The 53,872-nt window shown below is 37.5% G+C and carries 75 protein-coding genes (1 of these 75 running past the window's edge); 36 read left to right on the forward strand and 39 right to left on the reverse strand.

Features of this window, described 5'->3' with window-relative positions:
- The first annotated feature begins 719 nt into the window (after positions 1–719).
- Positions 720–980 (forward strand): hypothetical protein, encoded by a 261-nt coding sequence (locus tag R7P80_RS18160; protein WP_038128698.1) that lies wholly within the window; start codon positions 720–722, stop codon positions 978–980.
- Between the two features lie 54 nt (positions 981–1,034).
- Here the strand turns inward: R7P80_RS18160 and R7P80_RS18165 are convergent, their stop codons facing one another.
- The 8 genes from R7P80_RS18165 to R7P80_RS18200 form a co-directional block, all read right to left on the reverse strand.
- A complete protein-coding gene (locus tag R7P80_RS18165; RefSeq protein WP_318096733.1) occupies positions 1,035–1,712 on the reverse strand; it encodes a hypothetical protein in 678 nt (225 codons plus the stop codon).
- Between the two features lie 81 nt (positions 1,713–1,793).
- Positions 1,794–2,099: a hypothetical protein gene (locus tag R7P80_RS18170; RefSeq protein ID WP_045592044.1), complete on the reverse strand. Its 306-nt coding sequence runs from the start codon at positions 2,097–2,099 to the stop codon at positions 1,794–1,796.
- Positions 2,100–2,107: 8 nt separating this feature from the next.
- Positions 2,108–2,332 (reverse strand): hypothetical protein, encoded by a 225-nt coding sequence (locus tag R7P80_RS18175; protein ID WP_229624053.1) that lies wholly within the window; start codon positions 2,330–2,332, stop codon positions 2,108–2,110.
- Positions 2,333–2,337: 5 nt separating this feature from the next.
- Positions 2,338–2,757, reverse strand: a complete 420-nt coding sequence (locus R7P80_RS18180; protein WP_045592040.1) for a hypothetical protein — start codon at positions 2,755–2,757, stop codon at positions 2,338–2,340.
- 9 nt (positions 2,758–2,766) lie between these two features.
- Positions 2,767–3,366, reverse strand: coding sequence for a hypothetical protein (locus R7P80_RS18185; RefSeq protein WP_318096734.1), 600 nt, complete (start codon positions 3,364–3,366; stop codon positions 2,767–2,769).
- A 132-nt stretch (positions 3,367–3,498) separates the two neighbouring features.
- Positions 3,499–4,008 (reverse strand): DUF262 domain-containing protein, encoded by a 510-nt coding sequence (locus R7P80_RS18190; RefSeq protein WP_038128739.1) that lies wholly within the window; start codon positions 4,006–4,008, stop codon positions 3,499–3,501.
- A gap of 12 nt (positions 4,009–4,020) precedes the next feature.
- On the reverse strand, positions 4,021–4,410 hold the full coding sequence (locus R7P80_RS18195) for a hypothetical protein (protein WP_318096735.1): 390 nt from the start codon (positions 4,408–4,410) through the stop codon (positions 4,021–4,023).
- 70 nt (positions 4,411–4,480) lie between these two features.
- Positions 4,481–5,008 (reverse strand): endonuclease V, encoded by a 528-nt coding sequence (locus R7P80_RS18200; protein ID WP_318096736.1) that lies wholly within the window; start codon positions 5,006–5,008, stop codon positions 4,481–4,483.
- Between the two features lie 120 nt (positions 5,009–5,128).
- Between R7P80_RS18200 and R7P80_RS18205 the strand changes: the two genes are divergently transcribed.
- The 7 genes from R7P80_RS18205 to R7P80_RS18235 all read left to right on the forward strand — a co-directional run bounded on the left by R7P80_RS18205 (position 5,129) and on the right by R7P80_RS18235 (position 9,333).
- Entirely contained in the window at positions 5,129–5,614 is a 486-nt protein-coding gene (locus R7P80_RS18205; RefSeq protein ID WP_229624060.1) for a hypothetical protein, read from the forward strand.
- Positions 5,615–5,617: 3 nt separating this feature from the next.
- Positions 5,618–6,139: a hypothetical protein gene (locus R7P80_RS18210; RefSeq protein WP_116921049.1), complete on the forward strand. Its 522-nt coding sequence runs from the start codon at positions 5,618–5,620 to the stop codon at positions 6,137–6,139.
- A 4-nt stretch (positions 6,140–6,143) separates the two neighbouring features.
- Positions 6,144–6,929, forward strand: coding sequence for a hypothetical protein (locus R7P80_RS18215; RefSeq protein WP_318096737.1), 786 nt, complete (start codon positions 6,144–6,146; stop codon positions 6,927–6,929).
- A 112-nt stretch (positions 6,930–7,041) separates the two neighbouring features.
- Positions 7,042–7,794: an AIM24 family protein gene (locus tag R7P80_RS18220; protein WP_048516341.1), complete on the forward strand. Its 753-nt coding sequence runs from the start codon at positions 7,042–7,044 to the stop codon at positions 7,792–7,794.
- A gap of 152 nt (positions 7,795–7,946) precedes the next feature.
- Positions 7,947–8,225, forward strand: a complete 279-nt coding sequence (locus R7P80_RS18225; RefSeq protein ID WP_229624068.1) for a hypothetical protein — start codon at positions 7,947–7,949, stop codon at positions 8,223–8,225.
- A gap of 6 nt (positions 8,226–8,231) precedes the next feature.
- Positions 8,232–8,858 (forward strand): ABC transporter ATP-binding protein, encoded by a 627-nt coding sequence (locus R7P80_RS18230; RefSeq protein ID WP_045592022.1) that lies wholly within the window; start codon positions 8,232–8,234, stop codon positions 8,856–8,858.
- A gap of 43 nt (positions 8,859–8,901) precedes the next feature.
- Positions 8,902–9,333 (forward strand): hypothetical protein, encoded by a 432-nt coding sequence (locus R7P80_RS18235; RefSeq protein WP_318096738.1) that lies wholly within the window; start codon positions 8,902–8,904, stop codon positions 9,331–9,333.
- Between the two features lie 111 nt (positions 9,334–9,444).
- Here the strand turns inward: R7P80_RS18235 and R7P80_RS18240 are convergent, their stop codons facing one another.
- Positions 9,445–9,948, reverse strand: coding sequence for a hypothetical protein (locus R7P80_RS18240; RefSeq protein ID WP_318096739.1), 504 nt, complete (start codon positions 9,946–9,948; stop codon positions 9,445–9,447).
- Positions 9,949–10,195: 247 nt separating this feature from the next.
- Between R7P80_RS18240 and R7P80_RS18245 the strand changes: the two genes are divergently transcribed.
- On the forward strand, positions 10,196–11,167 hold the full coding sequence (locus R7P80_RS18245; protein ID WP_045592019.1) for a ParB/RepB/Spo0J family partition protein: 972 nt from the start codon (positions 10,196–10,198) through the stop codon (positions 11,165–11,167).
- A gap of 77 nt (positions 11,168–11,244) precedes the next feature.
- Here the strand turns inward: R7P80_RS18245 and R7P80_RS18250 are convergent, their stop codons facing one another.
- Complete coding sequence (locus tag R7P80_RS18250; RefSeq protein WP_318096740.1) at positions 11,245–12,045, reverse strand: M50 family metallopeptidase; 801 nt, start codon at positions 12,043–12,045, stop codon at positions 11,245–11,247.
- Between the two features lie 206 nt (positions 12,046–12,251).
- Between R7P80_RS18250 and R7P80_RS18255 the strand changes: the two genes are divergently transcribed.
- The 10 genes from R7P80_RS18255 to R7P80_RS18300 all read left to right on the forward strand — a co-directional run bounded on the left by R7P80_RS18255 (position 12,252) and on the right by R7P80_RS18300 (position 22,245).
- Positions 12,252–13,220 (forward strand): ParB/RepB/Spo0J family partition protein, encoded by a 969-nt coding sequence (locus R7P80_RS18255; RefSeq protein ID WP_318096741.1) that lies wholly within the window; start codon positions 12,252–12,254, stop codon positions 13,218–13,220.
- A gap of 141 nt (positions 13,221–13,361) precedes the next feature.
- Entirely contained in the window at positions 13,362–13,826 is a 465-nt protein-coding gene (locus tag R7P80_RS18260) for a hypothetical protein (protein ID WP_038128754.1), read from the forward strand.
- 2 nt (positions 13,827–13,828) lie between these two features.
- Complete coding sequence (locus R7P80_RS18265; protein ID WP_318096742.1) at positions 13,829–14,737, forward strand: fibrinogen-like YCDxxxxGGGW domain-containing protein; 909 nt, start codon at positions 13,829–13,831, stop codon at positions 14,735–14,737.
- Positions 14,738–15,410: 673 nt separating this feature from the next.
- On the forward strand, positions 15,411–15,971 hold the full coding sequence (locus R7P80_RS18270; RefSeq protein WP_318096743.1) for a hypothetical protein: 561 nt from the start codon (positions 15,411–15,413) through the stop codon (positions 15,969–15,971).
- Between the two features lie 197 nt (positions 15,972–16,168).
- Positions 16,169–16,360: a hypothetical protein gene (locus R7P80_RS18275; protein ID WP_318096744.1), complete on the forward strand. Its 192-nt coding sequence runs from the start codon at positions 16,169–16,171 to the stop codon at positions 16,358–16,360.
- The gene (locus R7P80_RS18280) at positions 16,357–17,112 is read left to right on the forward strand and encodes a TraX family protein (protein ID WP_053318894.1); all 756 of its coding nucleotides are present in this window, start codon (positions 16,357–16,359) and stop codon (positions 17,110–17,112) included. The genes R7P80_RS18275 and R7P80_RS18280 overlap by 4 nt, the downstream gene beginning before the upstream one ends.
- A 120-nt stretch (positions 17,113–17,232) precedes the next feature.
- Entirely contained in the window at positions 17,233–19,692 is a 2,460-nt protein-coding gene (locus R7P80_RS18285; RefSeq protein ID WP_318096745.1) for a hypothetical protein, read from the forward strand.
- 17 nt (positions 19,693–19,709) lie between these two features.
- Positions 19,710–20,381 (forward strand): hypothetical protein, encoded by a 672-nt coding sequence (locus R7P80_RS18290; RefSeq protein WP_045592012.1) that lies wholly within the window; start codon positions 19,710–19,712, stop codon positions 20,379–20,381.
- Between the two features lie 125 nt (positions 20,382–20,506).
- Positions 20,507–21,694: an SAM-dependent methyltransferase gene (locus R7P80_RS18295; RefSeq protein ID WP_020330911.1), complete on the forward strand. Its 1,188-nt coding sequence runs from the start codon at positions 20,507–20,509 to the stop codon at positions 21,692–21,694.
- A gap of 47 nt (positions 21,695–21,741) precedes the next feature.
- Complete coding sequence (locus tag R7P80_RS18300) at positions 21,742–22,245, forward strand: hypothetical protein (protein WP_318096746.1); 504 nt, start codon at positions 21,742–21,744, stop codon at positions 22,243–22,245.
- 225 nt (positions 22,246–22,470) lie between these two features.
- Here R7P80_RS18300 and R7P80_RS18305 read toward each other — a convergent pair whose 3' ends face one another.
- Together R7P80_RS18305 and R7P80_RS18310 are read right to left on the reverse strand one after the other, a co-directional pair.
- The gene (locus tag R7P80_RS18305; protein WP_038128770.1) at positions 22,471–22,737 is read right to left on the reverse strand and encodes a hypothetical protein; all 267 of its coding nucleotides are present in this window, start codon (positions 22,735–22,737) and stop codon (positions 22,471–22,473) included.
- Positions 22,738–22,781: 44 nt separating this feature from the next.
- The gene (locus tag R7P80_RS18310; protein ID WP_318096747.1) at positions 22,782–23,438 is read right to left on the reverse strand and encodes a 5' nucleotidase, NT5C type; all 657 of its coding nucleotides are present in this window, start codon (positions 23,436–23,438) and stop codon (positions 22,782–22,784) included.
- Between the two features lie 165 nt (positions 23,439–23,603).
- Between R7P80_RS18310 and R7P80_RS18315 the strand changes: the two genes are divergently transcribed.
- Positions 23,604–24,248, forward strand: a complete 645-nt coding sequence (locus R7P80_RS18315) for a hypothetical protein (RefSeq protein ID WP_187027053.1) — start codon at positions 23,604–23,606, stop codon at positions 24,246–24,248.
- A complete protein-coding gene (locus R7P80_RS18320; protein WP_045592003.1) occupies positions 24,235–24,879 on the forward strand; it encodes a hypothetical protein in 645 nt (214 codons plus the stop codon). The genes R7P80_RS18315 and R7P80_RS18320 overlap by 14 nt, the downstream gene beginning before the upstream one ends.
- Before the next feature lie 41 nt (positions 24,880–24,920).
- Here the strand turns inward: R7P80_RS18320 and R7P80_RS18325 are convergent, their stop codons facing one another.
- Both R7P80_RS18325 and R7P80_RS18330 read right to left on the reverse strand, forming a co-directional pair.
- Positions 24,921–25,676, reverse strand: coding sequence for a hypothetical protein (locus R7P80_RS18325; RefSeq protein WP_318096748.1), 756 nt, complete (start codon positions 25,674–25,676; stop codon positions 24,921–24,923).
- A gap of 392 nt (positions 25,677–26,068) precedes the next feature.
- The gene (locus R7P80_RS18330; protein WP_318096749.1) at positions 26,069–26,758 is read right to left on the reverse strand and encodes a hypothetical protein; all 690 of its coding nucleotides are present in this window, start codon (positions 26,756–26,758) and stop codon (positions 26,069–26,071) included.
- 61 nt (positions 26,759–26,819) lie between these two features.
- Between R7P80_RS18330 and R7P80_RS18335 the strand changes: the two genes are divergently transcribed.
- Positions 26,820–27,218 carry a hypothetical protein gene (locus R7P80_RS18335; protein WP_318096750.1) on the forward strand — a complete coding sequence of 133 codons (399 nt, stop codon included), beginning with the start codon at positions 26,820–26,822 and terminating at the stop codon, positions 27,216–27,218.
- Between the two features lie 51 nt (positions 27,219–27,269).
- Here R7P80_RS18335 and R7P80_RS18340 read toward each other — a convergent pair whose 3' ends face one another.
- The 3 genes from R7P80_RS18340 to R7P80_RS18350 are packed head-to-tail and all read right to left on the reverse strand — an operon-like array spanning position 27,270 to position 28,520.
- On the reverse strand, positions 27,270–27,761 hold the full coding sequence (locus R7P80_RS18340; RefSeq protein ID WP_045591995.1) for a hypothetical protein: 492 nt from the start codon (positions 27,759–27,761) through the stop codon (positions 27,270–27,272).
- Between the two features lie 58 nt (positions 27,762–27,819).
- Positions 27,820–28,233 carry a hypothetical protein gene (locus R7P80_RS18345; protein ID WP_045591994.1) on the reverse strand — a complete coding sequence of 138 codons (414 nt, stop codon included), beginning with the start codon at positions 28,231–28,233 and terminating at the stop codon, positions 27,820–27,822.
- A 20-nt stretch (positions 28,234–28,253) separates the two neighbouring features.
- Positions 28,254–28,520 carry a hypothetical protein gene (locus R7P80_RS18350; protein WP_054389261.1) on the reverse strand — a complete coding sequence of 89 codons (267 nt, stop codon included), beginning with the start codon at positions 28,518–28,520 and terminating at the stop codon, positions 28,254–28,256.
- A 76-nt stretch (positions 28,521–28,596) separates the two neighbouring features.
- Here R7P80_RS18350 and R7P80_RS18355 point away from each other — a divergent pair, with 76 nt between their 5' ends.
- The 3 genes from R7P80_RS18355 to R7P80_RS18365 all read left to right on the forward strand — a co-directional run bounded on the left by R7P80_RS18355 (position 28,597) and on the right by R7P80_RS18365 (position 30,794).
- The gene (locus R7P80_RS18355) at positions 28,597–29,289 is read left to right on the forward strand and encodes a hypothetical protein (protein WP_318096751.1); all 693 of its coding nucleotides are present in this window, start codon (positions 28,597–28,599) and stop codon (positions 29,287–29,289) included.
- Positions 29,290–29,367: 78 nt separating this feature from the next.
- The gene (locus tag R7P80_RS18360; RefSeq protein ID WP_021486404.1) at positions 29,368–30,117 is read left to right on the forward strand and encodes a DUF2304 domain-containing protein; all 750 of its coding nucleotides are present in this window, start codon (positions 29,368–29,370) and stop codon (positions 30,115–30,117) included.
- Between the two features lie 2 nt (positions 30,118–30,119).
- Entirely contained in the window at positions 30,120–30,794 is a 675-nt protein-coding gene (locus R7P80_RS18365) for a hypothetical protein (RefSeq protein WP_021485797.1), read from the forward strand.
- Positions 30,795–30,836: 42 nt separating this feature from the next.
- Here R7P80_RS18365 and R7P80_RS18370 read toward each other — a convergent pair whose 3' ends face one another.
- The 5 genes from R7P80_RS18370 to R7P80_RS18390 form a co-directional block, all read right to left on the reverse strand.
- Positions 30,837–31,310: a DUF4262 domain-containing protein gene (locus tag R7P80_RS18370; RefSeq protein ID WP_241620990.1), complete on the reverse strand. Its 474-nt coding sequence runs from the start codon at positions 31,308–31,310 to the stop codon at positions 30,837–30,839.
- Positions 31,311–31,394: 84 nt separating this feature from the next.
- Entirely contained in the window at positions 31,395–31,943 is a 549-nt protein-coding gene (locus tag R7P80_RS18375) for a hypothetical protein (RefSeq protein WP_318096752.1), read from the reverse strand.
- Positions 31,937–32,449: a hypothetical protein gene (locus R7P80_RS18380; protein WP_318096753.1), complete on the reverse strand. Its 513-nt coding sequence runs from the start codon at positions 32,447–32,449 to the stop codon at positions 31,937–31,939. Before R7P80_RS18380 ends, R7P80_RS18375 begins: the two co-directional genes overlap by 7 nt.
- Before the next feature lie 2 nt (positions 32,450–32,451).
- Complete coding sequence (locus R7P80_RS18385; protein ID WP_318096754.1) at positions 32,452–33,441, reverse strand: hypothetical protein; 990 nt, start codon at positions 33,439–33,441, stop codon at positions 32,452–32,454.
- 41 nt (positions 33,442–33,482) lie between these two features.
- Positions 33,483–34,235: a hypothetical protein gene (locus tag R7P80_RS18390; RefSeq protein WP_318096755.1), complete on the reverse strand. Its 753-nt coding sequence runs from the start codon at positions 34,233–34,235 to the stop codon at positions 33,483–33,485.
- Between the two features lie 131 nt (positions 34,236–34,366).
- Here R7P80_RS18390 and R7P80_RS18395 point away from each other — a divergent pair, with 131 nt between their 5' ends.
- The 5 genes from R7P80_RS18395 to R7P80_RS18415 are packed head-to-tail and all read left to right on the forward strand — an operon-like array spanning position 34,367 to position 37,435.
- On the forward strand, positions 34,367–34,825 hold the full coding sequence (locus tag R7P80_RS18395; RefSeq protein ID WP_053318918.1) for a hypothetical protein: 459 nt from the start codon (positions 34,367–34,369) through the stop codon (positions 34,823–34,825).
- 5 nt (positions 34,826–34,830) lie between these two features.
- Positions 34,831–35,808: a hypothetical protein gene (locus R7P80_RS18400; RefSeq protein WP_318096756.1), complete on the forward strand. Its 978-nt coding sequence runs from the start codon at positions 34,831–34,833 to the stop codon at positions 35,806–35,808.
- A 2-nt stretch (positions 35,809–35,810) separates the two neighbouring features.
- Positions 35,811–36,317, forward strand: a complete 507-nt coding sequence (locus tag R7P80_RS18405) for a hypothetical protein (protein ID WP_318096757.1) — start codon at positions 35,811–35,813, stop codon at positions 36,315–36,317.
- Between the two features lie 31 nt (positions 36,318–36,348).
- Entirely contained in the window at positions 36,349–36,969 is a 621-nt protein-coding gene (locus R7P80_RS18410) for a hypothetical protein (RefSeq protein WP_318096758.1), read from the forward strand.
- Between the two features lie 10 nt (positions 36,970–36,979).
- A complete protein-coding gene (locus tag R7P80_RS18415) occupies positions 36,980–37,435 on the forward strand; it encodes a hypothetical protein (RefSeq protein WP_021485933.1) in 456 nt (151 codons plus the stop codon).
- Positions 37,436–37,559: 124 nt separating this feature from the next.
- On the opposite strand, the gene R7P80_RS18420 is transcribed toward R7P80_RS18415, so the two are convergent.
- The 9 genes from R7P80_RS18420 to R7P80_RS18460 all read right to left on the reverse strand — a co-directional run bounded on the left by R7P80_RS18420 (position 37,560) and on the right by R7P80_RS18460 (position 42,731).
- Positions 37,560–39,068 carry a hypothetical protein gene (locus R7P80_RS18420; protein WP_267410805.1) on the reverse strand — a complete coding sequence of 503 codons (1,509 nt, stop codon included), beginning with the start codon at positions 39,066–39,068 and terminating at the stop codon, positions 37,560–37,562.
- A 50-nt stretch (positions 39,069–39,118) separates the two neighbouring features.
- Positions 39,119–39,682, reverse strand: coding sequence for a hypothetical protein (locus R7P80_RS18425; RefSeq protein WP_118894729.1), 564 nt, complete (start codon positions 39,680–39,682; stop codon positions 39,119–39,121).
- Between the two features lie 84 nt (positions 39,683–39,766).
- The gene (locus R7P80_RS18430; protein WP_045591964.1) at positions 39,767–39,994 is read right to left on the reverse strand and encodes a hypothetical protein; all 228 of its coding nucleotides are present in this window, start codon (positions 39,992–39,994) and stop codon (positions 39,767–39,769) included.
- 219 nt (positions 39,995–40,213) lie between these two features.
- Positions 40,214–40,636 (reverse strand): hypothetical protein, encoded by a 423-nt coding sequence (locus R7P80_RS18435; protein ID WP_053318924.1) that lies wholly within the window; start codon positions 40,634–40,636, stop codon positions 40,214–40,216.
- Positions 40,637–40,652: 16 nt separating this feature from the next.
- Positions 40,653–41,042, reverse strand: coding sequence for a hypothetical protein (locus tag R7P80_RS18440; RefSeq protein WP_118894733.1), 390 nt, complete (start codon positions 41,040–41,042; stop codon positions 40,653–40,655).
- 14 nt (positions 41,043–41,056) lie between these two features.
- The gene (locus tag R7P80_RS18445) at positions 41,057–41,632 is read right to left on the reverse strand and encodes a hypothetical protein (RefSeq protein WP_053318926.1); all 576 of its coding nucleotides are present in this window, start codon (positions 41,630–41,632) and stop codon (positions 41,057–41,059) included.
- A gap of 10 nt (positions 41,633–41,642) precedes the next feature.
- Positions 41,643–41,870, reverse strand: coding sequence for a hypothetical protein (locus tag R7P80_RS18450; protein WP_020330934.1), 228 nt, complete (start codon positions 41,868–41,870; stop codon positions 41,643–41,645).
- Positions 41,871–41,922: 52 nt separating this feature from the next.
- The gene (locus tag R7P80_RS18455; RefSeq protein WP_053318927.1) at positions 41,923–42,300 is read right to left on the reverse strand and encodes a hypothetical protein; all 378 of its coding nucleotides are present in this window, start codon (positions 42,298–42,300) and stop codon (positions 41,923–41,925) included.
- Between the two features lie 71 nt (positions 42,301–42,371).
- Positions 42,372–42,731, reverse strand: a complete 360-nt coding sequence (locus R7P80_RS18460; protein WP_052697513.1) for an ASCH domain-containing protein — start codon at positions 42,729–42,731, stop codon at positions 42,372–42,374.
- A gap of 371 nt (positions 42,732–43,102) precedes the next feature.
- On the opposite strand from R7P80_RS18460, the gene R7P80_RS18465 reads away from it, so the two are divergent.
- On the forward strand, positions 43,103–43,945 hold the full coding sequence (locus R7P80_RS18465; protein WP_318096759.1) for a TauD/TfdA family dioxygenase: 843 nt from the start codon (positions 43,103–43,105) through the stop codon (positions 43,943–43,945).
- A 37-nt stretch (positions 43,946–43,982) separates the two neighbouring features.
- On the opposite strand, the gene R7P80_RS18470 is transcribed toward R7P80_RS18465, so the two are convergent.
- Together R7P80_RS18470 and nrdD are read right to left on the reverse strand one after the other, a co-directional pair.
- Positions 43,983–45,155: a hypothetical protein gene (locus tag R7P80_RS18470; protein ID WP_318096760.1), complete on the reverse strand. Its 1,173-nt coding sequence runs from the start codon at positions 45,153–45,155 to the stop codon at positions 43,983–43,985.
- A gap of 507 nt (positions 45,156–45,662) precedes the next feature.
- Positions 45,663–47,819, reverse strand: a complete 2,157-nt coding sequence (gene nrdD, locus R7P80_RS18475; protein WP_318096761.1) for an anaerobic ribonucleoside-triphosphate reductase — start codon at positions 47,817–47,819, stop codon at positions 45,663–45,665.
- Between the two features lie 161 nt (positions 47,820–47,980).
- On the opposite strand from nrdD, the gene R7P80_RS18480 reads away from it, so the two are divergent.
- Positions 47,981–48,847: a hypothetical protein gene (locus R7P80_RS18480; RefSeq protein WP_273981778.1), complete on the forward strand. Its 867-nt coding sequence runs from the start codon at positions 47,981–47,983 to the stop codon at positions 48,845–48,847.
- A 23-nt stretch (positions 48,848–48,870) separates the two neighbouring features.
- On the opposite strand, the gene R7P80_RS18485 is transcribed toward R7P80_RS18480, so the two are convergent.
- From R7P80_RS18485 to R7P80_RS18500, 4 genes are read right to left on the reverse strand one after another with little or no spacing between them, the layout of a single operon-like run.
- Positions 48,871–49,182, reverse strand: a complete 312-nt coding sequence (locus tag R7P80_RS18485) for a hypothetical protein (RefSeq protein WP_045591956.1) — start codon at positions 49,180–49,182, stop codon at positions 48,871–48,873.
- A 17-nt stretch (positions 49,183–49,199) separates the two neighbouring features.
- Positions 49,200–49,505, reverse strand: coding sequence for a hypothetical protein (locus R7P80_RS18490; protein WP_318096762.1), 306 nt, complete (start codon positions 49,503–49,505; stop codon positions 49,200–49,202).
- A 29-nt stretch (positions 49,506–49,534) separates the two neighbouring features.
- Positions 49,535–49,915 (reverse strand): hypothetical protein, encoded by a 381-nt coding sequence (locus R7P80_RS18495; RefSeq protein WP_318096763.1) that lies wholly within the window; start codon positions 49,913–49,915, stop codon positions 49,535–49,537.
- Positions 49,916–50,257, reverse strand: coding sequence for an STAS-like domain-containing protein (locus R7P80_RS18500; protein WP_318096764.1), 342 nt, complete (start codon positions 50,255–50,257; stop codon positions 49,916–49,918). It abuts the gene before it with no gap.
- 108 nt (positions 50,258–50,365) lie between these two features.
- Here R7P80_RS18500 and R7P80_RS18505 point away from each other — a divergent pair, with 108 nt between their 5' ends.
- Both R7P80_RS18505 and R7P80_RS18510 read left to right on the forward strand, forming a co-directional pair.
- A complete protein-coding gene (locus tag R7P80_RS18505; RefSeq protein WP_318096765.1) occupies positions 50,366–50,905 on the forward strand; it encodes a hypothetical protein in 540 nt (179 codons plus the stop codon).
- Positions 50,906–50,969: 64 nt separating this feature from the next.
- Entirely contained in the window at positions 50,970–51,491 is a 522-nt protein-coding gene (locus R7P80_RS18510) for an ImmA/IrrE family metallo-endopeptidase (RefSeq protein WP_318096766.1), read from the forward strand.
- Here R7P80_RS18510 and R7P80_RS18515 read toward each other — a convergent pair.
- Positions 51,488–51,643, reverse strand: a complete 156-nt coding sequence (locus tag R7P80_RS18515; protein ID WP_155399584.1) for a hypothetical protein — start codon at positions 51,641–51,643, stop codon at positions 51,488–51,490. The two genes, R7P80_RS18510 and R7P80_RS18515, sit on opposite strands and share 4 nt — an antisense overlap.
- 129 nt (positions 51,644–51,772) lie before the next feature.
- Here R7P80_RS18515 and R7P80_RS18520 point away from each other — a divergent pair, with 129 nt between their 5' ends.
- Complete coding sequence (locus tag R7P80_RS18520; RefSeq protein WP_318096767.1) at positions 51,773–52,870, forward strand: hypothetical protein; 1,098 nt, start codon at positions 51,773–51,775, stop codon at positions 52,868–52,870.
- A 69-nt stretch (positions 52,871–52,939) separates the two neighbouring features.
- Positions 52,940–53,470, forward strand: coding sequence for a transglutaminase-like cysteine peptidase (locus tag R7P80_RS18525; RefSeq protein ID WP_318096768.1), 531 nt, complete (start codon positions 52,940–52,942; stop codon positions 53,468–53,470).
- 26 nt (positions 53,471–53,496) lie between these two features.
- On the opposite strand, the gene R7P80_RS18530 is transcribed toward R7P80_RS18525, so the two are convergent.
- Positions 53,497–53,872: the 3' portion of a hypothetical protein gene (locus tag R7P80_RS18530; protein WP_318096769.1), read on the reverse strand. It continues 146 nt past the right edge of the window; 376 of the gene's 522 nt are visible here — the last part of the coding sequence; its start codon lies beyond the right edge, outside the window; its stop codon occupies positions 53,497–53,499.

The raw sequence follows: 53,872 nt of genomic DNA on the forward strand, positions 1-53,872 counted from the left end.
ATGGTGGTGTGGTTCCTTAGGGAGTCGGAAGGCTCCCAGCTCTTTGAACCAGACAGCCAGCAACAATCATGGTGCGTATAGGTGGCGAAAGCCACCTGCCCTTCGGGGTTGCACAAGAACACTATGGTGGTGTGGTTCCTTAGGGAGTCGGAAGGCTCCCAGCTCTTTGAACCAGACAGCCAGCAACAATCATGGTGCGTTTAGGTGGCGAAAGCCACCTGCCCTTCGGGGTTGCACAAGAACACTATGGTGGTGTGGCTCCTGATGGGTGTCGAAAGGCACCCAACCTTTTAAGCCAGGCTGCTATAAAAAGTTTTGGTATCTCTTAAGCAATACGCTCGCCTTTAAAGGTGGTTTCTGGACGCTTGGCGGTGTTCTCATCAGAGACTAAGAGATACCAACACCAAATTAAGAGAATGGTGCAAAGACGCAAGGATGCGTCAAATCTCTTAGATGATTTTGTTTACGTCTTTCGGCATCTGAGAGATGTAAACAAAGTAGTAATTGTTATCAAACCTTGTACTGCGTTGCCCGTTCGAAAGAACACTTGTTTCCGCATATGATCTATTCCCCGATAGATAATCTTTAGGCTCCCCAAGTGGGAGCCTATTTTTTATTTGCTGTAAAGAGTTTATGGAATAAAAATCAATAAATGCTTTAGAATACTCAAATGAACATTCCACTGGATGGGATGATTAAGTGATTGTGTAGAGGTTGATGTGAAGAAAATTATCGATCATCTCATTGATGTCATGAGAGAGCATAATGCTGACTCAGTTGATATTGGTGAGCTAGATATTCTTGGTGAGGCTTATGCGAGATATGGTGGAAAGATAGAGCATCCATTAGACCGAAATAAGGCTGTTATGAGCGCTGTACGCCGCTCAGACAAGTTTTTCTTAAGCGGATACCTTAGTGCTCATGATTCTATGGGTCGCCCCTCAGAACTTGCCCTGTTTCGTTTAAAAAAAGAAGAGTAGCACCCTGGCTACTCTGCTATTTCTTTGTTAAACCCAAATGGTTCACACTGCTTATCAATGTTCTCTTACAATCCTGTATCTGTAATCGGGAAAAAAGCAGAACTCTTGCTTGCCAGGCTTGCCTGACTTAGTCATCTTTTTGTAGTAAAGCGTTGTCCCGTCGATTTTGCTGATGAGAACTCGTTGAGGCTCAAGTGACTTAAGCGGCTCTTCAAGCAGGTATTCTTTGCCTACCTCAACGCCATTATCCGCCTCTATCAAAGTTCTGACTAACGTGTCGATGCTGTCGGCGGACTTAATTCTTTCAAACCAGTCAATCTTAGGTTCGAACGTCTTATTGATCAGAGACTTGCTAAATCTAGGAAGTGAATTTGTAGAATCAGGAGATACGAACACATACATGAGGTCATTTATTACAATTTCCCCCAAAGCATCGCGTCCAACTGACGCTGACACAACGTCCAGCTTCACCCCAATAGTATCCAGTGAGAGTGTTTCAATAAGCTTGCAAGGATGTGTTTTCATGGGGTTGGTTAGCTGCATGTGTCTATCAAACTGCTCTTTACTGATGAATTTCAGTTTAGAGACGTTGTGTGTCTCTTGATAGCCAGCTCGAACGATTATAGCTTCCTGTTCAAGCACAGAAACTACCTCATAAACACCAGCATCGCCTCTAACCATGCAGTTTTTCTGATCCGCCTTCTTTTGAGGGATTTCACCGTATTTATACATAAAAACACCGATTAAAAAAGATGGTTGAATACTAACACAAAAATGCCGAATATCGGCTATTCGGCATTTTAGAGTGATCCATTACAAATTTAAAAGCTTCTTGAATGACTTGCGGATAGCTTCCTGACCATCCTCAAATCCTTCTTGATGCGCTTTATCTAACTGCTTAATGTAAGATTTAGCTGCTTCTAGAGTTTGAATGAAAGTCGGCAATCGCCTTACTCCATCATACTCTTCATTAACAACGGCTACTAAGCCGTTAATTTCAACCAGAAAGCCGTTAAGAGAGAAGATCTTGCTTGTCACAACACTCTCTTCATTGCGACTATTCATCGCGTCTGCTTTTGAATAAAACATCTCATCAGAAATGTGTTTAGCTTCACCCATGTTCTCTCCTATTGATGTTCTGAACCATGAATCTCTGGGTCGTAAGTAGGTTTAAGATCTAGCTCTCGCTCGCGTTCAAACTGCTTCAGTAGGCGTTTGTACTTAAGCTCAGTATTGTGCTGCTCACCGAATTGAACAAAGCCATGACCTTTTTCCTCAAACATCTTGTCTTCAAGGTCTCTGAGGTCTTTTAGAACCTTTTTACAATATGTAATGCCGTAGTTTACTGCCATCTTAATTACCAACTATTTAATAGTTTATTTAACTGCTCGATAGCAGATGAATAGAATGTAACTTGAGCTGCGTACCTCTTGCGGTCTTTTTCCCAGGATGTCTCTTTCTTAAGAAGTTTATCCGCATCAGAAAGACGTTCAGAGTACTCTTGAATCAATTTGATAATCGAATCTTTACCAAAGTCCAGAATCTCTTCTAGATTGGCTCCATGCTGTACATGACATTGTCTAAGAGAGTCCTGATATGCCCGTTCAAAAGAAATCTCATCCATTTCTTTTTGAGAGCCATTATTTCTTCGAGCCGTTCTTTTCTTCGCAGCTAGAGACTCAAGAGAAGAGGAAGCCAATTGTACTTTGATTTCCGACATGGAAATCTCATGAACGACCTTATCCTCTTGTTCAGGGGTCAAGACTGAATCTGTCACAATCCCCCCTTAAAGACCAATTGTTGAGCTGAAGATGCATTCAAATGGGCTAAGATGTCCGACTGCGGCAGGACTGTGATGAAAGTAATATTTGTTGCAATCATCTTCAGCCTTGAATTTTTCTACTTTATGAAAGCCGCGCTTGTTCATCTCTGATGCTAGCTCTGGGATAGTTCCGTTTTCTACTGCCATAAGGTAGTGATAGAAAGGATGTCCGCAAATCTTAAATCCTGACGCTTTAGGATCGAATGAAGGCATCATGTTACCAATCTTGGTCAGAACATCTAGTCCCGTAGATACGGATAGCATCTTCGATACATCATCGACTTCGGCCTCAGGAAGGCTGTTCTTGCCCTTAGGAATAAAGCTGAAACCACTTCGATCTGAAATGAAAGCGCAATCATACTTAAGGCAAATTGGCATTACATGCTGATCAAATACTGCTCTTGCCATTCCATACATATTCCAAAAAAGGTCGGTTTTTAGAATGCTGATATTGTCACTGATAGCATCATAGTTACAGGAGCTATTGCTTTCATTAAGAATTCTGTACGTTTCAGGATTAAATGAATAAGCAGGAACATTGTTCTTAGGTGGTAAAATTTTCATGGTAACGCCCTTGAATCAAGATATGTTTTTAATTATACATAAAAAACATAAAGATTCAATATAAGTATAAAACAAAAACGCGAAAAGCTTGATGCAATTCGCGTTATGATAATTTGGCGTAAATCTTAAATGCTATGCTCTTTCAGATTCTTTGTGATTTGTGCCTGAGAAGTTAAGGTGGTTATAAAGCATCTTAAGTTTTTCTTCTTCAAAACAACTAATCTTGTGTAACCCAATATCTCGCATCATGAAAGAGCCTTGTTCTTGTCTACTAAGCTCATTGAAATAGTAGCCATTAACTTTAAACTTTGAGTTAATGTAATCAAGCATCGCACCAATACGCTGCTGACCATCAATCAGACAGTCGGAGAATGGGATTAGATTACCCTTCTTGTCATGGTCATATGTATTGATGACAATAGCACCAAGGTCAAAGCCATAATAAGCTGACTCAATCAATGAAACCTTTTGCTTATCAGTCCAAACGCTATCTCGTTGCCATTGAGGTAGAGGGAATTTACCAAGCATCTTTTTAGCCCAAGGGTAATCTGATTGGTCATAGCCAACTCGAACACCAACCAGTTCACTGATAAATGTTTGACTTGCAGTGCTCTTGATAATTCTTGGTAAGATTTTTCCCATAATATCCTATACCTAAAAGGTTGTAACAGACTGAAAAACTTCTGGTTCTAAGTGCTTTGCAACGCGGCTAGAGCCAAGTTCTTCTGATAAAATAATAGAAGTAAAAGGAAACTTGCTTTGCAAAAACTCTTTAAAATCAACAAAATATTTTGCGAAGGTATTGTAGCACTCTTCAGGCAGGCTTAAGCGAGAGCCAGATGGTAAAAGAGACATAACCGCGCTAAATAAAAGAGCGTTGAAATGAGGATTTAACTCATTCTCGCTCATCAAAAAGTCAACAAGACTTAAAAACTCGCCGTTCTCACCTTCAGACTCAGATAAAATATCGCTGTCGTAATCTAAACCAGCGACACTTGGCGATGCATTGTATCCAGTTTCACATACAGTTTGAGCTGCAAACATCGAGACTCCCCAACTGATTAATAATTATTGTCTCAATTATATCAATATTGGGAATAAGGTCAATTGAAAATTACAGCATTCCTCGGCAGGCATGATCGGCTAATTTCACTATTTCAGGTAGTCGATATTTACCAGGCAGGCTTTTAACCAGTGACACAGCTTCTGAGATCCCAATATCGAAATCAGTTGTCGTCACAATAAGTGGTTTGATGCTATGTCTGTACGCCTTGTAATATGAATCGAAACCGTGAAAGCCATTCTTTGCAATCCCAAGGATTTTAAGGTGTTTGTACTTTTCAGTCGGGTAAATGGACTTCAAATTGTTGTACAAGTGCATACCAAGAGCATCTGATCGATCAGGAAGATGCACCAACCCATCAATAACGATGGTATCAGGGTGAATATTATGCTCTCTGAACAACTTAAAAAGCACAGGAAGTTCACGTTCGTAGAATGAGCCAGGTTCATAGTCGGCTACAGAATCAACTTCAGAGTAAAGCACTTCTTTTGGTTCAATATCATTAAGATCTTCAAGTATAACAGCAGCAGCGCGAGCGGAACCGTTATCTGAATAGTGTACGTCTAAAACAGCTATCATATTCATAATTCATTAATTTATTGGTTTTGATGACTATACCAATAAAAAATAATTTAAGCTATAAAAAGTTGATTAGTAGGCTTACAGATGTATAATAAAAACAAAAATAAGGGGCTACTAATGAAATCATGCAAAGCATTCTACACAGATTCTAATGGTATTGATACCGAATCAGAAGTGTTCTACAGCGCGAAAAAGTCAGGAGATGGATTTAATGTCATTCTTGACGGTTGTGGTGTCGAGAAATCACTAAAGGCAAAAACATTTAAGGTAAAAACCCGCTATACGGCGGATAAGCTGGCGTTCGAATTGGCTACAGCAGTAACAGCTATTCTTGAAGGGATTGAAAAACCACAATACGTGCTGTACATGGTTGTAAAAGAGGATGGTAAGAGTATTCAATGCCCTATCCTTGTATCTCATTTCCATTGCGTCTCAGACTCCCGTAAGGCAATCATTGATTACATTGCCTCCAATACAGACAAAGAAATTAAAATGTTAAGCGGTGAATTCAAACTTTCAATCAGGAAGCTGGAAGAGTATCACGGTGATCTTGAGAATGACGATAAAACACACGGTTTCCTGAAAGAGTTTATTTTGGAGTAATGTATGAATATTGATTTGATGGATGAGCTTTCTAAGTTTAAAGGGTTTGATCAGGACATTATCCTTAGAAGTAAAGAAAGAAACGAGGCTGTGCATCAGCGGAATGTGGCAATTGCACTAGCTCTGGTTTTTCTGCCTGCTGGATTTTTTGTTACATTTGCGCACATTTTCTCTGTGTTAGTGTCAACAAAGCACTTTACAGAGGTAACTAATCCACTAGCGGTGGGTGTACAAGTAGCGCTAATCGTCGCTTTGGTTCAAGCAATTCGCTATGTGAAGAGTAGCCTTCAAAATTACAAAGATAATTTTAAAGAACATGTGAATGCGATTAATCACCTTCATAAGCTGGTTATGCAGCCATTGAGCCGCAAAAAGTTACTTGAAGTAGCAGAAGCGACTCATGATGATCCGATGAAGGTTAGAGCGCTTAAGGTTGCGTATGCGTTGCCGATGAAAGAGTACAAATACAAAGAAAATATTGTGATTCACGCCTTAAAACTGGCGAATACTAACAATAAGGGCTAACGGTATGTTTTCTTATATGTCTGGATTTATATCTGATTTGAATTTGGAGGATAGAGCCGAAGTCTATGTTTTTCTTCTGTTTCCTCAAAAATTTGCAAAGTACTTGAAACCTGAGCTGTTTCGTCACATGCGTTTTAAATTGGATTCAAGATATGATGCCACAAATAAAGTATATTTGGATAAATCGAATTCGATACACGACCACTACATTCCGTTTTCCCTACCTATCAGATCAATTTATTGTCGAGATACTGGAATCTATCTTAAAAACGAAACTCCTGTAACCAAATGGATTGATAAGCACTTTAATGTCAATCTGAAGGAGTATCTTGAGAGTATTTCGTATTCTGATCGAACTTACCACGAAGAAGTACATGACGACACTGTAATTGATGAGAATAATTTATTTAATTACGTCTCAATTGCTCTTGAGCATGTGGATTTTGCGCATAAGGTGTACAACACTCTTCTCAAAGATAAGAAGATTGAAACGCAGTTTTCAACTATTGAATCCCTCTTTGAATATCACAATGTCACTCTTATGCAGGGGTTAATGCTTGGTACAAATCCATACATCGTTAATAAAAATGAAAGTAAGTTTATCTGCGAGGACGACTCTATTGATCTGGTCAAAGATGTTGTTTTTCACTCAGCATTAGAGATGTTTATGATAAATATAAATAAAGTTTACAAGCCTTCTAGCATTGGCAGTCAAGCACAGAATCGGCAGTACTTCTCTTTAATGCATGAGGCAAGAGATTGTGTGTTTGATAAAAACAGCGATTGCTAAAATTGTTTGATTTTTAATTAATAAAAAACCTATTTAATAACCCCTCTTTTTTAATCGTTTAAATAATGTATAATGCCAAAAAATCATAAATAAACTTAATGAGATTAATGGTATGAATAAGAAAGTCTGTCATGAGATTGAGATAGAAACCTTTGGTGAGGTAATGTCTCATTGTAAAGTAACGCTAGATCCAGGTGAGGTTGTTATCGCTGAAGCTGGTGCTTTGATGGCTCATGATGAGGGAATTGAGTACAAAACTGTTATGGGTGATGGTTCAGAACCAAACACAGGAATATTCCGTTCACTGTTCAATGGCGCAGCAAGAATGCTATCAGGCGAAACATTGTTTATGACACATTTCAAAAATGTGTCTGACAAGAGACGCGATGTATACTTCTCGGCTACGGTTCCTGGATCAATGGCTGTGATAGATATGGGTGCCTTTAATGGTTCTTTGATTTGTAATAAGAATAGCTTTTTATGCGGTGCTCTAGGGACAAAAATAGGTCTGAAGTCAGATATTAGCATTAGAGGTTTGTTTGGTGAGTCGTTCTTCCTACAACGCATTGAAGGTGATGGCAACGTTTGCTTGAATGCTGGTGGCGGAGTTTTCATGCGACAACTAAATAATGAAACAATCTTCGTCGATAACTCATCTTTGCTGGCTTATGTTGAGGATGATATTGAGTATGAGGTTGTTCAAAACGGTAGTCTGAAATCAATGCTGTTCAGTGGTGAAGGTTTGTCCCTTGTAAAATTGAGTGGTACTGGTGTAGTTCTATTGCAAACAATGCCGTTTGACCGATTTGCCATGTCAACATGGAGCGAAATCAGAAAAAATGGTGGTGGCGTTTCTAGTAGTTAACCTCAGATATAAGCTAACTGACTCTTTATAGCCCCTGATCTCAGGGGCTTTTTTATATGTGATAATGCACATTTCTGAACAGCAATAAAAAATTTACTTTTAGTGTTATGTGGGTATAATTATGACAATTAAATTAAGATTGGGAAAAGAAAATGCATTTTGAAAAAACTGATAGTAACGAGATCCTCCCCGTAACGGTGCTTTTCAAAGAAGATGGAGAGTTTATCCTTAAGTGTCCTCATTGCGGAGTAAACAGAACGGTTCAGTCGGAATCAGGCAGTTTTAGTGATATTAAAGGTGAAATCTACGAAGATAATTTATGTACTGGTAGTTTTGAGATTTCATACGATGCCAAGTTAGTAAACGATATCAGTATTGTAGAAGCTCAGCCATTTGACCTTGATCCGTTCAAAGACGAGGAAGAGGCATAGAAGTATATGATTATTTTAAATACGATTGCTTTTGATAGCTCACACATTCATTGGGATCGATTCAGCAAGCCAAAAGAAACCAAACAAATTGAGTTTCAGTTCAAGCCAGGCGTTAATGTGGTTATTGGTCACAATGGGGCGGGTAAAAGCACGTTACTTAAATCTGTGCGTGAATACCTTTTCGGTAAATCGAAACCAAATGGAATCTGTATTAGTAGCACCAAGAGTGACGATAAAGAAATGGTATATTTCTTTATGTCTGAGGATAACATCCCATCACTGAACCTTAACCAAATTACCCCGTTCGACCAGAACTTTATGCATAAAACGGTGTATTGGATGGATCGTAAAGAGATGAGTTCGGGCATGAACACCAATGCCATGCTTAAAGAAGCGGAAAAGCTCTCAAAAGAAGCTAGCCTTGTTTTCTTTGACGAGCCAGAGCAAGCCCTTGACGCGAAAGCGATGATCCAATTGCAGAAGATGATTAAGAAAATCGCCAAGCATTCTCAAGTGGTTCTTGTTACTCACCACCCTGCATTAATCTTAATGAAAGGGGTTAATATCATTGAAATTAACGAAGAACAGCCTTATCTTGATGATGTTAAAACACTGGTATCAGGCTTGATGTAAATCAGTCTGATAGAATTACAGCCTCATTTGTAAAGGGAAAGGCATGTTACGAGAACAGTTGCAAGAAGATAACGGCTTTTTAGTTAGTGAGAGGATAGATGGGGCGTTGTTTAAAGCTGACATTAGAAGTATTCCAGACCGCGCTTTCTTAACTAGCGGTATGAATAAGCTTATATCCTCTCTTGGCATTAAATTTTGCAATGTCACATATGCAAAACCCAGAATGGATACACCATGCATGTATGGCACTTGCGAGATTTTGGGGGATTCAATCGCTGTTGAATCACTGCTTGCATGGAAAGACCTTAAGCGTTTCAAGCAAGAAGATGGTGGTGTGTTTTATATTGTAATTGAGGTTGATGGTTCATATTCGGACAGGCAGAGGCTTGTTGTGAGTTGGGATGTAGAGAATGTTCCGATTGATAGCATTAAAATGTCGCCTGTTCTTGACCTTCTAATCAAAGCCCAAGAGTAGATTGATACTTAATGTGTCTACCGAGCCAATTCTATATTTTAAAGACAAATAAAAACCCGCAATCGATGCGGGTTTTGTTTTAGCCAGAAAAATTCTGGCAATAGTCAATTCTTACTCTTCCGCTTGTTCCGCAGCTTCAGACATTGGGATTTGTTGGAATTGTACATCTACAAAAATCACTTTTGATTCTGGGAAAATTTCTACGAAATTATTTTCTTGACCAGCGTTCTCAAAGTCGAAGAAATGCTTGATGAACCAAATCGCTTCAAACGCTTGAACTTCTGTTAGATTTTCAAATAGCTCTTGATTTAAGATTAGCTGGACGTATTTTAGTGCTTCATTTTTTACCATTTCCGCACCATGCTCAGCTACAGCATTGGTGTATGTGTTTTGCGTTAGTTCATTTGTTTCTTCAAATGTCTTGTCCGCAATTTGGTTCAGAGCCAGGTAGTGATTCTTTTCAGCTTCAATTGATGGGAAAACAAGTAGCCACATGTCCTGAAGACCAGTTCCCTTCTGATTTTCTCTCGCAAAAGGAAGACCTTCAATAAATTTCAGCTTGCGAATTTCACTGATACTAAGTGGGTTTTGTGGTTCGTCAATTGGGTTTGTCATTTGAATGCCTTTTTATTTCTTTAATTAATTGAGCCATGATAATGACACTTTCGTGATTTAAACGCAAGCAGATAGGCGTCAACAATATCTCAAGGGCTTACTTTATAGGCTTATCACTTAAATCCGTTTAATGTGTGAGCTAAAAGTGGTTATTTATTAGCTAATTTATTTGACTGGCGGCTTAATTGATGTATTATTAAACACACAAACCAATCAATTAATTAAATAATCTTTATGAGGTATGACCATGACATCCGAGATCGCAATCTCATCCAATAAGTCTCTTCGTGGGCTTAGCGGTGATAAAGAAGTAGCAGTTAAACGCGTAAATGCTTACAACGCTGACCCAAAATTGCTTTGGATCGAGCAAGGATTCAACGTCCGCGATATTTGCGATGAGCATGTTGAGAACTTCGTAGCGTCATACTCTAATGGTAAGTACGTTCCAGCCATTGAGGTTGTACCCGTAACGGTCAATGATGAGTTGCGCCTGAAGATTATTGAAGGTCATCACCGAACTCTTGCTGTCTTCCGTGCAATTGAACGCGGTATTGATATCAAAAATGTATCGGTCATTGAAGTTCAGGGTAATGAGGTAGACCACATTGCTCGAATGATTAAATCGGCTGAAGGTCGTAAGTTGACCGCGCTTGAACTGGCAGCAGCTTACAAGCGAATGATGGGGTTGGGTCTGACTCAAACTCAGGTCGCTGAAGAGCTAATGACAACCTCTGCTCAAGTATCCAATTATCTTCTCCTGCTAAAAGCACCTGAAGAACTGAAGGAAATGATTAAGTCAGGTACTATTGCGGCTAGCAATGCAGTAGGTCTTATCCGTGACTTTGGTGCAGACATGGCGCTGGAAGCGGCAAAAGAAGAACATCGTGCTAAAGAAGTTCAGAAAGAAGCTAAAGCTAACGGGGTAGAGATTAGTAAATCTGATGCCACACCGAAAACGAAAAAGTTAAAGCTGAAAGCAAAAAAGGTAAGTTCAATGTCTGACATTGTTTCTTCTCTTGCTGGACAGATTCAGGTTGATGAGCTTGAGAAAAATGAAGAAGTGACTATCAAACTCAACTCTGAAACAGCTAAGGTTCTTCTCTCTCTTTCTTCTGAAATCTCTGAGTTGAATGAGCATAATGCTAAAGTTGATGAGTTGCTGAAAAATCTGGCAATCGAATCCAAGAAGAATAAATCCAGTGATGCTGAAGGCGAATAGCATCATTTAGTGATAAAAAAAGCGATGCAAACAGCATCGCTTTTTTGTTGGCTTGAACTCAAAGATATCTCGTTGAGTTACTTGTTTTTTACAGATTCCTTTCGATAAAGGACATAGCAGATCAGGAACATAATCATAAGGCTTGCAAACATCCAAGCATAAACGTAATAGGTCTGCTGCCCTCCGAGTAATTTAACTAAATTGTTGGAGTCGAGACCGCGTCCATTTGATAACTCATTAAGAGGTGAAACCAGACTATCCGTCATTAGGAATACGCTGATGAATCTCATTAGGTAAGATAATAAAATATCTGCAATTTCTGACACCCCTAATTTGCCTACATTTTCTGCACTTGCCGATTTTTCTGACTTTTTAAATGGCAGAAGGAAAACAGCAAGGAAAATTATGACGTAACTCATTGTTTGAACGGTTTCTATTTTATCGTATAAAGTGGTGAGCATGAAGGCGATAAAAATCAGAAATAAAATGAATATCTTTCTTTTCTTAAATGAGAAAAGAAAGAATAAACCACCAAAAAATGTTGTGCCAAGGTAGCCAGAAAATGTTGTAATTATCCGAGAACAGTCATCGCTCCCATCCAAGTTGTAGGTGTTTACTACATGACCGCTGTACCAAGTTACATTAAATTCTTTAATTTCTAACCCCGTTAAAAATGCAGCGATTGCATGTGAGCCTTCATGAAAAAAAACGTTAATTGGCGAAAGCGCCACTTTGAACCAATAAGCAATTAATGATGATTCTGACTTTAGGATGTAGATGGATAGAACCAGTGAGACAATGAAAAAGAAAAGGTGAGATGAAAGAACTCTCCTTAGCTCAGAAATGGTTGTCAGAGGTTTGGTTTCAGTTTGATTCATAAATAAATCCTGCTTGGTTAATAATGCGTATTTTATGCGAGCCTAGAGCGATCAACAACCTAAAAGTCGATATCTTTTAATAATATATGACTAAGATTTAGAAATGACTTTTTGGGGGTTAAATAAAAAAACACCAAATAAGTATTGACTCGCAAGCTAATTGATGTATATTTAAGACAAACAGAGTTAAGAACTAAGGTATTCACATGGCAACTACAAACGCAAAGAACAAAAAGAATAAGCTACTTAAAGTTGTAACTAACTCAGATGTAGTCGAAGGTCTGAAATCGAAAGGAGCGATCTCTATTGCGCCTGGTCAGTTATGGATCGAAAAAGGTTACAACATCAGAGAACTTTGTGAAGACCATATTAATGGCTTCGTTGAATCATACAAAAATGGCTTGTTCGTCCCTCCTATCGAAGTGGTAGAGTTTATGGTGGGAAATGAGCTTAAATACAAAGTTATTGAAGGTCATCATCGTACAGTAGCGATCAACAAAGCAATTGAGCTTGGATATCCGTGCGAGAAAATTAAAGTCTTGTTGATGGAAGGTGATGAGGTTTCTCAGTTTGTCCGAATGATTCAATCGTCTCAGGGTCGCAAACTAAACCAAATTGAAATGGCTCATGCTTATAATCGCCTCATCTCATACGGGCTAAACCAAGTTGAGGTTGCAGAGCAACTTAGCGTGACACCAGCACAGGTATCGAACTACCTGCAATTACTTAAAGCCCCTGCCCTTCTACAGGCATGGATCAAAACAGGTAAGTACTCAGCAACTAAAGCGCACAATATGATCCGTAAGCACGGCGCTGATATTGCAATGGCTATCGCTGTTGAAGATATGAAAGTGAAAGCTGAGCGCGAAAAAGAACGAAAGAAAGGCGTGAAAGTTAGTCGTACTCGCAGCTCAGCATTGAGTAGTACTCATAAATTAAATGAGACCACAGTAGACGACATGAGCGGTTTAATCTCTGAAGTTGCTAAGCACATTCCTGAAGGTCTTGATGTTGTTGAAGGAAAGGTGAAGGTCAAGGTTAGCCCTGAAATCGCAAGCGCTTTAAGCTCGCTATCTCTTCGCGTATTTTCAGTGAGTAACAGTAATCAAAAACTTGAGAGTCAATTGCATCAAAAAGCTCAATCACTAAAAACACGCAGTAAAAACGCTGCATAAATAGATATTGTTACATAAAAAAGCCCCGACCTAGCTCGGGGCTTTTTGTTTTATTAATTAAAATCAAGTCAAATAAATATAAAAGTGATACAATGATCACAAAAATAATAATACTAATAAAAAATATAGGTTTTAAAAATTATGCCAACATTGATAATTCAGATAATTGCAATAGTTCTGATATCTGTTGCTTCTGCTGCGGGAACCATCTATGTTTCCGAAGCGTTTACGAATAATAAGATAAAAAGCGAGTCTGCAAAATATGCTAATGAGTCTTCTCAGGTTCTTGGGGCTATAACCAGTTACGAGTCCAAAGGTAACATGGTTGATTCTAGCTTCAGATTGCAACACTTGGTTGATGAAAAGCTACTTAAATCAATCCCTGAAGGGTGGAAAGAATATCCTGGAATGATAGGTACTACGATACAAGGCAGTCAAACTCAGAAAGAGTCTGTTTGTATTGAAACCAATAAAGCCGCTGGATATGAGTTCACTCCAAATGGGGTCTCAATAAAGGAATCTGTTATAGACCCAGCAATAGGAATACCTTACTGCGAACCATCGCTAGATAAGAATGTTCCGTGCTGCATTTATGCAGGATATTAACCATGAAAATTTCAAAACTTACTATTTTACTTGGCTTATTTGCCTTCAATTCAGTTGCTGAAGACGCGTACATAATCAGAATCCCTCATGAAGTGACTCTTGGTACGTGGACGTATGAACCACCTGAATATTCAGAGTGGAGGAACTTCAGTGATCCATACAACTGTACTGATTGGTCGCCAGAAGCTGATAGGGTCGAAATTGGCACGGAATTCGAACAAGAGCAAACTTGTTCATACGATGCAGAAAGAACAGTTTCACAATACAAGGTGAATTCTCTTTCAGGACAGAGGGTTCTTGATAAAGAAGAACTGGACACAGATACGATTCAAAAGACTGAGCGTAGAGATCAGGTCGGTACAATGGTAGCCAGAAACATGTGTATCGATATACTTAATCGTGGAGATAGTGTAGGAAACCAAGAGTACACAGTCGATCCTGATGGTAGTGGTCCACTGCCATCTAGAAGTGCTTATTGCGATATGAGTGGTGGTGGATGGACTCTATATGATGCATTTGGAACCAAACTTGTTGCAACAGGAGGTACTACTCCATCAGCTTACAACCATAGGGCTATTAACTCGATTCAAACGCTGAAAAATGCAGGTTACAGTTATTCATTGACTACTATCAACACCTCGCAATATGCGCGTTCAGATTATTACATGCAATTCTTCTATGGTGGTTCTCCGTATGGGTACATTCAAAAAACTCTACCTTCATGGATTGATGGCGTGAGGGTATCTACAACAAACCAGTGGTACGGTGGTACAAGTCACACGACTGTCGGAAGTAAGACAATAGCCAATCCTGGCTATGCTCAACACAAGTATCTGTATTTTTCTGGTACAGGTCATCTGAAGCTTCTTGAAACAGGTATCTATTGGGTTGATTCTGTTTGGGTTAAATAATAGCAAAGAGCGTTAATATTTTTGTTGACGCTCTATTTTTTATTCGTATAATTAATTCTGTTTTCGCGGATAACGTATTTTGAGAGTGGTTTGAGTCGCCTTTGATGGCTTAACCAAAATAGCAGTCCTGACAACCTGTGCAAACCATTCTCAAAATGCGTAAAGCGTTAAAGAAGTCTGAGAGCATAGCATATGCCACTATACCGTAAACAAGCGTATTGATACAGGTGATAGCCTAATGCACCTTGATCAGACATTGTTGAAAGTATTGAATAATTCTAGTGTGACATGAAGGTGCCAAAAGGCAGGCATAATTGATTGGTGAATCTAGATTGGGTATTAACCGAGAAATCCAAATCGGTGAACTAAGACGTTGGGAATGCTATTCATTGGCGATTCACTGCCGTAAGCAGTTTGAATAATAGTGCGTATTCTGGCGCGAGAGACGCGATACTCATAAGGAATTTGCAATAGGAAAGTTGGCTCAAGTGATCGAGGCTGTTCGTAGGAATGCTAAGGTACAGAATACTAAGCCCGTTGGAATATCGAAGCCTGCCAACCATTCTAGAATGCTCACTATTATTTAGAATTTCTCTTTTGGGTAGGATGTGTAGATCCTTTTTTGCCAAGCTGCACCTTGGCATGTTACGAAGAGAATGGAAACCCCAGTCTTATGGCTGGGGTTTTTCTTTACTTGAATTATTTAATGTGTATAATAATTGACACTAAAAAATTAATGAAAAATGAAAGCTATATGATGATTACCACTTTATCCATTACTCGTTTGGCATCGTCTACCGTAAAAGATAATCAGCGATTTTGGCGAATGGCTGCTCGCGATGATTTTTACTCTTACCTGAGTATGTTTTTTTCAAATGCTGGCGCAAATTCAGTTTTTCATAATATGTTTGCCAAAGAAGGTCGCTATTATGAGTATGCGCCAAAGCGATTCAATTCTAAGCATTTTCAGAATGATATGGATGCACTTCGAGTTCTGCATTCTGAAATTGAAAAAATGCGCCACCAGCTACCTACAGTAATTGAAAAAATGAAAAGTGTTGACACCACAATTGGCACTGAAGAAGGTAAAGAAAAGGCAGCTATCGCGGCAGGTAGTTTTCTATCGTCGGCTTTGAAAACAATGTCTCGTCATTGTCAATGTGCAAACTCTGGGAACATTGTTCGACACTACTTTCCAAGATGGACAACCTACAAACAACCTGAGTTAAGATAATTTAATGGGGTTGGTTTAATGAGTATTGGAAACATGCTTGTAATGTGGGTGGGCTTACTATTAGCAGGAGCGATTTTTGTTTGTCCAATCAGGGAGACAAAAGCGTACTTCACTCTTTGTAAGTGGGTCACTTTAATGTGTTTGTTTTGGTATTCAGCCCCTTTTATATCCGAATATCTATTCAGGAGTGTTTGATTATGGGTATTGGGTTTTGGGTGTTGTTCATACTTTGTTCGTGCGCTATTGGTGCGGTATTTATCAATCCTATTTCAGATTTCAAAGATTACTCCACCCTAGTGATCGGAACCGTAGCAATTTGTTTCTTTATCGCTATTTGTTTCAACTTAGCGGACTATATCGCCTATAACATGACAGGATTGTTCCTATGAGTACCACAATAAGAAATGGCGCGGTTGACATGCTAAAGCTCATTGCGGTTTTAGCTATGGTGATAGATCATTCAAGATTTTTCTTTCCAGAATATCGCAATGTCTTGGTTACTATCGGTAGATTAGCATTTCCGATTTTTGCTTTTGTTGTCGCTTTCAATCTATCAAACGCTTACAAGAGTGGTCGAGATGACATTATTGATAAATACGCAATTAATCTAGCGATTTTCGCGGTTATTTCAGAGATACCACATGAGATGCTATTGAGGATTAATAGTGATATCGAATTAATGAATATCATGTTTACTCTTTTTGCGGGATTGGTAGTGACAATTTTATATGCCTCTGAAAACAAGCTGTATTTAAGAGGTGTTGTACTACCAGCATTTCTTCTCTGCCTAGCGGTATACCAGGATGGATTCGAATACGGCATATTGGGGATTATGATTGTCCCATCCATGTTTCTGATGATGCAGACAGAATCGAAGCTGAAAAAAACAATGTTCTTGTTAATTGGTATTGTTTTGGCAGTGCTGTGTAATCTGCAATACATGAAGGTAGTCATTGGATTCTATGGCTTGTTCAATTCTTTCACTACGCCTCTGATTATCAGCTCTGCATTTGCATTGGTGCTGTGTTTTATGGCTACACAGTTCAAGATGATTAACATAAAAGCCCCCAAAATGGGTAAGTGGATGTATTGGTTCTACCCTGTTCACATGCTGTTTATCGCTCTGGCTTTAAAACTTTGATAACAATTTTTTATTGATACACATGGACGACCTAAAAGATAACCTTTTAAGCACTCCTGTACTTTTTGCCATTTTTGGTTTATATGTATTTAAATTTATTGCTATTTTAAGGTTTGGGTTATGGAAGGTTGTGTAGGTACATGGATAAAGGAAATGCTTATTGATAAGAGCAATCCGTTTGACATAGATATGGAATTCAATGATCTAGAGGCGCTTGAGTCCTATTTTGGGAAAACCTGTAATCTTGACTCTGTATTGAGAGGTTTTGGTAACAATGCTGAAGTGCGGAGATTTATTAATAAATTACGCGGATTAGGTAATGAATTTGATATTCATAAACTATTAGTAAAAACACTTATTAATTTCAATAATACCAATATCACATCAGATACTGCATTTACTCTTGGAATGTTGACAAGAAACGCTATTGACAAAGAAGGTTTGTTTTTACTTGATGATAACCTAAATGAAGACTCAACAATTCTAGACCTCCTTTCTAAAATAAGCTTTAATTCAGACCCTGACGATCATAGTTGGAAAGCTAGCTTAGGTATGAGTAGCAAAGATAAAATGTATGGTTTATCTGTAGCTGAGTATGTGTTTGGACTTCGACTATTCGATAAACTGCCTAGAGACATATTACTTGATGCATTCGATTGCAAAAACTCACCAGTATTCAAAAAGTACAGTTATTTCTTTTATAGAGAAGCGATAGAGAATTTAAATTACTCGTTAACTTCAGAAGATATCGATATTTTGTTAGAGAGTGAGTTGTCTATATATGATATTTCTCCATTTTCTTCAATAATGGGATTTGAAAAATACTACGATTTATTTAAAGTTATCGCTGAAAAAGTAAATAGCGGCAAAATTACCCCAAATCAAGCTAGAATAGTAATTTGTTCATGGAATAATTTTGATGAGACTTTGCAGAAAGCACCACCATTAAGAGAATGTCAATCCTTTGTTGCTTGCGCTGCTTTAGAATCTCTAAATAAAAATGCGTTTAATTTAAATAAATTGAACTTTCTAAATAGAAGTGGTAATGAAAAGTACGAACTTAGTGTTGTTAATGCGTTAGAACTTTTACCTGAAGAGTTGAAAGAAAAAGCATTTCTTACATATGTGGCTAAGTATATTGACTCAGATAAAATTCAATCGATTTCAGTTGATCGTATCATTGATAATTACCTGAATAATAGACAATCTCAATATCTAGAACTATGGAAAGACCTTAAAAACCTTAAAGAATCGGTTGCCACATTAAGTCTCTCTTCGGTGAGTGAGATAACGCTAGCTTACTGGCTTTCACGGTCTACAATACCATCAAAGCCAATCTATGAATTTATCCCTGTAGATTCTGATGATTGGTGGGATTATGGCTCGAAAACACTTCCGAACATTATTAAAATTCATTCTCCTGACTCTATAGTAAATGAAGTTAATGACTCTGATTTTAACTATTTGAGTAAAATTGCCCTAAAAAATGAATTTCACCGCCTGTTAGTAGAAAATAGTGAAAGGCTATGTCTATCATCTCACTCATACTGGTCTTTGGGGGAGGTAGATGACATGTATCTTAATTCAGTTAAGTCTATGTCAGAAACTGAACTGACTACTCTGAGCGAGAATTTAAAATACGCTGCATTATTATTTATATTGCCTAGAGATGTAGAGCTTGCAAAAAAAATAGTAAACCATCTTCCCGAGTCTATCAGGACGATGAGTAATTATGAATCAGATCATTCTTCTAACGCTCCTAGAAATAAAGCGGTTTTGATTCGAAATCTAGAGAATATAAATCATGCCTTAAATAAAGAAAATATATGCTTACAAAATCCAGAAGAAAGCAATATTTTTGATATTTTCGCTGATATTATCGGAGTGCAGAAGCGTGAAGTTTCTCATGGGACAATGCTTTGTTCAATTGCGATAGATAAATGCATTAATGCAGGAATTATAGAGTCTAGTAAAAAAGTCACTTCGGTAACATTAAGTGAGGATGAAAAAGCGTTGCCGTATGATTATGACTACGATAGAAGATATTCTATTAATAGCTTTATCCGTTCCCATTTTCCAAGGCTTAAAGCTGAATATAGTTTTTTGCAAATTGAGGCTATTTACAATTACCTTAGTAGTAAAGATGAATTGCATAAGTATGCTATTGAAAACTTTTCTAGAGAGGGTGTTTTCCAAAAGGATGATGCTTTGTATGTATTTGGTGAGTTTGACTGGTCATCCATTTTAAATTTGGTAAACTCTGATATTGAATCGGAATTTAAAAAAATTATAATCTTGACATCTAGAGTTATCGAAGATGAAGGTGAAGATGAAGATGAAGATGAATATTTCCATGATGAGTGTAACTTTGAGGTTGAGGAAACAACTTTCTTATTGACCAGTGATATTATTAATATCATTCTCTTTGTGAGAAATGCTCTTGATTTTGAGGTAAGTAAAGAATTTTTAACTGAGATGATCGAAAATCCATATCAAAAGGCTTGCTCTAGAATTCTTCCTGAGATTAACTATGAAGGAATACTTTTAAACAAAGATTTGCCGCAAAGACTTGAACGCTAATTGGATGGAGGTAATAGATGTCAGTAAGACAATCCCAAAAGGATAAACGAAGAAAGCAGCGCAAAGCTAAAGTCAAAAAGAATCCTTCACTAAGCAACAAGCCTTCAAAGGTCATTATCAATGACGTGAAGCCTAAGCTAATTGAGTATCTTCGAAGTAATGATCGTTACATGAATTACTTCAAGAACCTAAAGCGTGGAGAGGTGTACTTGATTGCTACTGAAGAAGTAAGCACTAATCATCTAATCCTCTCAGAAGATGAATATTGTTCCATGATGCCTGAAGGTGATGCAGAAGCGATTAAGTCAGAGTTTTCTCAACTAACGACTGAAAAAGTGGTCGCTTATACCGAAGATGATGGCGGGTTCATGACATACTTCTTGAATGTAAGTGAGGTGCTGTCAATCTCTGACCTTGAAGAAGTTAAAGAGCAGTTTAGAGAGCAGTTGCAAGCTCGACTAGAAAAGCGCTACGAAACGATGACATTTGATGAAATCAGTTGTCATGGCAGCAAGATGAGATTCGATATGGAGCTTGCTATTGATGGTTATCCATTTGAAATCCCTGAAGGTAGAGACCCTAAAGACTACGAGCCTTTACTGTCTAGACAAGAGTACCTTTCTGGCACATTTGATGACATTATTGATGAAGTGTTCGCTGAGGCTAGAAAAGCAAGCAAAGCTGCTTAAGTAACCTTCCGTTTTTGTGAAGAAATCAAAAGAAAGTGTAATTCACTTTCTTTTTTTTATTGGTGTTTACTTTCAAACGAATTTATGTATAATAAGTATAAATTAAATAATTAAAGGACACCGCCATGAAATTTAAGAAATTCAGACCAGAAGGTTTTTTTGCTAATGTATATCACGTAGCGCCAATTGATGACGTTTACGTTTACGAGCTACTTATTGACTTTAAACACTACAAAAACTCGTTTAAAGGCAAGGTCTATGTTTCATTAACTGAATGGTTTGAAAATGCCTTTAATGATCAATCTATCTTCACTATTAACAGCACTACATTTGTATTAAAGCTGATTTACGATTACGAGAAAGCTTCTCAAGACGCATTTTTAATGCCTAAGCTGATTATCTGTCATGAAGAGTCTGGAAGTGAATACGCTACATTTATGCTTACCCAGTCAACTTTGAATTTCCTTGATGGGAAAGTGTCTGAGCTTATGACTGATCTAGATGAGAATGTGGATTTGTGGTCAAAATACATCAGTCCTGTTATCGACGTTGATTTCCAGTGCGATGTTGAAGCCGAACTTAAAATGCTAAGAGCAGAAGGTCATGTAATTTACCTTCCTGACTCAGAACTGAAAGGATACCCTCAGATTCGCGCTCTAATGAACAAGGCTGGTGGTACTTATCAAGATGGCACCTTTGTATTCGAAGGTAGCGCAGAAAGCGTTCTGACGCGATTACAGGAAGGAAAAGCGGTAAATGACAAGAAGCTATACCAGATCTTCGAATCTACAGACAATGTTTCATCTAAGGTTGTTAAAAAGCTAGATCTAAAACCAGAAGATAAATGGCTAGAGCCAAGCGCAGGACGTGCAGCAATTGCTAATAAAATGCGTGAAATCTCAAGTGATGGCGTTGTGTGCGAAATCTTTGATCTGAACATTAGCAGTCTTAAACAGCAGGGATATACTCCAATCGAAGGCGATTTCATGAGCGTTACACGCGAGCAAATTGGCATGTTCAATAAAATTGGTGCTAACCCTCCTTTCTGTAATAACCAGGACATTAAGCACGTTCGCAAGATGTACGATGAACACTTGCTTGATGGTGGTCGTCTAGTAGCTGTGATGAGCCAAGCTTGGGTAACAGGAAAGCAAAAAATCCAAATTGAATTCCGTGAATGGTTAAAAGCAGTCGGCGCAGATATCGAAATGCTTGATCGCGGTGAATTCAAAGATTCAGGGACAGACGTAGCTACTGCAATTGTAACTATCAATAAATCTTCGGAATTGATCGAAGAAAGACTATGCGCATAAGCTAATTGTTGATTGCCCCTGAATAGGGGCTTTTAAGAGAGTTTATTATGATTATCAAAATTAATGCAGGAATCAGCCTAAATGAAATTGCAGGATATACAGCAAGCTTAGCAATCGAGAAGGCGCAAAAGAACAGTGTTCCTGATCTTAAGGTTTCTGATATTGAATCTGCTCGACGCATGGGAATTAATCAAGGGTTCTGGGAGTTTACCGTTAAGCTTCTAAATGAGTCATTACATTTAGCTACTGAGCTTGTTAAAGATTTTAAACCATCGCCTATGTTTCTGCATGAATTCGATAAAGAGTCACTGTTAGAATACTTCGGAACTGAAAAGTCTATGGCTGAGTGGTTGAGTCAATCGGATGGCGCGAGTGATAAGATTGAATCGCTTTGCCAGTGTGATTATGACTCAGGTGTTAGGGCAAAAGCTGACGGTAAGATTGAGAACAGTGTTTTTCTTACTGGTCGTAATATTGGAATTGAGCTTGCTTACAAAGCAGTTAGAAACAACAATTTATCATTAGCTGAATGTATTATGGGGGAATTATGATTACAGGCGGATACACACTCGATTTGATTTGTGATTGCGAAAAATGCAAGGTTTCAACGGATAGTCACGAGATCAAAACTGGTGAGTTTACTGGTGAGAACTATGCGGAATGCGCAAGAATTGCGAAAAATAATGGTTGGAAATTGTCCAGAGACAGATTGTACTGCTCTGCCCCTGGTCATTCAAAATTTGAGCGAGACGATTAATAATATTGGAGACAGTCTCTTATTTCGATTCCTCTGAGGCTGGTGATGAGATTCTTTCACATTCATCAGCCATTTCCATTAAACCTTCGAGATATTCAGGGGTCTGCCAATATCCAACGATCTCAGACTCTTTTTCACAATCACATCGCTGCGGTTCTTCGCATTCACAATCATAAGTTTCAGTAACCACTCTATCAGGACTTGTATTAACGCTCCTTAAGTAGGAAGCTATTTCTTTTAAAGCCTTTTTTGGATCGTCACTTAACACTAATTTATGATCTGACATTCTCATGCTCCTTTATGAGTTTTTGCGGCATTGCAAGATGACTCTTAAGCCGCTGCTCTTACTTGGTACTCAACACGGTCTGCAAAGTCCTTAACAGTGTTAAATCTCTGACCATGATAGTGAGAATTCCACTTATCAATGCCTTTAAATGCTCTATTCCAAGGTTGGTCAATGATAATTGGTAGCAAACTAGGAGTGCTATCCATAGCATCAATGATATTGTATGGAGCGTCATCAATTAAACAAGCTGCACCACCAGCAATAGAGTTATACACTTCTGATTTGGGTGTAATGCTAGTATCTACAATATGCAAGTGATGATGTGGAACATTGTTCTTTTCCAGCCACTCCCTTGTTTGTGAGTGTGAAAAATTAAAGCCTCCACGAGCAGTAACGATATGGATTGTGAATCCTTTATCCACAAGCATTTGTAAGCCTTCAACCGCGCCTTTTTTAACAGGCATTTTGAGAAAAACTTCCTCTTTACGAATAATTTCACCAAACTCATTTTTGGTAAGGTTGTGACGTTCGTAATAATCGTAAGCTAGATAATCTGAAACAGAGAGCTGAATATCAGAGGCTTGGTTCATATGGTGATTGATCACAGGAGCAAAATCGCCTAACACATCATCAAGGTCGCAAATAATATTGCGATTAAAAAGAGTGATCACATTGTTGCTGATTTGAAACTGACTAATCATTTATTGACCTTTTTTATTAATTATAAAAAAGAATTATGATATGAATAAGTGCTCATGTCAAACACCGTGACTTAAAGCGTTGACTTTTAAGTTTAAAAACTGATAATGGCATAAATTTGAATTATTAATAAAAAGCCAGCTAGCTGGCAAAACCGATGGTGATTTATGTCTACTTTTACTAAAGAAGAAAATGAGTATTCATTGAATGAATACATAGAGAAGTTCAAAAAAATACAAAGAATGCATGAAAGTGAGTATAACCTAGTCTCTTTGACTCTATGTATTCTTGCTTGCTACGCTATTGCCTGTGTGGTGGATGGTTTGTTTGCATTTAAGCCCTTGGTTGCGATGATAAATTTTGAAGTTGAGTGGATTGAGCTAATAAAGGGTTTGTTTTTTATTGTTGTGTGCTTTCCATTGAACACGTATCACGAATTTCTTAAATCACCAAAATGTGCAGCAATAACGCAATGTAAAATAAAAACAGATGAGCGACTTAAAGATATTGAGTATATGAACCAACATATGGAGTTGGCTCTTAAGGAATCATTCGAAAGAATTGGTGATGTAAGAATAAATGAATTGCTTTCATCTTACTCTGTGGGTGTTTTGAATGATTTAGTTTCTGGGAAAAAGGATTTTAATGTTGAATATTATTATATTCTGCAAAGAATTTTCGATGAAATTCCAAAGTATGAATCTATCTCAGAACTAAAAGAAAAGATGGGGCTAAAACAGGTTAAGACTGACATCGTTAAAGAAAGCGATCTGGTTTCAGAAAGATCGGAGATAGAAGATGCAATATCTTAGAAATTTGTTTGAATTTCTTTCTAGTAGAGTATTTATCATTATATCTTTTATCAGTGTCTTAGTTGCGATGTCTGGATATCAACTTATCATTCACACAATGAAGCAGCAGCAATACGTTGACTATCGGTTTGTAACTGAGGTTTATGTTACGGGCTTTGAAGAATGCGAGCATGAATTGTCTTTAAATGATAAGTCTATTGGAGAAAGGTGTGTTCGAATTTATGACTACATTGTTTCATCCAAGAAGAGAAAAAAGCTTGTAGGGAGTATTGATATCTCAGAACGTCCAGTTATTTTAGGTGCGACTATCTATCTAGATCCGATGTATTTTGATATCGATAATGCTGTTAAGAATACAGGGATAATCTATGATATCTTAATTCATGATTTCAGTATTCCATATGAAGTGGTAAATGGAACTGATGATGTAAACCAGGAGAAGCATGATTCTTGGATTGAAGCTAATAAAGGCAAAGTTGAAAGTATTCAGAGATTGAAGTCTGAAGCGATATCTTTGACGAAGGAAAATTATTCTCGCGCTATGGATTTGCTTAAATGGTCTGTATTCATGACACTCCTAACCCTTTTCTCCTGTCTCATAAATAGCATGTTGGGAAGAAAAGAAAGATAATAGATTAAGCCCCAATTCTCAATGATTTGGGGCTTGCTTGATTACAATGGTACGCGTGATTTTGTAATGTACTTAGTAACTGCGTCTTCCTTGATTTCACGATCACCATTTAAGAAGTATGCTCCATCAGACTTTTTAAGTCTTACTTTAGTTAGGGATAGGTTGCACGATTTTCTAACAACCTGTACTTCAACCTCTTCACCTGAATCTAGACGGTCAAATAAAGCTTTTGCTTCTTCTTCACTTGCAATGCGATATGAATTAAGCAATCTTTGGTTTTCTGCCTCAACCTGTTCCTTGTAAGCTTTATCTTCCTCAAGAGCTTTTTCATAACACTCTTTGTGAGAGTGCTTAAGAGCATCGATAATTGCATTCTTAAATTGCTCCAGAGCCTTATAGAACTCATTTGCAAGAATGTTAGATGCAACTGCTACGCGAACAAATTCTTTTTCAGCCCCTACAGATTTTTCGCTGTAGTCAGAACTAAAGAATAAATGCGCTCCATCAAATGAACCGTGGATGTTTGTAAAATCTGATTTACCAGTATATCCAAATGTTACTTTACCAATTCGGTGCTCTCTTCGATGTTGGTCTTTATCATCAGATAGGAATACATCAAAACTCATATAGGAAGTGTTTTCTTCTTTGCAGAATGAAAACTCGCTTTTACATTTGAAACTAACCCCATCAACAAAGAGCGCTGTTGTCATCGGGTTGTTGTTAGTCCAAATTTCAGGATTTGAGCCTGAAGCGATAATTGAAAATAGTTCTTGTACGGTTTTTGGTGTGGTGTTCATAATGCGTTCCCCTATCCTGCATGTTTTTAATTATACATACTTAACAGGGCAAGTAAAGTATTTAATGAACCATTGTTTTTGCAGGTAATCCTTTTACTTCTCGTCCAGCAACCCAAGGCTTGATGAATTCCTTAATGTAGCTGTGTGTGTGCTCATTCGAGGCGAACCAGCAAGTATGATAGTTGCTATCAATAATCTTGTATCTTCTTTGATTAAAACCGTTTTGGTATAATTCCACATGGAAATGTAGTTGATACTCAATGTGCTCAAAGTTATCAGACCATAGGTTGTACTCGCACTTTGTTTTATGAACAAGTTTGTATTTTTGCTTATCAATCCATTCTTTAATGTCTGAATGAAAAGAATAAACTAGCCTGCGCAACCAAAACTGACTAATCAACATGCACATAACCCACTCTAACCATATGATCAACCAGGTCTTTATTGGAAATGACTTCCATATCGGATGTGTACTTGCTAAATCTGTCTTTAATTTTCGCAATGCAAAATGTTTCAAAAACTTCACAAAGAGCGCCATCTCTGACCGTTAAAGTGAGTAGTTTTAAATCTTCCTTGTGAGGATTAGTTGGAACATTAATCCGCTCATGAATATCTTGAATTATTTCTCGTGCTGTTCGCTTGTCAATTTTCCTGTATTTACCAGAGGATTCAAGCAATGCATTAAATTCAGCCTGACTAAAGCGCCTTTTTCTTTCAATCTCTTTATTTCGAAAGGAATCAAGTGTTTGGATGTGATTTTGAAAGATATCCTCAATACTGTCAGAAAGGATGCTGAAAGCTAACCCTTTACGCTTAAGAACTTCCAGAGTTGTTAACTCGTCAGTTGGAAGAAAAGTTTCAATCTCAAAGTCTGAGTGCCAACCTAGATTTTGGGTGTATTTCACAAGTGCGGATAGCTCATTACTAAAGCCTTTTACCGTGAGAAAAATACCTAGATTTCCGTTTTCATTCAAAATTAGTTTTGCTTTGATGTTTGAATCTGCGCGGATTGAAAAGATGGCTGGCTTGCCATCAAATTCGACATCTTTAAGGTTTACTTGTGAAATAATTGACTTTGACATATTAACTCCTTATCTGGTATTATTATATACATATTGCACCAAAAGTAAATGAGAATTAAGAGTGGAATTAAACATACAAGAAGCAAAGCAAGCGGTGGATGAAGGGAAGCAAGTTTGGTTTTTTATTAACAAGTTTACTGATCTTACAGAAAATCTGTATGTAAACATCACTCCAGCAAAAGTGGCTGAAATCATAAGCTATAAAGATAGAAGTCATGAATCTGAGCTAGTGCCTCTTGGGAAAAGAGGTGAGCCATTATCCAAAAAATACACTATTACAGAGACTTCTTTACACGGCGTGAGATGTTTTGCTAGATTCTTCTATGATGAAAAGTTATGTTTTGAAGCGTATAACAAAGATCTAGACAGCTACATTTCTAAACTGGAAGAAAGAATGGCGTTTGAAAACAAAAGAAGGCTGTCTGTCATTGAAAAGATTAAAGGCAGAAAAATTAATTAAATTAATTGCATAAATAAAAGCCCATAACTAAGAAGTTATGGGTTTTATATGTTATTTTTTGTATGAGATTTTTCCTTTATCTGCAATAAGGTACTCATCAAAACCAAACGGCTCACCATCTAATACAATAAACTTATCAGACTCAAACAGTGTGATATCTTTGGTAGTCTTCTCATCCTCTAAGTCAAACTTGTTTTCTGTAGCGTCAATATAGATGTAGTCATCACCACATCCTCTATCGACACCGAATAGATCGCAAAGCTCATTACTGACTTCGATAAGTCTTTCATCCTCATCACCAGGGATTTTTAGATACTTTTCAATAATGTCGTCTGGCGTTGTATCGCGATAAAAGGTAAACCCGTACTTCATGAACGGAGTGCTGAATAGTTGATGCTCGCCGCTTTCAATATTGCGAACAAGAATATGCCCTTCAGACTTGTTGTTATCAATTAAAATTCCGCGATCTACAATCTTGAAAGTTGCTTTGGTCGAGTCTTCACAGATGTATTTCGCATCTTCAATATTTTGTACAGTTATCATCTTTATTTCCAATATAAGATATGGAAAAACCCCAGCATATGATGCTGAGGTTGAATTTTTAAGAAAGGAAAATATTTCCTAGACTGATATCTAGTTTATGATTCACATAATCCCAAAACTCATTTTTTTCATGCTGATAGGTCATTCCTAATAGAGACGTAATCTCAAAAACATCAGCACACATTTCAATTAGTTTCGCTTTGGCGCTTTCTGAAATATCAGGTTTATCAGAAATGAAACCAAGGTTTTTAAAGGTGTTGAACTGGCTTTGTAGCATTGTGGATGCAATAATAGTCGCTTCAGTGCCACCAAGGTATTCAGTCAGCAGGTCAAGTCGTTCAGAACTGTTTCGTGGCTTGTTATCAAGCATTGCCAGAACAATGTTAATCGCAGTTTTTCGCTTTTCGAACAGCTCTGTTTCTTCATCTTTTTGAGCGAGAAGAATATTGAATGCAGTGTCGTAATTATGCATGGTGCTACTCCTGACAGCTATTAAGCTTCTTGCTTAATTTGTGATTTAATTTCTTTAATGAAAAGCTTTGCTTGCTTTTCAGACTCAAATTCGTGCGGTTCATCGGTTGCACCTAGCCAAACCCACTTGTTATTGGTTTTGTTACCTTTACACATAACGCGATGAGATTTAGGCTCTGTTGCTTCGAAATCATTCACATCATAAGCTGGTGAATATTTGAATGATAGCCCCTCAATCTGAGCAGCATTCTTTGCGTCTTGCTTCATTTTGCTGGTAAGTGTGGTCATTAGGTATCTCGCTATTGGAATTTCATTATCTTAAATAATTTATCCTTATTATACACAAAAAAGATATACTGTAAAGATGAATCGAGAGGCACAAGAAAAAAGCACAATCGATATTGTGGGTTTACCCACTCTGTTAGGTATTGGTTCCACAAAATTAATATTCATAGTAAAATATCAAGAAAAGAGAGTTTTTATTATGAATAAAAATGAACTATACCAATCAGAAATTAATCTGATAGAAAACATAAAAAAATACATCAACTACAGGAACAATGTTCAAAACATCCTTTTTCACCAAGAGTACATAAAAGTTACCTTATACATCCCTCTCGTTTTTACCATCTTGTTTGCCACTTTCTTCATTGTGGCTCCTAACATTCACCCTTCATCAGGCTCTGTCCATGTATCTGCTATTGGATTTATTGCTGTTGTGATTGCTTTCACCTTAGCCATTTCAGTTGTCAATGCGGCAATAAACAAGAAATCTATCATGAAATATGGTTTCATTCCTTTTGGCTTATCTTCACTTTTTGACAGAGATTTTATTGAAAACAAGGATAAAATTTCAGATATAGAAGACAAACTATATGAAATGGAGGTGGACTTAGCATCTGAGATACTTATGTATCAAGATTCTATGCAGGATTGTCCATCTACCGAGCTTCTGGTTTTGCTGAGTGACTATGACGCTAAAATCTACAAGGAGGTGCTTAAATCCGTCAATAATGAATATGGTGGTGAAGTATTATGCTGGATTGATGATATTTAGAATAAAGGGCGCATAGCGCTCTTTTCTTTTGGGTTTATTTTTGTATAATCTAGGAAATTAACCAAAAAGACCAACTAAATGAAAGCGATAGATAGATTAAAAGACCTTCACTTTAGTAGAGATCCTGCGCTTTACGATCAATGGAGTATTGAACGGATAATCAACTCCATACAATCAGCGAAAGAGAACAAAAAGTGGTTTGAAAACGCCTCGAATAGCGCAAGAATTTATAGAGTGATTGCTATTGAACCTTACCTATTTGCTGCGGCTTCCGTTATTGCGGGTATTGTTTATCTCTTTACCTCAAATTTTGCCGCAGAAATAGGGATTGATAGCCCGTCAGCATTGATACTGTATTTAATGATTTGCGCATTGGGATCAATTCCGTTCTATTTAATAAGATGGGTGTCGGTTATACCAAGGGCTAAGTGGACAAACAAGGTCAACTGGAGCTGGAAAGAGGTATTGCCTTACAATTTTGCAACAGCAACGGATAAATCACTAGCTCATAACTTCAAGCAAAGGAAAGCAAACAAAGCGGAGTTTTTAAGTAAAGAGAAAAGAATGAAAGATAACTTTGCTTCTCTCATTACTCCAGGATCAGAGTTTCCATATGAGTATGTTCATAAGTTAACGGAGGATTCGGAAGTCCGAGCGATTTACATCAAAATGTTGCGCGACCAATTGGAAAATAGACTGAATAACGAAAAGGCACTCATTCAGAATAGATTTGAGCAATTAGTCGGAACTGAAATGCATAGAGAAAATGAAAGCTGGTCAGAGATTAGTAATCCAGACCACAGAATCTACGGTAGCTTTAAGGAATAATAATGAATACTGAGCAATTTCTAAATAAGTATCAGGATAGTGGCAAATTTCTAGATGAGAGCGATGTGCGAGAGCTTATTGGTTGTGTCCAACAAGCTAAAGCTTCTCGTCAAAAATTCAAAGAGGTAGAGGCCAACAGGATCTATTTTAATTTTAGTGTGATTGTGTTCTACATAATGATTGCAGGGATCTTTATCGTTCTTCATTTACTCTCTGGATTGGGTGTTGAAAAATTTAACGATGAAGTAAGAACAATGTTCTTCAGTATTTTTGCCTTGATCGCTATGTTTCTTACTTCTGTTCCTGTTCACAACTATGTGAAGGGAACTGGATTGAATCCGTACAAATACTCTCTGCTTCCTGGTGGATTGGCTATCTTGTTTGATAGAGAAATTATTACTGATCACTTCAACTACCGAAATCTTGAAAAGGCTAGTGATGAAATTGATGAGTCTAATGCTCGTAGATACAGCGTAATCAAGTCTAAAGGTCAAATCCCTTACGCTATCGTAGACAGATTCACAGGAAGTAGTCGCGATACGCTTGTGCATCTTCTGAAGATTCAGTTCAAAGAAATGAATGATGAGCTTTATGATGCAAGACAGCGTGATTTTGACAACTGGTTCAACTCAGTTAATAACGGCGCTACGCATAATTGGGATAAGTTTGTTAATTAATAGAAATAAGGCGCTCGATGAGAGCGCCTTACTTTTAAATGATTAATTTAGAGTTAACTTTTTAAAGATTTTCTGAGGCACGCCTTTGTGATCGTATTCGGGATGATCTGGGTAATGGTCGTTATGGTCTGCAAACACTAGCTGAACGAACGACACCCCATTTTGAGCAAGGTGAAAGTTTTCTTGATAATATGCAATGGTTTGACAAACATACTTATCTGTTAGCTCTCCACTTACACTTAGCTTTTCGAACTTCATCAGAGCATCTGAACCATCGCGCTTTTCAAACATAGGCTCTACACTTTTCAGTTCAACGCCTTCTTCAAGCCACTTATGAAAAAAATGATTGATCAGATAGGCTTGAGTTCTTTGACTCATGGTTGTGATAATGATTTCTGGAAGTCCGTAATTGGTCATGCCTGTGCTGTATGCGAAGTTGGAAACACCATGAATAATAATTCCATGTTTTTTGATTGCACTTTCGATCTGCATGTTTCGCATGGTAATGTGGTTCATTGTTACAACGCTCATTATTTTAAATTAATTAATCTATAATACATTAATTAATCTAAAAGTAAAGAAAAAGCCGCTCAAGCGGCTTTATCGTCTGTCGATTCGGGAACTTAACTCTCGACTAAGGTATTTGCACAAGTTATATAGCTTTGCGCGAATCTGCTGTTCTCTTCTATAGTTACGATAAAGAAGATGCCCTATAACCGCTTCATGAGGTTTCAAGTCTAGGTTGTTCTTTCGAATAATATCTTCCCATTCATGGTCTCTGAAAATGTCTTTCATGACGTAACCCGCAAATCCACTAAAGGTTTTAAGAATCACTTTTTCATGGCTCTCTGAATATGGCTTAATATGAAAGTAAGTCGCATTAAACTCACTTAACTCTTTTCTCAGAGCTGTAAGCTCAGACTTGCTCATTTCGTTAAAAACGGCGTTTACCATTTCGCTTGGTAAACCATCAGTTACTTGATATGAGAACTTTGAGATAAATTCATCTAACAAAGGAAATTTGTTCAACGCAATCGGAAGAAACCGATTAAATGCATTTTTGGGGCTTTTCGCATCCCACGTTCTAGACCGAACTTTATGCTTATGGATCGTTCTAGATAGCGTTCCGATTTTCTCAGTTCTTAGCATGGCAAACTCTTTTTTTGATGGCAAAAGCATGATGTGATCTTTCGAAAATAATGATTAAAAAACGGTTGTTTTACTACCTCTAGGCAGACCTTAGATTCTTCCATTTCATCAACAATCTTCTCAAAACTAATAGAATCCAAGATAGGATATTTCTTTAGTACATCGCGATATGTTTTAAGCATATCTAAGTTAACTGGTACAAAATCAAACTCACGAACTCTTCGAAACGGGTCAATGAAACAGCTATAACCAAGGACAAGGGAAAAACGGATTTGCTTGAGTTTATCAATCACCCGCAGTTTCTCTCTAACATTTAAGGTCTTGTCTTTATGAAGGTCTGCAATCATGGAATAGACTAAAGATTCTAGCTGCACAAGTTTTATGGTTTGTACCATTCTGGCACCAACATTTCGATACTCAATGCGACCAGAGCTGACATAATTATCAACTTCACTTGGCTTACATTGCACTGTTTTACAATCGAGCAAATATTCAATAATAACCATTGTTAGCCCTTGTTTTTAAGTACTTGGCATACAACCAAGTGATGTTGTTCGTGAAACCCACTCTCTTTGATTTTTTTGCAAAATTCATAGGTTAGACGCTCAGGAGCAATTTCATTGATGAATGATACCAGTCTATATCTTGCATAGAAATAGCACTGATTTTTCTTAAGTAGCTCAAAGAGGTAATCATCAGGGAATAGCGACTTACACAATAGGTGTACGCGAGGAACAAAACGTAAACATCGAGGGTCTTTGTTTACAAAGTCAATCCATTTGCTCTTCTCGATATCTAAGGTGTTTGGGTGATGTTTTGTAAGTAGTGGATTGCTATCAAAGCACACCAGATGTAAATACTTACTTCTATTTTCCTCATTCAAATGCTTGAGGTTATGAGCATTAAGCATTAACCCTGCTTCTGCATTAGCGTTTCTAATGTCATCAGGAAGATGCTGGAAGCATCGACTTTCGAGCAAAGCCTTAATGAACACACGGTCAACCATACCGCTATCGATCATTTCTGAAAGTTTGTTTTCAGGACTTTCAGGTTTAATTCTAAGGTACTCCATAATGTCGCTTGTGTTCATGACATCGGCAAAGTACGGTACGTACCGTCTTGCTTTAGAATAGTAGTTTGTTGGTTCAAAAAGATAATCTTTTACTGACTCAAAAACCTGTCTGGTTAGTAAGTGTCCGTTATTTTTAAAAAACAACTCATTGATGTATTCGCTCCGAAAATGCTTTAGAGCTTGAGGATCGTCATGATTGGACTGGTACTCACATTTGATTGCAATTGGAAGTAATTCCTCCATGAAGTCGTTATTCTTCGAATCTGGCTTAAACACCAAGCCTGATAGAATTGAGCCAAAATATGCGACCAACTCACGCCATTCAGTCTCACCATACGATGGCAAGATTTCCCCTACAAATTTCTTGTAACCCTCTGGAAAGCTCGTAAAAGTGCTTTGCAGATCTTTAACTACATTAATCGTCATCTTATAAACCTTTATAGGAAAGACATCGTCTTTCCATTAACTCAATTATTTGCTTGTCTTCGGGTTGTGGTGAAGTGTAAAGATTTCACAAACCAGTATTTATCTTTTACTAAATCACTCGCATCTTCAAAGCTTGGGATTGCTGGCATGTAAGAGTTACCATGACTATATAACAAATCTCTAAGCTCATGATAACGCTTTACACATTCTGACTTAGGCATGTTTTCTTCTACAATCTTACGCTGGTTAAACACAACCTGATAGTCGTCACTTTCTTCTTTGATATCTTCCAAGAAGATGTCGTATCTGAATAAAGCATCACCTACCGTGATATTGTTAAGCATCAAGTAGTCTTCTGTATTAAAATGTTTATCCGTTAGCTTCGGTGTTGATAGGCACATTTCAGTGTAAAGGATCGGATAGTAATCAAAGATCATGGTGAACTCATGATCTGTGCCGTGAAACAGTGTTAAATACTGCGCTCTAACGCCAATCATGTAATTGAAAATATGGCTAAAATAGCAATACAAGCCTTCCATCGTGTATCCGTGCGTTTCAGAGAGATCTCTGATTAAATTCATGTAATCAGTTCTGATTGGAAGGACTTTTTCCTTATCAATAAAAATGTCGGAATGATGAATGCGAATAGTTACATAAATCAAGTATGAGTCAAACTCTGACAGGGACTTCCCTGGCTCTGAGGACTTCATTGCTGATAATACGGTATCAACAATTACCTTGTTCTGAGCCTTCTTGTTTTCAATTTCTTGTTTAATGGTTTGGTCGTCTTTCATACTTATCTTAACCTTAATATTTTGCATTAAATATACATTATTAAGTATCGAAGTCAATAATTAAACGCCACCTAAACATTGACTTTGACGCTAAATGATGTATTATTAAGACAATTAAAAAGGAAACCACCATGAAAAGTTTGTTTACAGAACAGTACTCAGTCACCTACGAAGCGGCTGATTTTATCTCTAAATACGAAACAGCATTGCACAGAATTTTGAATCACTATTTCGATCTAGGTTTCAATCCTTTTCATGTTGAGACTATTGTGCGTAATGACTTTGTAACGCTGATGCGACTTGTGGTTTTTGGTGAGGGAAAAACACCAAATGGCGAAATCGGAATTGATAAATCCTTTTGGGAAATTGAAGCTGTTGCTCTTCCAGATGTTGCTATGAGCCTGCTAAATGAAGATAGCGGCTTACATACTGAGGCTGGTATTGATCTGCAAAATCTATGTCGCCAAGATACCTTTCCGATTATTGATGAAATCCTTAAGAAAGGATACAGCCCTTGGGAAATTCAGGCATTATTCGCAAATAGTGCAAGTGACTTTTTCAGTTGCCAGTTTTTTAGAAAATTAAAGTGATAAAAATGAAAACAGAATTTATTGATTTTATCCTTAGAAAAGTCTCGGAAAGTAAAAATCGTGACGTGAGTATTCTATCTGATATGCCAGCACTAAAAGACGAATGCCTATCACTATGTCGTGAAATCACAAAAGGTTATGACTCATTCTCCGTAAACTTAAAAGGTCACTGCCAACTTAATGAAGTAACAGTCAAAGATGCAGCAGCTAGTCTTTCAGGCTTCTATGATGAGAATAGTTTGGCAAAAATCCTATCTGAGCATTTAGTGAATATGACAGAGCAATCTCTGTTAATCGGTGATTGTATTACGCGTGAAGAGGTTGAGCGTTCTTACCGAATCCGCTTTGCCATGCTAGGTGATCATAAGATTAGCTTGATTACTCTTCATGACTTTACACGTAGCAATTGTCCAGGATGTGGTGATGCTCTTTTCTTCAATGCAGATCTTGACTCTAAAACGGTTAGTCTTCACGAAAGTATTCAGCCATGCAAAGTTGCTACGGATGAAATCACAGTGCGTCAACAATTCATCTCAAATGCTGGACACTTTGTTCTTATGGATCATGATGATTTCATTGAGTTTATCCCTCAAGAAATCCGAACAGAATACCGAGACCATCATGTAAGTTTGAGTTCGCTGAAAGGTTATTCAACTTTTAGCCAGTGTTTGGGAAAGCATGGGATTGGATGTGTATGGACTCATCAAGATAATCATGCTGTATCTATTGTGAAAGTGGATGATGGATTTAATTTTGTTAGTGGTGATTCTGGTGAGCACCGAGTTACCACAACAGGTCAGAATCTGTACATTGCAGACCGTGAAACCGTCTTGAGTTTGTGCGATGATGAAATGAAGTTGTATGTCGATGATTTACGAAAATTTATCGTAGAGCCAGGCACTTACGAGATTGCCGATTTTATTAATGAAAAGCCAGAGAATGAAGGTCAAGTTCTTGGCAAAATGTCTAAAGTGGAGTGCTAACAATGATTCACCAAGATTCAAACGTATTCATCAATGATGATCAGGTTATCGTTCTAAAAGCAGAGCCGATTCTATCGGACAAACGCACTAATCGAATCGTATGCACTGCGGGCTTGGTCGATAATAAAAATGTCGTAGTCCTTGAAATCTCTACGCCAGAGGATAAGTCAGTATTCACTTACTTAGATGCAAAAGGCGCGGCTGATTTTGCTAAGCAGGTACTTGATGCTTCACTGAAATCAACATTATGCGAAGAGCTTGATCGTCATAGGGTTGAGACCCTGTACCTCAAAAAAGAAGTGATTACTATCGAGCGCTGTGATGTTTCAAGAATTAAAGGTAGCTCATCCTATGGTGTTAGTGTGAGTATCCACAAAGCCTCTTTTCCTGTGAAAGACAAACGCGTTGTCTCCTGCGAGCTATCCCCTAAAAAAGCAGTTGATCTGGTAGGCATGATTCAACAAGCAATTGAAGCAATCGAAGAAGACGCGTTAGCAGAACATCGTTAATGTTCGCTAGCGAACTTTGAAAGGATTTATAATGAAGCTAGATAGCCCCTCACAAATTTTGAACTCAAATCACATCGGTATCTCAGATGTGGTTCAGATGTTTGTTGCTTGCTGCTTGCCGAAAGGAAATGAAAGCCAATGTTTGGTTATTCCTTTTGAATTTACCGTGTACATGCGCTTGTATGATGATAATGCTCAAGTAGCATTTGATAACGAATCGGTTTTTGCTGATTTCAAGGAACGCAAAAACTGTCACGTCGAGATGGATGAGGATTTTGTAGAAGCGGTTGTTCGAGTTGAGAATAAAATCTTCTTGTACGCTCCATCAAACTACATTCATGTTTGGTCTACCATTGATACCAATTCCATCGATAAAGCTCTATATGATGAATCAGGGAGCGTTTTAGCGTGGCATTTGGCTGACCATGACTCTCAATGGAGAAGTGGCGTAGAAAAATTTGAGAAAATGGTAAAACAATCACTTGCTGAACCGTTTACTAAATTGGTGAGTAAACTAAAAGTATTGGGCTTAACTGAGCCTGATTTCAGCATTACGTTTTCATCAAATCCGATTTCAGGTGCTACTAAGGTAGAAACTGTTTCGATTGATTACGATGAGTCGGCTAAAAAATATGTCTACTCTAGACAATAAGGATTGAACGATGACTATCTATTCTATTGCTTCTGCCTGTCACAGAAATCAGAAATTCGAAGATGAGCGTTACATCAATCATTTAAGCCGCGTGAGCAAGAAGGTTGCTGCTGTATTCAGAACTGATGATAAAGATGCGAACTATCTATTGCACGATATTGCTTGGCTAAAAGATGTGTTTGTAATGACTGGCTGCTCAATTGAAACCATTCATTCGCGCCTTTCTCGCTATCACTTATATGATCGTATGATGGAAGCGCTTGAAGCCATTTCTCAAAAACAAGGTGAGCAAGATAGTGATTACTTTGAGCGATGCTCAAGAAATCCTATTGCGCTTAAAGTGAAGATTGCTGAAACTATGGTTAAGGTTGAAGAGCGTATCAAGTATCAAGACATTGGAATGGCTAAATTCTACACAGACCGACTTAATCTGCTGCTGAGTATTTATGAAGAGAAACAGTTTTGATTAATACGTAGTCACGCATTCTGATTTCTTGATGGTTTAAAAAACTTAGCAGATCTACCAGTAAGAATATATTGAAAAGGTTAGACAACATCTGTCTAACCTTTTTTATTGAGTCTATGGGATTCTACTTAGAGTTCATAGAGGCAGATTCTAGGTAATCTCTTCTTATCTCCCAGTATTTAAGTTCGTTAGCGGTCTCATATTGGTCGTTATCAATCAGCCAACGTATAGAGCTTAAGTGACCCAATTCAGCCATAAATCGAATATTACTTACTGTATCGTATAGATGCTTACTATTAAGGCTAACGGTTAAAATGGCATCAAACAGATACTGTTCGTCAGAATCATCATTGATCAGTGTCCATAAGTATTTAGTAAAAAATCCGCTAAAGCTATTGATCACATCATCAGGCAAATCCAGTTTTAGACACTCAAGAAGTAGCTCGGATGTTCTAAGTAGATGCTCACTGAGCATTGATGAGCCTAAGAGAGAGCTAGCAAGTTCACACTTTGGTGTTTTTAAATACTCGAAATCAAGACGAATGAAGTTGTGATAATCGTAATACTGCAAGTATTCCTTGGTCGGCTCACCTCGACTTTGCTGATATTCGAAAAACGGAAACAGTAATTGAAAATGATCTCTGGCTACACCCTTTATTTGAGCTAAATGAAGTTGGATAGTGGAGTGACGAAGTATTTGAGCAGGATTCATTAGATGACTATATTGCTCAATCAACGAATCAATTTTTCCATAATCTTCACTTTCTTTGTTATAACGCAGATAATCACGAACCATAATTGTTAAGCAGGAAAGCATTGTATCAATGTAAAGGGATACCGTTTCCTGGTCTGGATTATCCGCTAAGATAGCATCAACATACTTCAAAGAATTTAATGTTAAATCAACGCAATCGCGGTCTGATTTGAATCCAAAGTGACGATTTCGGCACATCTCACCGTCAGGGTGCGCCCAGCCACTTACACAGCCCCACATCTGAGAGCTAATAAACGATGCTAACCAAATAGAATTACACTCAAACCCTACCGCACTGTTAACCTCATAGACTGCGGCAACGCTAAGCATTTTTTGTCGATCAGTAATGCCTAATTGCTTTTCCATTGGTATAGATTGGATTCTATCCATAAGTACTGAGGCTGTCACATCTACAATTGTTTGATCAACAGGCTTTAAGGCTTCTATCAATTCTTCAATGGATGAGAATGAAGGATATTTCTTTTTAGAAACGAATAATGGTAAAGACAGCGATTTTATAACGTCTTCTTTTCTATCTTTCGTTAGGTAATCACGCAGGTCAGTTCTTTCGCGAGGTACAGTGTTGAGAGTGTTTCTAACTGAGTATATGGCTTCCTCTAAATTAGAGTGATAAGGAAGCACTCGTTCAGCTAAAGCGTGTAACTCGGCGCTACTGACGCATGGCTCGACCTCTTGATAGGTCAACCAATCAGAAACAAGGGTTTCAATATCCTGGTTTAAAAGGTCAGATAAATATTGCTTCGCACCTTCATCATTAAGGCTTGGTAGTAGCTGTTTGACTCTAGAAAGTATCAGGTCTAGATTTTCTTGGCTATAAGACGGTGCTATGTGTGTAATTGGGATTGTGTTACTTTGCATGATGAAAAGCCTCGGTTCTTTTTGTGTAGCTGTATCTTGATTTATGAATACTAGAAGAAAAAGTAAGCAAGTACACACAAAGCCAGGATAACTTTAAATTCGGTTGTTTTGAGGTATGAGGTAATGGATGAGTTTGTATCTTGTTCATCACGAAGACTGTTCACAATTGAATCAGAATCAATCTTGCGACGATAAAAACTTACTTGTGCATTTTTAATGATAGGCGGAAGATGGTTGGCTTCGAAAAATGCTTTTGCTGTGACAACCCTATGGTTTGTACTGCAAATATAAAACTCACCATTTACAAGATGAAATTTCCAATCAGAATTGTTTTTGTCTTCAAGATAATAATCAGGGTTTTCTTGCAGTTGCTTTAAAGCTCGCTCGCCTCGCTTTAAAGTATGGTATTTATCACCTTCAATTGGAATCAATTCGCCCCATGTTTTTCCCTCGTAATCAGGATGATCAGTTCCTACTACAAGATCTAAATCAACATTCAAAATGTCACTTCTTATAAATTCGTAATCACGAGAGTCGAACTCTTTTAGAGTATGATCTGAAAAGCTAAAGTTATCGACCATATCTCTTGTAAATGAAGTGATGTATGAACTCATGCAAAATCCCCAGTGAAAAATTCATTAAATATGATATCAGCTAAGGTGATGATTTAAAATGGAGAATCTTGCTTTTGGATGAGTTTAGTGATCGTGAATGTATTTAAATGACTTGGAGACTTCATAGATAGGTATTGGCGTGATAGCCCACATAAATGCAGCGGTAAAGTATGGAAGGGCGATAACTGGGTAGAACGGCGGGGTGATCGGTGCCTTTGCATGAAAAATGCTGATAGTCCAAAGCACAGCATAAGCAAGAGCGAAAACTTTAACAAAGCTTATGTGGTGTTTTTTATTCTCTATTACTTTCATATTTAAGCTCCTTATTGCTCGACTATCTCAAACATATCGTGGAACCGATTGCTTAGCTTATTAATAGTCTGATTGATTTGTTCCTGTGTGGTGTTCGCTGTCGGTTTTTTTTGATTAAGTGTAATTAATTGCTTTACCGTCTGGACTAATAAAGCTTTTTGATTTGGTGTAACCTGTATTTTTTGATCATTCTTTGTATTAGGCATGTGTTACTATCCGTTAAGTCCATGTATATGTGTAATTTGAAATAACAATGTTCTCTCTAAGATCACCGCCTTCAATAACACTACAATATTCAGGGCTTGAGAAGGCTTCATTGTGATGTTTTGCCAATAAGTGCCTCATTAAAAAGTCACTACGATAGGTTTGTTTTAACAAACCTGTTTCGATTTGGTATGTCGCTCCATCCTCAAGAAGCAGAAGAGAATCGAATTCAGGTTGACTGAGATTCAGTTCTTTACGAATAAAACATACCTCTTCATTACTCAGGCGAGCAGGCTTCATACATAACGCTAATGAGATAGCTTTATGGGTTTTCTCTAAGTCAATGAAACTTATAAATTCCTCATTATTCTCAAGAGATTTCTCATATCCGTCTTTTAAGAAAATGTTGCTCAAGCCAGATTCGGTGTATTTATACATGATTGGAATTTCACCCTTACTTCCAAAAGCGAAAGAAATGATGCCATCTACCTTCGCTTTGTGCTGGTTTTTCAGTCATTTCCTCTTCATACACTAACATGAACTTAGCCTCCAAATCAGAAAATGAGATTCCCTGATTAAAGATAGATTCATTATTTGAGGATGGTTTATGATTAAGAGAAAGAGGTTTTTTTAATTCATTATAAAAAATCGAATTTGTAAGCCAAATGTACAAGCTTAAATCACCATCATAAATCTTGTCAGGTCGATTCAGCCAGAACATCTTTAATCCATAGAAAATAATACTGGCAGGATCTGTCTTAGATTCAATGGAATCGCCCTTGCTTGTGAAAAAATCCCCTACTTTCATAGCGAATTCACCGCTTTCAAACTTTGGCTTACTCATTCTATATCACCTAATTAACTCTCTGAAAGCCATGCAGTGAAGCGCTCTTTGTCAAGAACGATAACTCGCTCAGCACATTCATAACAGAACAATGTTTGCTTTTTATTCCATTCCGATAAGAACTTTTCCAATTCATCTAAATCTACAACATCATCCGATGCATCTTCATACCAGTCACTTTCGAGATCCGCTTCTACAATGTCACTCGCATTTAAACCAGACCACTTTTTAATGTTGCAGTCATATACGAAAAATGGCTTTTCGCCTTCTTCAAAAACAGAATCGATGTCATCGAGTTTGAAGAATCCTTCATTGTATGAGGTGTTATCCGAGTAGACCATACCGCTAGTTGGTGACTCTACGATAGGCATTTTTGAGATTCGTGATTTTTTCTCAGCTCGAAACTTTTCTCTTTGGCATTTATCACAAGAGCTTTTGTATCGCTCTTCAATTTTAGCGCCGCAATCACAGTGTCTATCTCGGCAACACTGCTCTGCATCAGCCTCTGTGGATTTTACAATGCGGCATTTAGAACAGAAATAAGCAACAACGTGCTCTCTATCTTCAGTGAATAATGGTTTTGCGTTCATGGTGCTTCCTTTAATCTTTGTATTCAGCAATCACGGTGCCATTGTCATCAAGATACTGTAATTGCCACTGAGGGTGATAATTGCCACTGTGTTTTTCGCCATCCATACGGATATTCAGGTTTCCACTTCGGTTTGAACCAGTGATTGTCCCGAATTGTTTACTGTAAGTGCTATAAACACGCATACCACGCTTAAGGAAAGGCATACCACGATCCACGCGAACCGATTCCATTGACATACTGCCACCTATTTTTTGGTTCTATTTGTAAGAGTTAGCTATCTCGTAATGGCTAGTTTTTTACCAGTAATTCAAGATTGGTAAGCTCACTTTTTAATTCATTAATTCGTTCTTTAATTGCGTTTTGCTGATACTCTTTTGCAACGTTGATGTAGTGTTCTAAATCCGTGTGCTCAACAAAGACAATTTGTCTTGTCATTAGTGTTGCTGTATTACAGATTTTGCCAAAATCCGAGATTTTGACGTTTTTAACTTTTAGTGGGTTTTCATCATCAACATCTACAGGTTTAATTGTAACCTGAGTAACGCCACCCTTTGTAACTTCGTATTTTGTTACGGTTAACTTAGGCGACTTCATTTTGTAGTTGCAGCGGCTATCAGGAACATTGAATGTGATAACGGTTAAACTGCTTCCTGTTTCTAATTTCATTGTTGTACCCTTTATTCCTGGAGCATAGCAATAACGCTAACTTTCCAATTATATGAAAGTTAGAGTATTAGTCAAACGTTTACGAATATTACAGCGCCTCTTTTGTGAACGTAGTCAACAGGCTCAATTGGCTTAGTATCAGACAAAACCCAAGGCGTATTCCACTTCAATAGGTCAGGATTGTTTTTGTAATCCACCCTATGTTTTGAGAAGTGCTGGTCTATCTCAGAATCAGGTATTGGTTCTAAGCAATCGGAAATCGTAGTTAAACAGATTATTTTACCTGTTCCTTGTTCAGCAATGCCAATCCTGCCACGGATTTTGGTTTTTTTACCACGCATTTCCCATGTTTTTATACCGTCTCTGATATAGTGAGCATATGGTTTTCTCACAATCAGAACCTTATCTATTTCTTCACCGCAGACGAACATAAGCTCAATTGCTCCATCACCTCTTTATGAGGTGTATTATTCTTATCAACTATTCCTTTCGACATACTTGTACAAATACGAAGAATGGGAATAACCTTGCTATCATTTTGCGGAACATTGTTCCTAGATGCATTCGATTGTTCTCTAATCATAAAAACCTACCATTTTTGTTTTCAATATTATATTTGAATTGACAATAAAAACAATCAACATCAGTATTGACCATTAATATCATTTATGTATAATGACAACACTAACATATACTCTAGCAATGATACCATCATTGCATGGGTCAATTGATTGAAGCTTCTGCTTTCACGAGTGGGGCTTCTTTTTTATCATCATTAAAAAAATAACCAAGGGAATAGATTATGATTACTTTTGTTGGCGCGGTTACAACTGCTTGTTCTGCTGATAATGCTCAGCTTCTTATGGAAACTTTCTATAAGCAAGGTTTTGTCGTTGTTGATGGTTCAACACTAAAATCTGAAAACAAGCTTTCCGATCTTGCAGGTATTTTGGAGCTAGGAGAAACCTTCGTATCTCAATACAACAAAACCTACTTCCCTAACAAATCTAACAGCGACAAAGTAGCAGAGATTGGCTTCAACAAAGAAAACAGAGATGACTTCGCACATCCAGTCTTTGAAGAGTCTGGGGCGCTTGGTCAGCATGTTGATGGTACTTTCTCTCCTTTAGGTGAAGTAAAAACAACGTTACTGCTCTGTCAAAATCAGGCTGTTTCTGGTGGTGAAACTACACTGTTTAATGGCTATGGTGCAATTAAATATCTGGAATCTATTGATAGTAAGTTTGTAGATGCATTGAAGGATAAAAACGCACTTCGCAGACGTTCTACCTTTGATGGTATCAACGAAGAAATGACAGATTGTGTGTTCGGATTGGATTCAATCTACGAACGTGAGATTATCCGACTTGCTTTCGACTCAAGTGCGGATTGGGAATCTGGATATGAACTGGTTCCAAACCTCAAAGAAGCAGTAGAACGTTTGATGGCGCTTTATAATGAACAGGGAGAGTTTTTCCTTCAGTTCATGCTTAATGAAGGTGATGTGATCGTGATGGATAATACACGTATCACGCACGGAAGAACGAAGTTTACTCATGATCTTAATAATCCGCGCATGATGCATCGAAGCGTTCACCAGAAATTACCTCTGGCATCAATGGCAAAATTATCACAAGCCGCATAAAAAACGAAAGCTGATGCATTCACATCAGCTTTTTCTTTTATAAAAACCTTTCAGCTTTGAGAATTTTAAACCATTCCTTTACCTGTTCATCCGAGAAATCTTTATATACGGTGACAGGCTTAAGAAGTTCCTTTAGCTTCTCTCTCTTGTCAGGGTTAACTTTGTTATAGTCCAACTCTGCAAAATCCAAATGCAATAGGGTTGAAATCAAACTTTGTGTCATAGGATGACCGAAAGAACCAATTCTTGCATTATTATCTTCATCTTTCATTTTTAGGGATAGTTTTTCAATATCCTGGCGGTTGATTGCATCTTCGATGTAGTAATCGACTGCTAACTGATAATCTCCTTTAAGAATGCTTTCTAATGTTCTTTCTTGGTGGTGCAAAGGAGAAGCTTCATTAACTATAAAAGGAATCAGAATATTTATTGAGTTTGACACTAATATTGTCTTTGTCTTTAGAGTATCGACGACTTTTTCCTTTTTGCCTTCGTAAAGTCTAAAGTTAGTGAGGGTTATGTCGGCTACTAATTTAATTGCCTGTTCTTTATTTCCACTATATTTATCGCTTAATAAATAATCCAACGCATCCGTACTATTATGCATACTAAGACCAGCGTATGACTCGATCAAAAACTCTGTGTCCATGTCATCCATTTCAGATAATAAGGTTTGATTGATTCTATATGTTTGACCAAGAACCTCTACATCCATAATATTTGGATTATTGTTGAAGTAGTGAACTGGTTTTCCTATGCAGACTAGGAATAAGCTTATTGCTATAGCCGCAATGGAAGATGCATATCCAAGGATGTTTTGTATCAATATTTTCTTGTCTTTTATTGCATGATAAGCAATAAATGAAATTAATAGCGCTGAAGCTATGGAAAAAACCATTATCCCATATTTACCGACGAATGATATAGGGCTTGAAATCAACAGCATTTCATTATTCACGTCATTGAACATAGTGGTGAAGGGATTGCCAGCTATGCCATAAATCACTCCATTTAGTAGAAGAGGAATAAAAATTAATCCTGTCAAGAAATGACTGATACCTTTTTTAGGTTTGATAAGTAAAAGCGAAATTGTCATTAATGTCGAAATACTTAAGCTGGTTACGAAAAAGTTACTAACCACTTGGTAGTAATCATTCGTTTCCATAGTTACTAGATTAAACTCTTGAAATAAGCTTACGTCATTTGCCATCAGTATAACGCCTGAGGTCAAAATATAGTAAAACATTCCGTAGAAAGATGTGAATAAAATACGGGAAACCCATACTGAGTCTTTAACTATTTCAATTTTGACTAGAAACTTTTCAAGAATCTTTTCAAATTTTGTGTTGTTAAACTTACTGTTCTTTATCTTATAGGCAAGTAGAAGTAAGGATGATAGTGAAACGAATGAAAGTATCGTGCTTAAAGAATAGTTGTATGAATAGTACACATTAATCTCTTCAGAGATTTGACCTATGTATCTGTGTAAAAACCTATACGTAAAGTATATCCCCAAAACAGGCACTACTATCATTAAAAGGTAGAAGATCTTCTCAATCCTATCTAGGGCTGATTTTGCGTTTATTCTCATGATTTAACTGCTTTTATTTATTGATTTAAGATAATTATAAGTTTTGTGTAGCTTTCGTTCAACCAATAATTAATCAAATAAAAAACCGCATCCAGAAGAATGCGGTTTTTCTATTCGTCCGAGAGTTTAGATATTCTCGTAATGTTTCACCCTTCGAATCACCTCTGCTTGCTTCCCTGAGTTGAAAGGTCTCGCGTCTGGGCTGCCGAGGTATCCGCAAACTCTTCGTGTTACAGAAACCTTTTTAGGATCGTGATTCCCGCATTTAGGGCAAACGAAGCCCTTGCTTGTACAATCAAACTCGCCTGTAAAACCACACTCATAGCACTCATCAATTGGTGTGTTTGTTCCGTAGTACGGCACTCGGTCATAACTGTAGTCCCATACGTTCTCAAGCGCTTCAATGTTATGCTGCATGTTAGGAAATTCACCATAACAAATGAAACCACCACTTGATAATTCAGGATATGGCATTTCAAAATCAATCTTATCGTAAGGGTTAACTTTCTTCTCTACGTCCAGGTGGAAACTGTTTGTGTAGTACCCTTTATCAGTCACGCCTTCAATAACACCAAACTCTTTAGAGTCCAATGCACAGAATCGCGTACAAAGGTTTTCTGAAGGTGTGCTGTACAAGCTGTACCCAAACCCAGTTTCTTCTTTCCAAGTGTCTACAGCCTCTTTTAGGCGCTTCACGATGGCAATCCCCTTCTCTCTTAGGAACTCACTATCGTAAATATGCTCATCTTGACCATAAAGTGCATTAATTGCTTCATGGATACCAATGTATCCCATTGAAATTGAGGCTCTGCCGTTCTTGAAAATTTCAAACACATTATCATCTGGGTTCAGACGAACACCTAAAGCTCCTTCGGTGTAAAGGATTGGTGCAACCTTAGCCTTGATATTACGTAAACGGTCAATTCGAGTCTCAAGCGCTTTGCGAACAATTTGGATTCTTTGATCAAGAATCTCAAAGAACTTTGATTCATCCCCTTTTGCCTCAATAGCAATACGAGGAAGGTTCAAGCTAACAACACCAAGATTGTTTCTACCTTCATGAACTTCATTGCCATTTTCATCTAAGTATAAGCCAAGGAAACTACGGCATCCCATAGGTGCTTTGAATGAGCCAGTTACTTCGACAACCTTGTCATAGTTAAGAATATCTGGGTACATTCTTTTAGACGCGCACTCTAGAGCTAACTGCTTAATATCGTAGTTTGGGTCGCCTTTCTTGTGATTAACCCCATTTCTAATAGTAAAGAGAAGCTTAGGAAAAACAGCGGTCTTTTTACTTTTACCCAATCCCTTGATTCTATTTAATAAAATTGCTTTCTGGATTAGTCTTGACTCCCATGACAACCCAAGACCAAAGTTCACAGATAAAAATGGCGTCTGCCCATTACTTGAGAAAAGCGTATTAATTTCATACTCTAGGGACTGAAATGCATCATAAACCTCTTTTTCTGTACGATTTATAGCAAAACCCGTTACGTCATCTATGTTCCACTCTCTCGCAATTTCAATATTCTTCTGATAACTGCAAGTCACATATGGCGCAAGAATCTCATCTAATCGGTTTAGAGTGGTGCCTCCATAAGTATGACTAGCAACCTGCGCAACGATCTGAGCAGTAACAGCAGTTGCCGTGTGGATTGATTTAGGAGTTTCGATCTCAGCATTACCCATTCTGAACCCATTTGTCAGCATGTTTTCTAGATCAACAATCATGCAGTTAAACATAGGGAAGAATGGCGAGTAATCGAGGTCATGATAGTGAATTTCCCCAAGCTCGTGAGCAAGAACTATATCTCTAGGAAGCATGTGATTTTTAGCGTAATGCTTAGAGATAATGCCAGCTAAAAGATCTCTCTGAGTAGGTATTACCTTACCGTCTTTGTTAGCGTTTTCGTTTAAGATGTCATTGTTAGTCATCGTGGTTAAGCCAACGATATCCTTGTACAGAGCAGTATTTTTATCGCGCTCGATATCACGCTCATGACGGTAATCCATGTATGCGATAGCTGTCTCTGGGAAGTGTCTTGAGAGTATTTTTTCCACCAGCTTTTGAATCTCATTGATATGTAGATTGGTTGAGTCAGAGTTGGTTATGACCTCAAACACTTCATTAGCTATGATTTCAGCCTTGTCATTCATTTCATCGGGAGCGACTTCCTTGGTAGCCTGGAAAGCCTTAATCACTGCATTTACAATGCGACACAAATTAAACGGAACAATATTCCCGTCACGTTTAGTAACATGGAGAACTTTATCGGACATTTCTAAAACCTTTATTAATTAATTTATTTTTTCAATTAAAAATTATACCACTCGGGTACGGTATCAATTTTGATTTAGCTCAATTTTGCTATAGCGATATGACTTTACTTTGAGTCCAACTTGTGTATTATGAGAACATTATTTATATAGGAAGATATGCAATGTTTTACAGTTTCGGTCATCCAAAATCATTACTGAATCCCTATCTGCCAGCATCCTCTATGAAGCGAATTTTCAGCTTTCTGAGTGAAAACGGTGTTCAAGTAGACCGTGCTGAAGATATTACATTTCAACACCTTAAAGGTTTTGATGTAGAAACCATTACCTCATTAATCAAAGGAAAGGGTGTTCAGAAAGATATTGTTTGTGATTTTGAAGGTGCTTTCGAAGATTTTCTATTGTGGGATAACCAACCTGGTCAGCGAATCGAATTCGATAAGCAGAAAATGTCTAATCTTAAAAACGTTATGACACTTCAGGACTACCGACAAAAGGAAGAGGAAGATAAAGAGACGGAGGGTACTTACGTGCTTCTCATGAACAAGCATAAAAGTGCCATTGCTCATATTTTGAAATCTTCAGATCATCCATTATCGAATGAAATTCTGGAGCTATGGAAAGAAGACATTCACTCTTCTGGATCGACTTTAATCGGAAAGGCACCATTTATTGAATGGGAAGAGTCTGAAGGTGGATACTCGATTTCTACTCCAAACTCACGTCACAGCCCTTATGTGGACGTTTATCACCGCTGGGATTCAGTGGTTCTCAACCAAAAGGTCTCTATCATCCAAGTAGAACATGACAAGAGCTGCTTAGAGTGCGAGTTCCATATCTACCTAAATTTAGATGAGTCACCAGAATTATTGCTAGTTGGAGACTATGACTTCTCTCTAATGAACTCTTTAATTATTAAAAAGCTTCAGTCGAGAATGCCTGTAGAGGAACGCTTTGCTGTACACCCAGACAACACGAAGCTGTTCAGCACAAAGAACCTAGACGCTATTGAGAACATGTCCACCCTTTAGGGTGGATTTGCATTTGGGTATAACTACTTTTGAATGTTCTGGATCTTGAGAAGTCTTTCTAGGCAGGATTGATGGTACTCATAGTCAATAAGCTTTTCATCCTCACTATTAAATAAAAGAACTATGGATAATCCAGACCAAACTAAAATCATGGCAAAGGTAAAAAGGCATTTTTCGAATGATTCTAGCCAGTTGTACTCATAGAACCCGCAAATCACCCATGCCATTGTTAGAACGATAAATGCTTTAGTACCGTTCATCAGTCTAAGCTTGAAGTCAATATCCTTCTTGATATTGTCCATCTTTGATCTGTGTTTAGCAATTTCGTGTTGCATGATTTTTATTTCTCAATTCATTCTGATTTTATTACAATTTTCATATCGCTTTTCTGTTTAGCCCTTTCAAACTCTACCCATTCAAGGTTCAGTGTTTTACTCGTGGAGCAATTCATTTCTTCCGAAAATCTCTTGCAAGCGCCCTCATACGTTTGACCGCGATTGTGGCTAAGACTCCAATCCCCATCTTTTACACACTCCAAGGTCATCTCTTTAACCTTTACATCATCACATACCTTGCTTGTAATGTATTTATCTGGAGTATCCTGCGTATTGCAACCAGTCAAAAGCAATAAAATTGACGTGACAGCTAATTTTTTCATTAATTTATTCCGCATTTTTTGTGATTTTATTACTGAACATTGTTATTAATGTTATTCATTGTACAGAAGTTGTCGTACTCAGTGATTCTTTCTTCAAGCATATGTCTCCATCGTCTTTGCTTTTTATTGAGAGTAGAGTCAAATAAATAAAAAAACAGTGATGAAAACGGAACGCCAATGAATATAGTTACCATTGATGCCACTCTGGTATCACCAATCAATAGAAAAGGTGTTAGGGAGATATTCAGAACAAATGGAATAGCGATGTAGAAGAAGAAATTATCATATAAAACATACATTCTTATGGTTCTACCTAGTTTTACTATTTCTTTTTCAAATTCTTTAGCTGCTTTCTCACTCTCTTTCTGTTTAGACAGATTTCTTTCTCTATCTGATATAACTCTTTTCATTTACACGCTCAACATTTTCTCAGCTTTGTAATTTTGGGCTTCAGTAATGTATTCCCAGATGTCCTCAATGACATCAGGTCTATCTTCAGAGAGTAATGATAGTCGATGAGTAAGCTCATCTTTAGTGAAACCATGCACTCGCACTAAACCGCCAAATGCCTCTTCTAAGAATCCTGAAGATAATCCGCTAGTGTTCAACTTCACAGTGATAGCAGAATCATCCTCATTTAACATTGGAACTAAATGATCTTCTCGTAGTGCTTCACCTGACTTTTCACTGTCTGTTCTGTAGCGACCAAAAACCATAGAGCCATATAATACTTGTAAATCAATTGTTTTCATTTTAAGATCCATTTCGTTTTTATATGCGTTATTATATCTAAGTAATGATTGCAGTAAACATAAAATTAATCAATAAAGAAATTCAAGGAATTAATGATGAAAATAAAAATGCTAAGTGCCATTGCAGCTATAGTGACTCTGGCTGGATGTAGTGGTAATAGTGGTTATGACGTAGTAACGACTTATCAGATCGGTGATACGGACATTTGTGTAAACTACAAGCGAACAATCGACTTTGAAAATGATTTCTTTGAGGTTGTAAGCCGATCATACTCTTGTGAAAAAATTCTTTCTGAGGGTGTGATTACTTATACTACTTTCAATGGAAACATTGCAAAAGCCAACTCGCCAATTTACCCTCTTTCTAACGATAAGAACAAGATTCTGATTGATGGAAAGATTACTCATACCATTGTAGAAACGGTAACAAATGAAATTGAGACCGACCAGCTTACTGTTCCTGAACCTGGTAGCTCACTGGATGGGTTTAAGTCAGAGACTAATTATACTTATATCAAAAAATTAACTAAAACCACTGACTACGATTTCTATCAAAATCCAGAGGGTACGTTTTACGACTTTGCCGATCAAAAGTGCTACGCAATTAGCGGTATGGTTTCTATGAACATACCTTGCCCAAAACTATAAAATACATGACTTAAGTGATGGCTCAGTGTATAATTGAGCCATTGTTTTTTATGTTAATATTTTTATGGTTTTTGACGCTATTGGTAATCCATCTACATTTATAGATATGTATTGGAACTGGAAAATTCCAGTAGATATCGAGGGCATTTCCCATAACCTCGGTCTTTCAGTTGTGTGCGATAATGAGCTTAATTCTGAATTGGAAGCTAAGATTAATAGTGCAAATTCAAAGAGCGGGTTTAAAAGGTATGATTTGCATCTTAGACCTTCCATCTCAGACGAGCAAAAACGTTACATGATTGCTCATGTTATTGCTTATATCAGTATGCATCATCACTCTATCCATGAGGGGGATGCAAACTTCTTTACCATTGAGGACTTCTCTTTGGATTCAAAATCGTGGTCTATCAGAAGATGCCAACAACTTGCTTTGGAGTACATCATTCCAAAAGAAGCGGTTGATTATTTGATTCTTAAAGAGAGAATCACCGATTTGTCAGTTCTAGCAAACAAACTCGGTGTCTCTGAGAATGCTGTTTATGAAAGGCTAACCCAATTGAAGTGGTTAACCGTGAGTGCGGCTTAAGCTTTTCGACGGTTTTTGAAAAATTCACTGAGAGCTTTCTTTGACTCTTCTTTAGACAGACCTTTTAGGGAAAGGCTTCCATTGTTTTCTCTAGCAATATCACCAAGCAAGATTAATTTTTGGATGAGTTCTGCATTTTTTGGTTTATTCATCGTAATTTTCCTTAATGAACATCAAATTAAAGTAACAAAATGCATACAATTAATCAATATAATTTCAAGTGATGTACAAAATATGGTTTTTTATTGTATAATCAAAAAAATATTAAATAGGTTTTGTTTATGAAATTTGAGTTGATCGATGGTGATAAGACATCTGTAGTTGAATATGATTCCATCGAAGAAATTTTAGAGAATGATGGATTCAATATTTCTTTGGTTCCTGCCAGACCAATGATCGGTGAAAAGTTGGTTTTTCCTGTTGATACTGATGCGGTTATTCAGTTGCTTTCTCACGTCAGAAATAGCTACAGAATCACAGATGAAGAAGTTGGTATTTTAAAGGATTCCTTTGGAGTAAGTCAGCTAGAAATCGGTGCCATGAGTTTGCACAATGCAATGTGTTCTGATCTTGGTAAGAAGCCACAGTATTATGATGTTAATGGTAAACGCTTCTTTATTGGTGAAAGCGTCCGTGATATTGAGGAATCGTACAAAACATCAATCGGTTTCACGCTAAACCCTCAGGACGGTGTTGTATTAACACGAGACGGTGTTGATATCTTATCAATTGAAGGGAATCTAGTATATTGCGATAACAAATGCGAAGCTGAGTCAATCGCAGATTTTGCCTCAAGAAAGCTTGTCAAATCATCAATGATCTTGGTTAATGCTGTTGAGTCAATTGTTCATGATTTAGATGATCGAGATGGAGATGTCTGTACACATCACTCTATTGATGAGCTATTTGTTGTCTCTGATGTCGAGACAATTAGAAAGATTGAGGCTGAACTTAGCGAACTAACACAAAAGCTAAGACAGGAAGCTTATAAGAGCGGTGTATTTGATTACTCAGACTATACGGGAGATGTTGTTGGATTAAGAAATGATAAAGAACATCCTTTATTGTTTTCCACCGACAACTTCAATAGTAGGGTAGATTCTTCTGCTGTTATCTCTCACACCATGTTGACTCGGGACAAAGGTGAACATGTGAGTCTTATCACTTTAGATAATCGAACAATGAACGCTGCTGGCGCTATGTCTAAAGAAGGTGTTTATGCAAAAGTAAGGAATTGGAAGTCTGGTGATGAGACTGAAGCTTTCTTAAAGGCAGGCTCAACCTATAGAATTGATAATTTGGAAAAGGTAGAACTTAAAGATTTTGTTCATATAAAAGATATTAACAGTTCTGACTTTGATATGGATATTCCATTTTAAGCTAGCTAAACCTTGTACGATTTACTAATAAATATCGCGCTATCTTTCGGGTAGCGCTTAAAATTAATTATGAATATAAAAATCACGTTTTTGATAATGGCTATGGCTGTATCATTAAAAGCAATCGCCTTACCAACAGAATTTAGTGAGAAAGATAAAAACCTAAGCGTTTTGGATAAGGCTGTATTGGTAAACAATCATTACAACCAATTTTCATTCGAGCTTGAACCTGGTGAATCCGATGTATGGAAAACACCTGCTGAGTTTTCAAGAGATAAATCTGGCGATTCGGAAGACTTCGTAATTTCAAAGTTTTTTGCATTAAGTGAGCTTGGCGTGAAAAGGTCTCACATGAAACTTGCTTACGTCAATATGCAAAGTTTTAACGATCCGCACATGGTGTTGCTTGTATTTGACAGCAAATCGGACAAGCGTTACGTCCTAGATAACCTTGATAGCGAAGTAAAAGAGTATAAAGAAAGGATGGATCTTAGTCTTATTTATAGTTTCGATGACAAGTACATCTGGACTAACGATGGGTTTTCTGGAGAAGCAAAACAAATTCCAAAATGGGTGGATTTATTGAGAAAGGTTGAGTAGTGGCATACTGCCACTACAATTTGGAGTTAAACAATGCAATGAAAGCCTTGAGAGAGGGCGAGTAACCTGTCAATACTATACTTGGGGTTTACCTCGTCTTTACCATAAAGAACACTTTTACCTAAATTCGTAACGCTAACCTGTCCATGCTCTAGTCGAATTTCATAAACATCACCGATCTCTGCAAAATCTGATTTGATGCATCCAATGAAAATTAACTGTTTACAAGCTTCTTTAACGTAAAATCGCCCGACCATTGAGTTTGAAACAATCTCAGGATTATCTTTGGCAATGCAGTGCCTACCAAGCGAACTCCCTAGTAATTTATCGACAGAGCCATTATCAGAATCATCACCATAAATTGCGCTTACTCCGAGAGATTCAGCGGTAGTTGAGCCTAGT

It is taken from the genome of Vibrio sp. 2092 (assembly GCF_033339635.1).
GTDB classification, from domain to species: domain Bacteria; phylum Pseudomonadota; class Gammaproteobacteria; order Enterobacterales; family Vibrionaceae; genus Vibrio; species Vibrio alginolyticus.

Coding starts and splice junctions, on each gene's coding strand:
- R7P80_RS18235 (WP_318096738.1), top strand. CDS start 8,902: ATGTTACGAGAACAGTTGCAAGAAGATAACGGCTTTTTAGTTAGTGAG.
- R7P80_RS18330 (WP_318096749.1), bottom strand. CDS start 26,758: ATGTCAAAGTCAATTATTTCACAAGTAAACCTTAAAGATGTCGAATTT.
- R7P80_RS18200 (WP_318096736.1), bottom strand. CDS start 5,008: ATGATAGCTGTTTTAGACGTACACTATTCAGATAACGGTTCCGCTCGC.
- R7P80_RS18265 (WP_318096742.1), top strand. CDS start 13,829: ATGAAAATTTCAAAACTTACTATTTTACTTGGCTTATTTGCCTTCAAT.
- R7P80_RS18245 (WP_045592019.1), top strand. CDS start 10,196: ATGACATCCGAGATCGCAATCTCATCCAATAAGTCTCTTCGTGGGCTT.
- R7P80_RS18390 (WP_318096755.1), bottom strand. CDS start 34,235: ATGAAAGACGACCAAACCATTAAACAAGAAATTGAAAACAAGAAGGCT.
- R7P80_RS18495 (WP_318096763.1), bottom strand. CDS start 49,915: ATGAAAAGAGTTATATCAGATAGAGAAAGAAATCTGTCTAAACAGAAA.
- R7P80_RS18255 (WP_318096741.1), top strand. CDS start 12,252: ATGGCAACTACAAACGCAAAGAACAAAAAGAATAAGCTACTTAAAGTT.
- R7P80_RS18195 (WP_318096735.1), bottom strand. CDS start 4,410: ATGTTTGCAGCTCAAACTGTATGTGAAACTGGATACAATGCATCGCCA.
- R7P80_RS18455 (WP_053318927.1), bottom strand. CDS start 42,300: ATGAAATTAGAAACAGGAAGCAGTTTAACCGTTATCACATTCAATGTT.
- R7P80_RS18230 (WP_045592022.1), top strand. CDS start 8,232: ATGATTATTTTAAATACGATTGCTTTTGATAGCTCACACATTCATTGG.
- R7P80_RS18510 (WP_318096766.1), top strand. CDS start 50,970: ATGGTTTTTGACGCTATTGGTAATCCATCTACATTTATAGATATGTAT.
- R7P80_RS18315 (WP_187027053.1), top strand. CDS start 23,604: ATGTCTACTTTTACTAAAGAAGAAAATGAGTATTCATTGAATGAATAC.
- R7P80_RS18490 (WP_318096762.1), bottom strand. CDS start 49,505: ATGAAAAAATTAGCTGTCACGTCAATTTTATTGCTTTTGACTGGTTGC.
- R7P80_RS18205 (WP_229624060.1), top strand. CDS start 5,129: ATGAAATCATGCAAAGCATTCTACACAGATTCTAATGGTATTGATACC.
- R7P80_RS18445 (WP_053318926.1), bottom strand. CDS start 41,632: ATGAACGCAAAACCATTATTCACTGAAGATAGAGAGCACGTTGTTGCT.
- R7P80_RS18520 (WP_318096767.1), top strand. CDS start 51,773: ATGAAATTTGAGTTGATCGATGGTGATAAGACATCTGTAGTTGAATAT.
- R7P80_RS18450 (WP_020330934.1), bottom strand. CDS start 41,870: ATGTCAATGGAATCGGTTCGCGTGGATCGTGGTATGCCTTTCCTTAAG.
- R7P80_RS18405 (WP_318096757.1), top strand. CDS start 35,811: ATGATTCACCAAGATTCAAACGTATTCATCAATGATGATCAGGTTATC.
- R7P80_RS18220 (WP_048516341.1), top strand. CDS start 7,042: ATGAATAAGAAAGTCTGTCATGAGATTGAGATAGAAACCTTTGGTGAG.
- R7P80_RS18285 (WP_318096745.1), top strand. CDS start 17,233: ATGGAAGGTTGTGTAGGTACATGGATAAAGGAAATGCTTATTGATAAG.
- R7P80_RS18515 (WP_155399584.1), bottom strand. CDS start 51,643: ATGAATAAACCAAAAAATGCAGAACTCATCCAAAAATTAATCTTGCTT.
- R7P80_RS18175 (WP_229624053.1), bottom strand. CDS start 2,332: ATGGCAGTAAACTACGGCATTACATATTGTAAAAAGGTTCTAAAAGAC.
- R7P80_RS18435 (WP_053318924.1), bottom strand. CDS start 40,636: ATGTATAAATACACCGAATCTGGCTTGAGCAACATTTTCTTAAAAGAC.
- R7P80_RS18385 (WP_318096754.1), bottom strand. CDS start 33,441: ATGACGATTAATGTAGTTAAAGATCTGCAAAGCACTTTTACGAGCTTT.
- R7P80_RS18360 (WP_021486404.1), top strand. CDS start 29,368: ATGAAAGCGATAGATAGATTAAAAGACCTTCACTTTAGTAGAGATCCT.
- R7P80_RS18345 (WP_045591994.1), bottom strand. CDS start 28,233: ATGCATAATTACGACACTGCATTCAATATTCTTCTCGCTCAAAAAGAT.
- R7P80_RS18305 (WP_038128770.1), bottom strand. CDS start 22,737: ATGTCAGATCATAAATTAGTGTTAAGTGACGATCCAAAAAAGGCTTTA.
- R7P80_RS18225 (WP_229624068.1), top strand. CDS start 7,947: ATGCATTTTGAAAAAACTGATAGTAACGAGATCCTCCCCGTAACGGTG.
- R7P80_RS18250 (WP_318096740.1), bottom strand. CDS start 12,045: ATGAATCAAACTGAAACCAAACCTCTGACAACCATTTCTGAGCTAAGG.
- R7P80_RS18505 (WP_318096765.1), top strand. CDS start 50,366: ATGCTAAGTGCCATTGCAGCTATAGTGACTCTGGCTGGATGTAGTGGT.
- R7P80_RS18350 (WP_054389261.1), bottom strand. CDS start 28,520: ATGACCACACTTACCAGCAAAATGAAGCAAGACGCAAAGAATGCTGCT.
- R7P80_RS18355 (WP_318096751.1), top strand. CDS start 28,597: ATGAATCGAGAGGCACAAGAAAAAAGCACAATCGATATTGTGGGTTTA.
- R7P80_RS18185 (WP_318096734.1), bottom strand. CDS start 3,366: ATGAAAATTTTACCACCTAAGAACAATGTTCCTGCTTATTCATTTAAT.
- R7P80_RS18365 (WP_021485797.1), top strand. CDS start 30,120: ATGAATACTGAGCAATTTCTAAATAAGTATCAGGATAGTGGCAAATTT.
- R7P80_RS18480 (WP_273981778.1), top strand. CDS start 47,981: ATGTTTTACAGTTTCGGTCATCCAAAATCATTACTGAATCCCTATCTG.
- R7P80_RS18190 (WP_038128739.1), bottom strand. CDS start 4,008: ATGGGAAAAATCTTACCAAGAATTATCAAGAGCACTGCAAGTCAAACA.
- R7P80_RS18170 (WP_045592044.1), bottom strand. CDS start 2,099: ATGGGTGAAGCTAAACACATTTCTGATGAGATGTTTTATTCAAAAGCA.
- R7P80_RS18500 (WP_318096764.1), bottom strand. CDS start 50,257: ATGAAAACAATTGATTTACAAGTATTATATGGCTCTATGGTTTTTGGT.
- R7P80_RS18295 (WP_020330911.1), top strand. CDS start 20,507: ATGAAATTTAAGAAATTCAGACCAGAAGGTTTTTTTGCTAATGTATAT.
- R7P80_RS18310 (WP_318096747.1), bottom strand. CDS start 23,438: ATGATTAGTCAGTTTCAAATCAGCAACAATGTGATCACTCTTTTTAAT.
- R7P80_RS18215 (WP_318096737.1), top strand. CDS start 6,144: ATGTTTTCTTATATGTCTGGATTTATATCTGATTTGAATTTGGAGGAT.
- R7P80_RS18395 (WP_053318918.1), top strand. CDS start 34,367: ATGAAAAGTTTGTTTACAGAACAGTACTCAGTCACCTACGAAGCGGCT.
- R7P80_RS18440 (WP_118894733.1), bottom strand. CDS start 41,042: ATGAGTAAGCCAAAGTTTGAAAGCGGTGAATTCGCTATGAAAGTAGGG.
- R7P80_RS18275 (WP_318096744.1), top strand. CDS start 16,169: ATGGGTATTGGGTTTTGGGTGTTGTTCATACTTTGTTCGTGCGCTATT.
- R7P80_RS18460 (WP_052697513.1), bottom strand. CDS start 42,731: ATGTTCGTCTGCGGTGAAGAAATAGATAAGGTTCTGATTGTGAGAAAA.
- R7P80_RS18370 (WP_241620990.1), bottom strand. CDS start 31,310: ATGAACCACATTACCATGCGAAACATGCAGATCGAAAGTGCAATCAAA.
- R7P80_RS18270 (WP_318096743.1), top strand. CDS start 15,411: ATGGCTGGGGTTTTTCTTTACTTGAATTATTTAATGTGTATAATAATT.
- R7P80_RS18375 (WP_318096752.1), bottom strand. CDS start 31,943: ATGCTAAGAACTGAGAAAATCGGAACGCTATCTAGAACGATCCATAAG.
- R7P80_RS18525 (WP_318096768.1), top strand. CDS start 52,940: ATGAATATAAAAATCACGTTTTTGATAATGGCTATGGCTGTATCATTA.
- R7P80_RS18425 (WP_118894729.1), bottom strand. CDS start 39,682: ATGAGTTCATACATCACTTCATTTACAAGAGATATGGTCGATAACTTT.
- R7P80_RS18380 (WP_318096753.1), bottom strand. CDS start 32,449: ATGGTTATTATTGAATATTTGCTCGATTGTAAAACAGTGCAATGTAAG.
- R7P80_RS18415 (WP_021485933.1), top strand. CDS start 36,980: ATGACTATCTATTCTATTGCTTCTGCCTGTCACAGAAATCAGAAATTC.
- R7P80_RS18485 (WP_045591956.1), bottom strand. CDS start 49,182: ATGCAACACGAAATTGCTAAACACAGATCAAAGATGGACAATATCAAG.
- R7P80_RS18290 (WP_045592012.1), top strand. CDS start 19,710: ATGTCAGTAAGACAATCCCAAAAGGATAAACGAAGAAAGCAGCGCAAA.
- R7P80_RS18470 (WP_318096760.1), bottom strand. CDS start 45,155: ATGGCAAATGACGTAAGCTTATTTCAAGAGTTTAATCTAGTAACTATG.
- R7P80_RS18320 (WP_045592003.1), top strand. CDS start 24,235: ATGCAATATCTTAGAAATTTGTTTGAATTTCTTTCTAGTAGAGTATTT.
- R7P80_RS18325 (WP_318096748.1), bottom strand. CDS start 25,676: ATGAACACCACACCAAAAACCGTACAAGAACTATTTTCAATTATCGCT.
- R7P80_RS18465 (WP_318096759.1), top strand. CDS start 43,103: ATGATTACTTTTGTTGGCGCGGTTACAACTGCTTGTTCTGCTGATAAT.
- R7P80_RS18240 (WP_318096739.1), bottom strand. CDS start 9,948: ATGACAAACCCAATTGACGAACCACAAAACCCACTTAGTATCAGTGAA.
- nrdD (WP_318096761.1), bottom strand. CDS start 47,819: ATGTCCGATAAAGTTCTCCATGTTACTAAACGTGACGGGAATATTGTT.
- R7P80_RS18340 (WP_045591995.1), bottom strand. CDS start 27,761: ATGATAACTGTACAAAATATTGAAGATGCGAAATACATCTGTGAAGAC.
- R7P80_RS18300 (WP_318096746.1), top strand. CDS start 21,742: ATGATTATCAAAATTAATGCAGGAATCAGCCTAAATGAAATTGCAGGA.
- R7P80_RS18210 (WP_116921049.1), top strand. CDS start 5,618: ATGAATATTGATTTGATGGATGAGCTTTCTAAGTTTAAAGGGTTTGAT.
- R7P80_RS18280 (WP_053318894.1), top strand. CDS start 16,357: ATGAGTACCACAATAAGAAATGGCGCGGTTGACATGCTAAAGCTCATT.
- R7P80_RS18420 (WP_267410805.1), bottom strand. CDS start 39,068: ATGCAAAGTAACACAATCCCAATTACACACATAGCACCGTCTTATAGC.
- R7P80_RS18410 (WP_318096758.1), top strand. CDS start 36,349: ATGAAGCTAGATAGCCCCTCACAAATTTTGAACTCAAATCACATCGGT.
- R7P80_RS18430 (WP_045591964.1), bottom strand. CDS start 39,994: ATGAAAGTAATAGAGAATAAAAAACACCACATAAGCTTTGTTAAAGTT.
- R7P80_RS18260 (WP_038128754.1), top strand. CDS start 13,362: ATGCCAACATTGATAATTCAGATAATTGCAATAGTTCTGATATCTGTT.
- R7P80_RS18400 (WP_318096756.1), top strand. CDS start 34,831: ATGAAAACAGAATTTATTGATTTTATCCTTAGAAAAGTCTCGGAAAGT.
- R7P80_RS18165 (WP_318096733.1), bottom strand. CDS start 1,712: ATGTATAAATACGGTGAAATCCCTCAAAAGAAGGCGGATCAGAAAAAC.